Genomic DNA, 57,671 nt, shown 5'->3' with positions numbered 1-57,671 from the left:
ACCGCTTGCATTCACTGTAACAGCGGTTGTTTTATTTGTGCCGTTACCGCATGTGTTTGTAGGTGTTACCGTAACGTTACCGCCGGCTGTGCCAAATGTTACCGTTATTGTTCGCGTATTTGCACCTGCAGTGATGGTTGCGCCAGCTGGTACAGTCCAGCTATAACCTGTTGCGCCTGTTACTGCAGCAATGGAATAGGTAACGCCGGCTGTATTTGCACAGGTTGTTGTTACACCCGTTATATCTCCTGCAGCAGCTGGTAAACTATTAACGGTAACAGCAGTACTTGCAGCTGTTCCGTTACCACATGTATTTGTTGGCGTAACGGAAACATTGCCGCCTGTTGTACCGAATGTTACTGTAATGGTTCTTGTATTGGTACCCGATGTGATCGTTGCACCTGCCGGTACAGTCCAGTTATAGCCTGTTGCACCGGTAACCGCTGCAATGGAATAGGTAATACCTGCTGCGTTGGCACATGTTGTTGTAATACCTGTTATGCTTCCTGCTGCAGATGGTAAACTATTAAGGGTAACAGCTGTTGTTGCAGCAGTACCGTTACCACAGGTGTTTGCAGGTGTAACACTAATGTTGCCTGCTGTGGTACCAAATTTTACTGTTATTGCTGTTGTATTTGCACCGGCTGTGATGGTTGCACCGGCCGGTACAGTCCAGGTATAACCCGTTGCGCCTGTTACCGCAGCTATGGAATAGGTAATACCTGCTGCGTTGGCACACGTTGTTGTTGTACCTGTTATTGTTCCTGCTGCAGATGGTAAGGTACATGCGGGTGCACCTTTTAAAATTACTGTACCCATGTAAGATGGATTTGTCCATGCCTGATCCGCTGTTGCCGCCCAGGAGATTTTACGGTCTCTTGCATTTCCATCGTCATCATCATTTACCGCCACATCAAAACCTACCAATTGGTTAATAGCCGGCGACCCGGTCAATGTAGACCATGGGAAGCGCATTTCCATTACATAGCCGGTAGAATTATCTACTCTTGCAAATGTTACACCTGTAGTCTTATTGTTCTTCTCATAAATAGTATTATCATTCCAGCGGAATGTATACTGAAAATCATTCGCACCGTAGGTTGTTGTTTTATTATTGCCGATATCAAAGAATACTTCAACGGCATCATCATTGTAATAATCTGTTCCGCCATTATTCGTTTTTACATTATCGGTTACATTCACCAATACATAGAAATAGGTTGCATCCCACATGGCTTTATAATTTGCGGATAAATCAGAAGCATTGGCAACTGTTCCATCAATCACATTATTCAGCGATGCGCTTGTGTTTGTTCCTCCCCAAACGCCATCTGCAACGCCATCTATCGTTGGTGCTGTATTTGTCTGGTTAACGGCTTTGTAAATCGAAACATTAAATGGAGCCGTTGTTGCAACATCTCCGTTTGTGTTTGTTGCTTTTGCAGTAATGCTTACCGTACCGCTTACATTGGGTGTCCAGCTGATAGAATATGGTGAACTGTTATCTGTACCGATTAATGTAGTACCTGCATAAAAATCTACTTTAGAAATGGCGCCGGTTGTTGCCGTTGCCGTTGCACTTACCGTGATGACATCACCTTCTGCAGCAAACGTTACTGTAGGCGCAGTAAGCGCTACAGATGTCGTTGTTGCAGATGATACCGCATATGGATTCCAGAAATTACCAGTTTGCACAAATAACCCTAACATCTGTAAAATCTTGGTAAAGTAGCCACTGGCTAAACCATCATTTTTATTTTCTGAATAAAGTGCGTTACAAAATTGCTGATTAGCTGTTGTATTGGTTGTAGCTAAAGATAATGCACCAATCGGACCAACAAATGCTGCATTGTGATTGCCTGATCCTGAACCGTCGTGGTTAACACCGTCACCACCCTGAACAGAACCTGCGCCGCCTTTGCCAATCCAGAATGCTGCCTGTCTATTTGTAATAGTTAAAATTGTTGATGGGCCATACCAGATATAATCCGTGGCCTGCCTCCACGGAGCACGGCATGCATCATAGCCGAATTTATCCGGCGCTGTGCCTGAACCGCTGCACGATGAATTTGGCGGGCCAGCAGGGGTACACCAGTTCGTAGATAGACCGGAAGTAGTATGTGCATTATTAATTAATAAATTTTCTGTCTTTTGAATTACATTATCCCAGAATGTATTGTTAGCCTGGCCATTCTCTGCCATAAACAATTTAAACACGCGTGCATAACCCGGTGCCTGATACGATGGATTTCTACAGGCTGGTTTCCACGCATCTCCATTTTCAAATGTAAAATCTGTCGCATTAATCTCGTAATTCTTAATAGCATTTATCAATGATACTGCGTCTGTTTTATAATTGTGCGGAGAAGTGGTGTTCGGCCATTGATAATTCGCCACAATTAACGCCATTGCCGCATCCAATTCTGCATCTGTAGCGCCATTCTGACCAATAACTGAATTACAGCCACTGATCTTCCAGTGCATTACACCTTTAGCATTTCTGTGTTGTTTATAATATGCCCAAAGTCTGTTAAATAAATCCTGATCAGCGGCATATGCTGCCAATAACATACCATAGGCAATACCTTCCGATACGGTTTCTGATGTGTTATCAAATTTAACACGTGCCTTATCGGTACCGCAGTTTTCTATATAGGCAGACTTCCATGCCGTATACTTTGCGGCAACTTCAGTACCCTTTCCGTACGTACCGCTTGTAGGTAAGTTTGTAGGCAAGATACCATATGCATAAGAATTGTTTGAGCCAAATGGCACTGTTGCTCCTGCAGGTGTATTAATCTGAGCGTGTGTTTGAACATGTATTAAGCACAACACAGATATAACTACCCAACTGATTTTGTTCATTAATTTGATCATAGTAACGGGGATAATATGACTAATTTAATAATTAATTTACTTTTGTTAATTTTCAGGTAAGTATTATTCAGTTTTTTGACAAAATAATACTACACCCAACATTATGGATATATACTGTTTAAACACAAAAGGTGGATTACGTTATTAATAAAAAATACCTATACTATTGATTTTCAACTTATTTAAAATAAAAAAATATTTTACTTAAATGCATAAAACAATTGAAGGCTCTAAAATCCAATACATTAATCTGTATCAGCAGCCTGTGGTAAATTGTCTACTATTGGTTCAATTCAGATTAGATTACTTTAATAATTGAAAAAATATGAAGCTGCTGGTATAGGCTAAAAATGTCATATACCCGAGTTGAATCAATGGCCATTTCCAGCCTTTTGTTTCTCTGTATACGACGGCGATTGTACTCATGCATTGCATGGCAAATAAATAAAATAATAATAATGAACCTGCACGTGCTACTGTATAATACGGCTGCCCTTCAGCATCTACCTGAGACTTCATAGAATCACGCACAGAAAGTTCATCTTCTGTATTGCCTACACTGTATATTGTTGCCATTGTACCCACAAATACTTCTCTTGCAGCAAAGGATGTAATTAAGGCTATTCCTATTTTCCAGTCAAAACCCAATGGTTTGATCACAGGTTCAATAAATTTGCCAAAATGCCCGGCATAGGAAGCCTCCAGTTTTAACGAGCTGAGTTGTGTTTCATACTCCCCTCCCTGCAATGTGGTTAACATAGGATTGTTTTCAGCTTCTTCCATAGCACTTTTAGGTCCGTATGTAGCCAGTACCCATAATATAACAGAGATTGCTAGAATTATTTTACCTGCTTCGAAAACAAATGTTTTAACTTTTTCAATAATAGAAGTGGCTACATTTTTAAAACGCGGGAATTTATAGGTTGGGAATTCCATAATAAAATAGCTTTTCCCTTTGCCCTTTAATATTAGTTGCATGAACCATGCACTGATAATAGCCATTACAAAACCCAATAAATAAAAGCCCATTAAGGCTACGCCTTGCATATTAAATATGCCTAATACAGAAGATTCCGGAATCATAAGGCCGATCAAAACAGTAAATACCGGTAAGCGCGCCGAACAGCTCATCAACGGTGTTACCATAATGGTGATCAGTCTTTCTTTCCAGGTTTCAATGCTCCGTGTAGCCATAATTGCGGGTACGGCACAGGCTACTCCAGAAATCAGGGGAACAACACTTCTTCCGCTTAACCCGAATTTCCGCATGATTTTATCCATCATAAACATTACCCTGGACATGTATCCGCTTTCTTCCAGAATAGCAATGAACGCAAATAAGAAGGTTATCTGCGGAATAAAAATCAATACACCTTGCAAACCTGAAATAATTCCTTCATTAATAAAATCTTTCAGATACCCATCGGGCATGTAGCCGGAAACAATTCCTTTAAGGCTGCCAAATGCCCTGTCAATCCATTCCATAGGCATCTCAGACCAGGCAAATATGGTTTGAAATATTAAGAACAATACAACAAAGAATAGTACGTAACCCCAGACTTTGTGCGTAACAACCTGATCTATTTTTTTTGACCAACGGATTTTTCCCTGGCGGGCATCTTCACTCATTACCTTATGAATAACGGTATGAATAGCCTCGTATCTGGCCAGCGTTTCTCTGTATTGCAGAGAATTGCTTTGCAAATGATTTTTTTCAACTACTTCCGAAATTTCCTTTTTTTCTTCTTCGGTTAAAATAGTTGTTTTCTTATGTAAGTGCGCCAGCAAAAGCGCCATGTAATCACTGTCTATTTTGAAACGCTCCCGGATATGGGATACAACGGGGCCTGCAACTTCAGAAGATTTGTAAAAACTGTCTGCTGCCACGTGAACGGGGCAAACCAACGCTGCTTTCAATGCATCTATACCTTTCCCCGTACGTGCATTCACTGCAACAACCGGTACTTTTAATTCCTGTTGAATTTTTATCAGGTCAAATGAAATACCTGATTTCTCTGCCAGATCAAGCATGTTTAAGGCAAGAATGACCGGAAAACCCAGATCTTTTACCTGCGTGAACAACAATAAATTCCGCTTGAAATTAGAGGCATCAATAACAACCACTAAAATGTCTGGGGTTTCTCCCCGCATTGTTTCAGTGAGGTAATCAAAGACAACCTGCTCATCTAATGAGCGCGGATAGATACTATACGTGCCCGGTAAGTCAATGATGTCGGCCTGTACCGTAGGACTTAACGTTGATATGCCTGTCTTTTTATCTACGGTTACACCCGGGAAATTTCCGATCTTTTGATTCAAACCAGTTAAATAATTGAAAAGAGAAGATTTACCCGCATTGGGATTGCCGATTAATGCTACTTTTACTCTTTTCATCTGGTTATTGGTATGCGTATTGAAACTGATTTATTACGAAAGCAAAATAGTAGAAGCTTCCTCTAACCGCATTGAAAGCGTATAGCCACAAACGTTAATGCAAATAGGATCTCCTAAAGGAGCTTTTCTGTCCAATTCAATTTCACACCCGGGTAAACAACCCATTTCAAGCAATTTTAAAGATGTTTCTTCATCTGTAAATCCGCAAATGATGCCCTTTTCTCCTATTATAAGATCTGCAACTGTTTTAACGGTGATTGGAATAGACATTCTTATTTAGACTTATTTTAAACAAAGGTACAATCCGAGGGCTTGCTGTGCAAACACATATACAGAATTGTTTCCAAGTCCATGATTCTTACTTGATTAATTTTTATTCTGATACTGAATTAATTTACATCTCCAGCATTTCCGGTTATGAATTATTCTGAGTAAAAAATACGCTTCACGCGGGCGCCAACACTGGTAAGTATTTCATACGGTATTGTACCAATGCGTTTAGCCAGATCTGAAACAGTAGGATTATGTCCGAATAAAATTACTTCATCCCCTTGTGCAGCATGTGCATCGGTAACATCAACCATGCTCATGTCCATGCACACATTTCCAATGATGGGGCAACGCACACCATTAACGAGTACTTCTCCGATACCATTCCCAAATCTGCGGTTATAGCCATCGGCATAACCAACAGCAATGGTCGCTATTTTTGAAGGCTTTGTAACACGGCCTTTACGGCTATATCCTACTGACTCTTCTGTCGTAATTTCTTTTATCTGAGAAATATGTGTTTTGAATACACTGATTGCCTGAAGTTCGTTTTGATATAAACCAGCACTTTCAACGCCATACAAACCAATGCCTAAGCGTACCATATCATAGTGTGCTTCTTTAAAGCGCATGATACCGGAAGAATTCGCTGCATGTTTTATAAATGAGTAATTTAGCGTAGTCTGAAACAGGCTTATAACTTCGTCAAACAAGTTTAATTGATGCGCGGTAAACGCGTCATGCTCCGCACTATCTGAAGCAGCCAGGTGTGTGAAAACAGAATACACTTTCACAAATTCAGTATGTTTTAGTTGCTGCGCAATTTCAGTGACATCTTTCTTTTCAAAGCCCAGGCGCTTCATGCCGGTATCAATCTTGATATGAATACCGATGTGTTTTTGTTTTGCCTGCGCATACTCAATAATCTGTTTCAATAAAACCGGCTCGTATATTTCCGGTTCCAGTTCATAACGCAGTATAGTATCGAAGCTTGATAGCGTCGGGTTCATTACCATAATGGGCAAGGTGATACCATTCTCCCGCAATCTTGCTCCTTCATCTGCATATGCCACTGCAAGATAATCTACGCCATGATATTGCAGCAGTTGTGCAATTTCAAAACCGCCGCTGCCGTATGAAAAAGCTTTTACCATACACATGATCTTTGTGTCGGGCTTAAGCTTGCTGCGGTATACATTCAGGTTGTGAATGAGTGCGTCAAGATTTATTTCAAGAACGGTCTCATGCACCTTGTGCTGTAAGCGGGAAACAATTTTTTCAAATTGAAAAATGCGCGCACCTTTTACAAGAACAATCTCTTTCTCAAAAACAGTTTTAGTTAAGTCTTTGATAAATGCTTCCGTTGTCGGATAATATTCAGCCCTGCCGTTATACCACTTCTTAAGTTCTGTAATCTGGCTGCCGATTGCAATCACGCGTTGTACCTGTGCCGTTGTAAGGTATGAAGCAACTTCTTTGTATAGTACAGCTGAATCCAGGCCCGACTCCAATACATCAGAAAGGATGACCGTTTTTACTTCGCTTTGTTTTACGTGTTCTAAAAAATCCAGTGCAATGGAAAGCCCCGCCAGGTCATTGTTATACGAATCATCAATGAGATAACAATCGTTATTTGCTTCTTTTAGTTCCAGGCGCATGCCAACTGCTTGTAAGCCTGAAATTTTTCTGGACACTTCCTGTATCGAATATCCTAAATAGAATAACGTTGTTGCTACGTGCAGTGCGTTTTCAATCGAAGCATCATCTACAAACGGCAAATAAAAAAATCCTTGATGTTCTTTTGTTTTTACTTCAATCTGTGTTTGAAAAGAATCTTTTGCTGCTATGCTGTATTCAATTGTGGCGCTGCTTTGCAGGGACCAGTTGAATGTTGGCAAGTGCTGTGCCGTTATTTCTGCATGAATCTCCTCGTGATCGCTGCAATATATTACCACTTTACAGTCAGCAAACAATTTCAGTTTCTCCTGAATTTTTTCTTCTCTGTTTTTAAACCCTTTATCATGCGCAGATCCGATATTAGTGAAAATGCCAATCGTTGGTTCAATTACTTTTTGAAGCGCCTGCATTTCCTTTGTAGTAGAAATGCCTGCTTCAAAAATACCTATGGTATGCCTTTCGTTTAATGCCCATACTGAAAGCGGTACGCCGATCTGCGAGTTGTAGCTGCGAGGACTTTTAACAACCGAATAATCTGCCGCTACCGTCTGGCTCAGCCACTCTTTTACAATTGTTTTTGCATTACTTCCCGTAATCGCCACGATTGGTATGTCAAGCTGTTTTCTTCTGTATGCTGCACATGCCTGCAAGGCACTAACAGACGATTTAACACGTATACATGCTGCCTGCGGAATTTCATTTAACGAAATGCTTTTTTCAACAATAAAAATACGCACACCTTTTTTATACATCTCTGTAATGTGTGCGTGCCCATCGTGATGTTTTCCATCAATAGCAAAAAAAACAGCTCCTGCGGGAGCCATCAATTTTCTGCTGTCAATTACTAATTGTTTTATGAATGTGTTTGGCTCTGTCGATTGCTGTATGCATTCACCCTGAACAATCCCGGGCAGTTCATTTACAGATATATCAATGCTCTTCATCGTGTGAAGGTATGGATTCAGTAAGTTTTGAGAATTGCTTGTAATAGACCAGTAATACAATTCCTGCAATAAAACAGAATACAGCCAGTATTCCATATGCATAAACGATATTGGAGCCGTCCATGAAAAATGGCAATGTAAAGATGGACAAGAAAATCAATCTGAATACTGTATTCATTACGTTAAAGAAACTGTTTACTCTACCTGCCAATTCGTTTGGAATGAGCGAAAACAAATACGTAACTCTGAAAATACGTGAACCGGCGTTTGTAAATCCTTTCAGGAACGCCACATTGATAAATATGATCACGGCGCATGTAAGAGAGCTTAGTAAAAATATAGCGCCGGTTGCAAACGTTAATAACACTACCGCTTTAAGCACGGGCATTTTACTGAATAAAGTCTGAATGATTACTCCGGAGAATAATGCACCAAGGCCATACATCAATTCTGTTAATCCCAATACCGGAGCATCTTCTTTTAAGTGATTCAAAACGTATGGTGTCATTAAAGCAAACTGCTCGATGTAGACAACGATAAATATTACAAACGAACAGATTCCGAATAAAGCAACGAGCTGATTGTTGCGCAAATACATATAACCGGTTTTGAGACGTTCGTACAATGTACCTTCATCTGAAATAACAAGTTTCATATTTGGCGAATACTTGATCAATAAAATGATAAGAAAAGAAACAAAATAGGCGATTGCATCGAATAAAAAGATTTCATGTATTTCCCATCTTTCCAATGTTAAATGTATCTGAGTAAACGGAATCTGAAAATCATCCATCCCTTTCAGTAACATGGTACCCATAATTGCAGAACCCATTACGGTTGATTGGCCAACAATTTCAATTAAAGATGTTATTTTCGTGTAATCTTTTGGCTTTGATAATTCCTGGGAAAAGGCATAGAGGTTCGGGTAGTGAATAACATATCCAAACATGGTAAGTGCATATACCATTATTATCAATATATTGGTTAAACTTCCTTCTTTGAAGCCTAATGAAGCAATAGAAAGAATAACAATACCGCCAACGAAATTGGTGCCCAGAAATACATCTTTACGGTTGAAACCATCAATAATAGAACCTGCGTAAAGTGCCCAGAATAAAGAAGCTAAGGTGATTATTGTTAAGCTTAAGCTAAAAAAAGAATAATTATCTATCTTATTGAAATAATAAGGTATTGACATCATGGTAAAGCCTTGTGCAAAGCTTGATACACCATTTGCCGTTAATAAAATTGCTAATGTTTTTTTATTCGTCAATTAATCTATTATCTAAATTGTTGCGTCCCAAATGTCTGCATCCAAAACAACTCATGTTTATACTCCAGCCCAAGCATTCGTAAAAATTGCATCATTTTGTGCTTACCAGGAACGTACCCAACAGGAAGTTCGCATAAAGTTATACGAATATGGCATAAAAAGCGCTGAAGTAGAAGAAATTATTGTAAAATTAATTGAAGACAATTTTTTGAATGAAGAACGGTTTGCAAAGGCATTTGCAGGCGGCAAATTCCGGGTAAAAAAATGGGGACGGAATAAGATAATAAGAGAACTGGAAATGAGGGGATTGAGTCCGTATTGTATAAAATCCGGATTAAAAGAAATCGAAGAGGATGATTATGTGTCTACCATACATCAAATTATTGATAAAAAATCCCGCGAAAGTACCGTAAAAAATATCTATCAAAAAACGCATAAAATTGCTCAATATCTAATTTCAAGAGGCTTTGAGTCGGATCTTGTTTGGGATATTCTGAAAGCAGGTGCAAGAGATTAGTTTCCACTATTGTGTTACTGGTTACCAGACAATAGAATAAAATAGAAGAGCCTTTTACATCTATTAAATGTAAAAGGCTCTTCTATTTTATTATCTAAGTACTCTGTACTCTATACTCCGTACTTTTTTCGTCTGGCAACCAGCACCTGGCAACTACTTCACTGTTTCCGCCTGAAAAAACAACCGCTCATTCAAAGCGTTCAGCGTTTCATTTTTCAACGTGCTGTTAATAAGAATAGAAATGTTTGAAGCACTTCCGCCATATGAAATCATTCTTACCGGAATTGTTTCCATAGCATCAAACAACCGTTTGCTGATTCCCGTTTTTTCTTTTCCGAAATTACCAACAATACATATAATTGTCTGATCGGTATCGACTTCTACAATAGAGAATTCTTTTAATTCTTTTACAATCTGCTCTAAGTTTTTGGCATCATCAATAGTTAATGAAACAGCAACTTCAGAAGTTGTGATCATATCCACAGATGTTTTATAGTTTTCAAATATTTCAAACACTTTCCGAAGGAAGCCATGCGCCTGAAGCATTCTGCTTGATTTTATTTTTATTGCAGTAATATCATCCTTTGCAGCAATCGCAGTAATATCGCGGTCTGAAGGTTTACTGTTTATTACAGTACCTTTTTGTTCAGGCTGCATGGTGTTTAATAACCGTACCGGTACTTTACGTACCTGTGCCGGACGGATACATGTGGGGTGTAAAATTTTTGCTCCGAAGTATGCTAACTCAGCAGCTTCATCAAATGAAATTTCAGGGATCGGGAAGGTGCGTTTTACGATACGCGGATCGTTGTTATGCATACCGTCAATGTCTGTCCAGATCTGAATCTCTTCCATACGAAGCGCAGCACCGATCAACGTAGCTGTATAGTCAGAACCGCCGCGTTTCAGGTTGTCAACTTCTCCATCTGAATTTAAACAAACATATCCTTGTGTAATGTATAATTGCTTGTTTGGATGTTTTGCTAATTGTTCGTTCAGTTTTTCTTCAATATACTCAAGCATCGGCTCACTGTCCGCATCTGTCTTCATGAATTCTAACGCAGGCAATAACGCTGATGAATAGCCTTGTTCGGCCAGGTACTCCTGAAATAAATTTGTAGAGATCAATTCGCCCTGTGCCAAAAAAAAGCGCGTTTCTTTGTCGCCGAAAGAAGGTGCCGTTACATAACTTTTTATCAGTTCATAGTAGGTGCGCATGATCGCGTGGCCCTTATATTTACCTGCTTCGGTTGTATATAATTCTTCTACGAATGCGTGGTATGGGGTAAAAAGTTTTTCAATAGCGTCTTCTGCCGCCTTGATATCTTTCTTGCATAATTTAGTTGATATATCTACCAAAGCATTTGTTGTGCCTGACACAGCAGACAATACAACTACTTTAGGATCCGGACTAGAGATTAATTTAGCGACAGAGTGCATACGCTCTGGTTTCCCTACTGAAGTACCTCCAAATTTTAAAACTCTCATTATCTATTATCTATTAATTGTTCTTACTTGATTTAAATCGTTTGTGCCAGCATTTTTAGCGCTGTAATCGCTGCTTCATCGCCTTTGTTGCCATGCTTGCCGCCGGCACGATCAAAAGCCTGCTCTTTGTTGTCGGTTGTTAATACTCCAAAAATTACCGGTTTATTAAATTTCAGATTTACCTCTGTGATGCCTATTGATACTGCGTTACAGATAAAATCGAAATGTCTCGTTTCACCCTGAATAACGCAACCCAGACAGATAACTGCATCTACTCCTTTTTTCATTGCCAGCCATTGTGCCCCAAGGCTCAGTTCAAATGTGCCGGGAACATTGGTCCGGATAATATTTGCTTTGGGAATGCCGTGTTTTAAAAGTACTTCTACTGCACCTTCATACAAAGGCTCTGTAATTTCTTCGTTCCATTCGGCAACAACAATGCCGAATACTCTAGAAGACAGATTTGGAATTTCCCCGGAATAGCTGCTTAGATTTTTATCTGCGCTTGACATATTTTTTATGTTCTCTTATACAACAAAAGGGATAAAACTTTTGCTTTATCCCTTTTGGCTTTCGATGATTGTTGATTGGATTATTCGGAAGCAGAAAGGGCAGCCTGTGCCTTTGCTTTGTACTTCTTGGCGTCTGCTACATCCTGAGACTTTGGATAATCAGTGATTATCTTATCATATGCATCAGAAGCATCTTTCCAGTTGTTGTTTAATTCATACGCTAATCCTAATTTCATGAGATAGGTAGGTGTGATTTGCTCATTACCTTTATGATCAGCAGCCTTTTTGTAATACTTAATGGCATTTTCCAGATCATTTAATTCAGAATATGCATCACCCATTGCAGCCCAGCTACGTGCCTGCAGGATACCTTCGTTTGAGCTGAATTTTTCAAGGTAATCGATTGACTCCTGAAATTTAGCTTGTTTCAAATAAATAATACCTGTGTAGAAAGCAGCTAGTTTGCCGGCTTTTGTTCCGGAATATTCGTCCGCTACTTCCTGTAAGCCACGGATCCCTTTAGCTTCATCGCCTTTCAACGCTAATTCTAACGAATCCTGTTCAAAATAAAATACCGCTTTGTACATTTCTTCCTGTGCAACGGTATTGTTTTCAGATTGATTGTATTTGTAGAATACAAATGCAGCGATCAAAGCAACGATAACTCCTAAGCCTATAATAGCAGGGTTTTTGTATTTTTCAATCAATTGTTCTGCAGTCATTTTTGATTTGTTATCTGCAAGTACGTGTGCTTTTTGTTCAGCACCTTTTTCGGTTAATTCAGCCATTATTGGTTTGTAAAAAGTATTGGTATTATTCTATTATGAATGGGTAATCTTCTTGTGTATAAACATCTTTGTATGCTTCAGAAGCATCCGGATATGGAGACTCTTCTGCAAACTTCACTGCTTCTTCAACGGTTGCTTTAATTTTAGCATCGATAGCTTCTAAGTCAGCTTCCGTAGCATGTTTTTTCTCTAAAATTACAGCACGAACTTTTTCAATCGGATCCTGTGCCTTGTAAGACTCAAGTTCTTCTTTGGTACGGTATTTAGCAGGGTCAGACATAGAGTGACCTTTGTATCTGTATGTTCTGAACTCTAATAATGTAGGGCCGCCACCGCTTCTGGCTCTTTCAGCAGCTCTTGCTACAGACAAGTGAACTTCTTCCACGCTCATTGCATCTACTGCTTCAGAGGGCATGTCATATGATTCGCCGATTTGATATAATTCTGTTACGTTAGATGTACGCTGTACAGAAGTACCCATCGCATATCCGTTATTTTCGATAACGAAGATCACCGGTATGTTCCACAACATGGCTAAGTTGAATGTTTCATGTAATGCACCCTGACGAACAGCGCCATCACCCATATAACATACACACAGATTATCTGTACCTTTGTACATTTCTGCAAATGCCAAACCAGCGCCAAGCGGAATCTGGCCGCCAACAATACCGTGGCCGCCGGCAAAGTTTACTGCTTTGTCAAAGATGTGCATAGAACCACCTTTGCCTTTAGAAATACCTGTTGCTTTTCCGTACATCTCAGCCATGATTGCTTTGGGATCTGTTCCTAAAACCAATGGTTGGCCGTGATCACGGTATGTCGTAATATAATGATCGCCTTTCTTTAATGCTGACACTGCACCTGCAGCACAAGCTTCCTGGCCAATGTATAAGTGACAGAAACCTTTTATCTTTTGCTGACCGTAAAGTTGTCCTGTCTTCTCTTCAAACTTTCTTACCAATTGCATTTTTTCATACCAGAAAAGGTATGTTTCTTTGGTAAATGCTCCTGCGGATTCTACCTTTGTTTTAGTGTTATCCTTCGCTTTTTCTTTAACACTTGCCATCTCTTCTTATTTGTGCTGTTTACAGTATACTTTGAAGGGCTAAAATAAATAAAATTCATGTATATTGAAAAGATAAGTCTGCTAAATTTCAAGAACTACCCCGAGTTGGAACTGTCTTTTTCTGCCGGGATCAACTTATTTGCAGGCTTAAATGGCAGCGGGAAGACCAATTTGCTGGATAGTATTTATTGTTTGTGTTTGACTAAGAGCTTTTTAAGTACAACGGACCAACAAACCATAACCACCGGCCAGGGATATTTTTCGGCATTGGGATGGTTTCAGGAAAATGCAAAAGAATTTAAAATTCAATATGATTTTGACGGTAAAAAGAAAAGTTTCACCGTCGACAAGAAACCCTATGCCAAAATATCTGAACATATCGGCCGCTTTCCTGCGATTGTACTTACCCCGCATGATACTGATCTGATCCGCAACAGTTCAGAAGACCGGAGAAGATTTTTTGATACACTTTTTTCACAGGCAGACCATGTATATCTGGATGCACTTATCCGATACAATCACTTTATAAAACAGCGGAATGCCTTGTTAAAACAAGCGGCAGACGGTATGCTGGTAGACCGTATTTTAATGGATGCCTATGACCACAATCTGCTGCAATCGGGTAAAATAATTGCTCAGAAACGCGACGAATATCTGAAACGGCTACTGCCCATTTTTCAGGAATATTATTCCTTACTATCTCCTGATCATGAGGCAACGGATATTGAGTATGAAACAAACGTTCTGTCGGCTGATTTTGAACAGGTTTTCAAAGATTCCTATTCAAAAGACCTGATTTTGCAACGTACGAATAAAGGTGTTCATAAGGATGATTTTAAGTTTTTGATCAATAACGAGCCAATTAAGCACTATGGTTCGCAGGGTCAGCAAAAAACATTTGTAATTGCGCTTAAACTTGCCCAATACGAACTTTTGAAAGCGTGCACCGGTCACAATCCCATCTTGTTAATGGACGATATTTTTGATAAGCTGGACGATTTGCGCATCGAAAAACTCATTCATCTTGTTCAGAAATACATTACTGGTCAGTTATTTATATCTGATGCCCGCCCGGACAGGTCTTCCATCTTTTTTCAGTCAAATACAAAAGATTTTCGTATGTTTATAATTGACCGGGGTAAAGTAGAACAGTCACCCCCTTCCCAATCAGAACTAAATACAGATGTATAATAAACCCGAACGTGATTTTAAGCGAAAAAAAGATTCGTTGAGCATAGGCGACGCCATTGAAAACTGGATGGATCAGCTACGCGTGCGTGGTAAATACAAAGAAACCTATATTATTCAGAATTGGGAGAAAATCATGGGTACACCCATCGCAAAGCGAACTACTAATCTGTATATCCGTAATAAGAAACTATACATCCATCTTTCATCCGCACCCTTAAAACACGAATTAAACCAGTCAAAACACAAAGTTGTGGAGTTACTTAATAAGGCTTCGGGGGATAAAGTTCTGGAAGATGTGATCTTTCTTTAAACTAGACCATTATTTATGAATAGTAACCGTACTTACCTATTCCAGCTTGTATTTTTTTTATTTGTTTCCCTGCCAGCGTACAGCCAGTTTGTGCCCGAAAAAATAAAAGGCGGCTTATTTATTGAAAATAAAGGGCAGTGGGAAGAGAATGTACTCTATCGGTCTGAAATTCCTTCCGGGCAGTTATACATTGAAAAAAACCGTTTTCTGTTTAATTTTTACGATCGAGAATCTCTGGCAAGTCATCATAGCCATGGCCACAGCAATCCTTCTGCAAATACATCCAGTCAACGAAGCGGAGGCGGCGATATTTTAAAACCCGGACCAGTTAAGGCACATGCCTACGAAGTAGCTTTTTTAGGTTGCAATCCGATTTCTTCTACTGATGGAATCGATCCGACAACATATAATTACAACTATTTTAAAGGTAACGACAAGAGTAAATGGGGTGGCAATGCCCATGCTTATGGAAAAACGATTCTTAATGATATTTACCCTAAAACTTCATTGGTTTGTTTTGGGCAGGAAACAGGTTTTAAATATGAATTTCATTTGAAGCCCGGCGCAAATCCTGCACTTATTCAATTAAAATATAACGGCGTCGATAGTGTTTATTTAAAAAATGGTGAGCTTATCATTGAAACGTCAGTAACTGATTTTTATGAGCAGAAGCCGTTTGCTTATCAGGAAATTGATGGCAGTAATGTTGCTGTGCCATGCGAGTTTCGCTTGAATGATAATGTGCTGAGTTTTGTTTTTCCGAAGGGATATAATAAACGGTATCCGCTTGTAATTGATCCGCAGTTAATCTTTTCTACGTATTCAGGTTCTTATGTAGATAATTGGGGTAATTCAGCAACATATGATGATGATGGCAATACGTACATGGTCGGAATTGCTTTTGGATTCGGATATCCGGTTACTACAGGAGCGTATCAGGTTAATTTTGTAGGAAATGATTTATATGATGTTGACATAGCAATTATGAAATTCGGCCCTTTGGGAGAATTACGTTATGCTACATATTTAGGAGGTATTGAAACAGAAATGCCGAGCAGCTGTATTGTAAACAGCAAAAAAGAACTTGTGCTTTTTGGATTTACAAGCTCAGGTGGTAGCTATGGCAAAGCATTTCCTACTACTACAGGAGCCTATGATGAAACATTTCATTATGGTGATTATTCCATGCCATTTGGCCCCTATGAGCCGATTTTCTTTGATGAAGGAAGCGACCTGTTTATTTCTATACTCAGCGAAGACGGTAGCAATTTAAAACATTCAACACTAATTGGAGGCAGTTCTAACGATGGTTTTTCCAGTGAGTACGAACCCATTACAAGAAACTATGGAGACCAGCTCAGAGGAGAAATTTTTTGTGATGAGCTTGACAATGTTTATATCGTAACAAAAACATATTCACCGGATATAATTAACACTTCAGTTCCTGGTTATGATAAAACGTTTAATGGCATCATGGATGCTTATGTTTGTAAGCTTACAGGAGATTTAAGCACCATGCTGTGGAATACGTTCATTGGGGGGGCAGGCTATGATGTTGGTTATTCTATACGCGTAACTACAGACAAAACAGTTTACATAACAGGCGGCACAACCAGTACAGATTTGCCCGGTACAGCTTCAGGTATTAAAACAACCTTAGCTGCTGGAGATATTGATGGCTTTGTTGCACACATAAGTGCGGATGGCACCTCGTTATTACATGCTACTTATGTGGGAACGGAATCGTATGATCAATGCTTTTTTATCCAACTCGATGCCCTTGAAAATATTTATATATTAGGACAATCATTAGGTGACTACCCTATGTCACAAGGGGTATATGGAAAAGCTAAGACAGGACAATTTATTCAAAAACTTAATCCGACTCTTTCTCAATCATTGTTATCTACAACGTTTGGTTATACAGAACATCAGGTAAGTATTGTTCCGACTGCATTTTTGGTTAACAGCTGCGATAATATTTTAATTTCAGGATGGGGAGGTAATACAAATATTAACCCATGGTATCCGCGTCCTCAGCGTCCAAATACAAATCCAAATCAATATTTAGGAGGTACTACAAATAATTTACAGACCTCTCCCGACGCTCTTTATAAAACTACCGATGGTTCTGATTTTTATCTACTCGTGTTAGAAAAAGAATGCAAAAGTCTGCTTTATGCAACATTTTATGGCGGAGTCGATGAAGATGATCACGTTGATGGCGGTACAAGCCGTTTTGATAAAAACGGTATTGTGTATCAATCCGTTTGCGGTAGCTGCGGAGGTACGTCCAGATTTCCTACAAGTGACAATGCTGTTTCAAAAATTAACAGATCTGACAACTGCAACAACGCCTGCTTTAAATACGATCTTTCCAGCCTGCGTGCTGACTTCATCATGGATCCGCTTATCGGCTGCGGACCAACTACTGTTACATTAACCAATACCAGTACGGGTGGTGTAGCATTTGAATGGGACCTTGGTGATGGCACAAAAATAAACGGACCAGGACCTGTCACGCATACATATCCAACGCCCGGTACATATCACATTAAACTGATTGCTACAGATCTTACAACCTGTATCGGAAAAGACACCGCCACAAAAACGCTGAATGTATTTGCCATTCCAGGCATTGGCATCACCTTGTCGGATACTACTATATGTCCCGGAGATACAATCAGCATTCTGAAAAACTGTAATCCATATTATACTTACAATTGGGCTCCGTCAATTGAGATGATTAACCCTGCAGTATGCGATGCGCAGTTTTTCCCAAGTATTACCCGTGATTATTACCTGACGGTTATTGATACAAGTACCTGCGTATATACAGATACACTTACTATCCATGTGCCTACATTAATACCCGGAATCAATTGGGAGAACATGACCCATTGTTATGGCAAACCTACCATTGGCTTTAGTAACCCAAGCAAAGGCAGGCTAAAATACCTTTGGGACCTTGGCGACGGAACAACTACAACCGTACAATCTCCTGTTCATGAATATGCCAAAGGCGGCAAATATATAATAAAAGTAAAGGTCTATGCCAATGATACCTGTTTTATAGAATCTACTATACCTCTTGTACTCGATGATATTCAGATTCCGAATTTGTTTACCCCCAATGATGATGGTAAAAATGATTGCTTCGAAATAAAAGGCTTGTATCCAAACTGGAAGGTTGAAGTGTATAACCCATGGAGCAAAGCTATATTTAAAACAGATTCGTATAACAATGAATTCTGCGGAGAGGGTCTGAGTTCGAGTGTATATTATTACCTGGTTTGCCCGCCATATGGTAAATGCTGTAAAAGCTGGGTTCAGATCATTATTGATAAATAAGACAAGATGCGTATTCTTCCCTTAATTGCTATTTACTTATTTTGTTTTTCGGCTTACTCTCAGCAGCAGGATCAAAACGCTGTAACTGTTTCGGTAAAACGCACCATTCAATATCAAACCACTGCCGACTGGACCAAAACATCTTCTACCTATGATAAAAAGCAAGGGATAGAAGTTGTAAATTATCAGCGCAGCCCTATAAAAACAGATTCAACTAACACATTTATTGTTACACAATCCTGCAAGGTAGAAAATGCCCGCGGTGCATCTATTAAAGCCTATTCACTTGCTTCCTTAAGTATGTTTCAGAAAGCAGACGGATTTAAAATCACAAAAACATTTACTCATACGGATGGCTTGCTGCAAATTCCTTATACGGTTGGCTACTGGGCTGTGTACACAGATAAAAATAAGACGCAGCACAAGGTAGTTATTATCCATGGCATACATTCAAACGGAAACGGTTTCCAATTTTTTATTGATTGCCCTGCACCAGTCTTTGAACAATCCGAAGTTGAAATTACCGCTCAGGTAAGCTCCTTAAAGCTTCTTTAGGCCTATAAAAAAAGAAAAACGGCACATTGGGAAGTTGTGCCGCTTTTCACTTTAACAGGAATTATGAATAGGAAATTGTTATCTATTACTTATATATACCAACAAGGTAAACAGAGGTAACCGCTCTTTTGTATTATTTAACAAAAGAATACATCTGAAAGATATTTTTATTCGGTAACAGATAGCCAATCAGTATTTTTTCTTTAAAATCAACGATTCTGATCAATTCGGGCTTTTTGTCTTTAAACACGCCGGTTTCGAAATTGCTGACACGCTCCCTAAGTGAGATGGGTACAATACCTTCTTCGTGATTAAACGTACTTGTATCCAGCATAGAATGGAAATATAGGGTACGTATAGTAGTTGTACTGCTGTTATATGGGTAATAACCGTTGTAGCCGTTGTAATACCCGGGAGAACCCCACCCGTAATTGCTGTATGGGTAACCTCCGTAACCCATATTTCCCATGCCCATGCCCATGCCTCCCATACCCATGCCCATGCCCATACCCATTCCGATGGATATATTAGGGCCGCCGCCATTTGGTCCATTATAATTATTGGAAACATATTCTTCGTAACTCCCTATTTCGACAATATAGATACTGTCCCGTTGATTTACAGCTATGCTTAAATTACTGTTTAGCACTTTTTTGTAAAACGCGGCATTGTCTTCAAGCACCCGGTGTTTGTCTTCACTGTTTTCCTGAATAATGGGCCCATTCTTGAAGTTTATGGTATTGTTTGGAGTAGAAAAAAAGCTTCCGTATGTTTTATTGCTATTTATATCAATGGCTGTAAACGTAAGCTGATCCGGATTCATGGTAATACGAAACAAAATTCCATTCAGCAAAAATGAATTGCCTTGTTTTTTAGATGAATTATTTCCTTTGTCCTGATTGAATAAAAATTGCTTGTATACAGATGTGTTATCTTCCAGATTTAATTGTATTACATGCGAATAATCCGGATCGTCAAATACCAGATAAATATACTGATCGAACGCATATATTTTTTTTGTTGCGCGGGAAGACTTTACATTGTTTTCGATGTCGTAATATATCCGGTCGATCCCAAGCGTAACATCCGCTTCTTCATTTAATAAATTATTTCCATTGCTTAACCGTTTATACATGTCAGGCATTTCGATGGGATACGTATGGTTCTGCATCTTGCCATCCACCACGGCGTGCACGTTAATCTGGCTCTTGCCTTGTGTAACCGTGAGCAAATTAAATTTGTTGTTTAAAAAAACACTTTTAAGATATTTGTCTGTATATGCAAGCTCACCCACGGTTCTTCTTGTTGTTTGTCCGCTGGCACGTATCACATTCAGCTGTGTTATTGCACGTGTTTTTTCACTGAAAAAATACAACGTACAGCTGTCATTCTGTAATTGCAGGCCTAAGTAAATATCTTTGCGCAGTTGAGATGGTACTGTGATTAAAATATCTCCTGTTTTTTTATTTGCATTGTCATAAAACGCAAATTCAAATTGTGTGGGGGTCTTAAAAGCCAATACATAATTTTCATTTTCGTCAACGGCCGAATAGATGTTCTCAACTTTTTTTACAAGCAAATTCAGAGAACCTTCTTCGTTTTGAGCAAGAGCAAAAAACGAAAGTACATATAAGAAGCATGTTATGTAAATTGATTTTATCATTTTTTAACCCTCTTACTAATTTAATACTATAAGATACACATTACATTGAAATTAGTAAAGTGCTTACCGAAGCTTTAACAAAGGATATCTGTTATAACGAAACAGTATTTCCCTTTTGTATAACTGATAACGGTTGAAAAAAATTATTCAACATAGAGTACCAGTCCTTTCAGGTATTCACCTTCCGGATGGTAAATGTTTATCGGGTGATCTGCCGGCTGATGCATCTGATGTATGATACGCACATTTCTATAAGAGTCTGCCGCTGCGCCGAAAACAATCTTTTGAAACAGGTCTTTATCTATATTCTGCGAACAGGAATAGGTAAATAACAAGCCGCCTTTCTTTATTTTACGGAATGCTTTTAAATTGATCTGCTTATAACCACGACAGGCATTAGCAACTGCTTTGGCAGATTTTGCAAATGCAGGCGGATCAAGAACAATAATATCGTAATAATCCTTTTCAATATCTCCTAAAAAATCAAAGCAGTCTGCCGCAATCGTACCGTGCTTATAACCCGGATAATTCAGCTCCATATTTTTTCCAGCCAGCGCAACAGCCTCTTTTGATATATCAACCGAGTCAACGACTTCTGCACCGCCTGAAGCCGCATATACACTGAAGCCTCCGGTATAACAAAATGTATTTAATACTTTTTTACCTTTTGAATAGGAACGCAGCAGTTCTCTGTTTTCACGCTGATCAACAAAGAATCCGGTTTTCTGTCCATCAATAAAATCAACCTCAAACAACACATCGTTTTCTTTAACAATGACCGGTACTTCTACCCCGCCAAGCAGCCAGCCGCTTCCTGTACGTATATCTTCCAGTACCGTTGATGATGTTTTTGCTTTTATATAAATATGCTTAAAACCAATTTCAACAAGGGCTTTCTGAATGGCCGGCACAATTTTTTCTACGCCGCGTATCAATACCTGCAATACCACTACATCAGCATATACATCCGCAATAATGCCCGGAAAAAAATCCCCTTCTGCATGCAGTAAGCGATAAACATTTGTTTTTCCGAATTGTATAACTGTCTGGCGCAGTGCGAACGCATTTTTTAATTTAACTGCCCAATAATTTTCTGTAAGAACTTCTTCTGTAAGAGTGTCCCACTCAAACATTCTGCACACAATCTGGCTTTTGTGCGATAAAAATCCATAACCCAGTTTTTTGTTTTCGAAATCTGTAACAGCTACAATTGTTCCTTCTTCGTTTTCAGGTAATTTTGCAACTGCCCCTGAAAAGATCCACGGATGGCGGTTGTTGATTGAACGCTCTTTACCCTTTTTTAACTGAAGAATCGGAATTGCCATAGTAACTTTATTTTAATTTGTAAAGTTATTGAATTAACTTGATAATAAGTGTTCAAAATACTTAATTTACACCCTCACAACTATCTAATAAATTGATTGATATGAAAAAGTATACCTTAGCCTTTTTTATTATTTTATGTTCAGGCTTCGCTGGATACGCCCAGAATAAAAAACTGTATGGTGTATTTGAAAATAAAATCTTATTCCAGCAAGGGCTTGTGCAGGATAGTGCCGGAAACAACGTAACCGGTATTTTACGTTTTGCGCCATTTGTAAATTATACCATACAGGCTCACAAGGATTTTGGTAACAAGTTTGGCATCTACACCGGTGTTGGTATAAAAAACGTTGGCTTTATTTTAAAGTATGATACGCTTGTTGTTAAAAGCCGTGCATATTGTCTGAGTGTTCCGCTTGGCATTAAGTTTGGCAATATGGACAAAGAAACTTATTTCTATGCGGCAGGAGAGTTCTTAGCTCAGATTGACTACAAAGAAAAAGTATTTTTGGATGGCGATAAAAGTAAAAGAAATAACAATAATGACATAAATAAAATAAACTACTCTGCTATGGTTGGTTTCAATATGAAAGCTTTCACCGTTGGGCTTGAATATACATTAAACAATTTTTATGGAGACAGTTATAATTTAGTACCAGAAAAATCTAAACCAAATGCTGCATTTGGCACACCATCGAAGTCAAATATTTTAACATTCTTCATTGGTTTCAGAACAAATTTAAGTGCGAGAGAAGCTGCTGCGCCAGAAAAAAAACAACTTCAGCAGGCAAGGTTGTATCAATACTAATTCATTCGTAAAATAGTTAATTAAAAAGCCCTTACTGATTTTAGTAAGGGCTTTTTAATTAACTATTTTACCAGTATCGGAAAGTTTACTTCAAGATCTGTTTCTCCGAGTGATGCGTTGCCATTACCTGTTATTGGCTTTAAGCCTGGCTGATGCTTTAATACAACCTGAAGTTTATTTGTTTTTTGAACGAAAGCAGATCCTGTCTGAATATTCATACTCAAACCTACCGGAACATTGTTATCATCAAAATCGAGATAGTTTGTTGTTAACTCATATGTTCCAATTTTAGAATAAAAAAATTGGTGTTCGTCTTTTTCTGCTTCTATTTCTTTTGATGTTGTATCAACAGGATTTTTCGTTTCATCTAAAACCAATACCTGTACATGATACTCCGTATTCGCATCTAATCGAATCGTATCAATGATTGGCGCGTTTCCGCCATCTCCATCTAAATCACGATAAGAAGCATACATTTCAGCAGCAGTGTTTGATACGGGCTTAATGATTAATTTTACTGTCGTTACAAGTTCTGTTTCGTTGGGATTAACAGGACTTGCCACATCTTTATCATCTTTTTTACAAGATACGAATGTGCTTAATGCAGCTATAAGCAAGCATATGTTTACGATTGAATTGGTGTAATTTTTCATAATACTGTTTTTTAATTTTTTGTAAAATCTAATGGTATCTGCAAACGGAGAATAATATTTCTCCCTGCTGCATCAGCATAATATCTGAAGCGGTCTAAATAATCTCTATAACGCGTGTTCAGCAAATTCTGACCTGTCAGCGTTACCAGCATGTCTTGTTTAGCAATGGTTATATGTGTTCCGATTTCTGCCTGAAGCAGGAAGTATCCGGGCGGCGGTGATTTATAATCTCCATCTGCAGGTGTGTTGCTTTTATGCGCAACCCAGATACCGTCAAGCGACAGATATGGTTTTATAATCCTTCCTTTCGATGGAAGCAGATATTTAATGCCATTTTGCCACCTTGTGGGCGGAATATATATCAGCCAGTCATGTTGTGTACGGTCGTATGCACTGACAAGTGATAAACGCGTTGAATAAATCAGATGCTTTGAAAGGCTGTCATTAAATGCAATATCAAAGCCGCCATACGTTGCATTCACCTGCGTATATTCAAATGTCGGAAAAGCTCCGCGTATGGTTAATGTAGGCGGAAATGCCGGCTTTAAATAAATGTAATTGTTGAAATAATATCCATAGGTATGGAAATACCCAAAACATTTTTTAAAGACATAGTTTAATGTCATCGAAACATTTACCGAATGTTCAGACGTTAAATCAGGATTTCCGATCTCGTAGGCCGCGGCTCCATGATGCACGCCATTGCTGTACAATTCATTTACGTTAGGAGGTCTGAATGCCGTACCGGCTGTGGTTTGAAGATTCAAATAGTCGTTCAGTACTGTTGCAACACCAACGCTTACGGTAGGGCTTTGAAAAGAACGATCGGGTGTCTGCAAACTATTATTTTCATAATAATAGGATTGCACCGTTTTATAATCGTAGCGCAAGCCTGCTTCAATCGTTGTCTTTAAAGACGCCTGGTATGATTCCGTTATATAAAGCCCAATGGCATTGCTGCGGAAATTGGGAATAAAATATCTTCCTTCATATGTATTGGATTGATTGATATATGCCGCGCCAACTACCCCTTTTATCCTTCCGATCGTATGTTCTACATACGATTGTATAAGTTGAGTTGTCAGTTCAAACTGCAGCTGTGCCTGGTCAGGCAAGTTTGGATTGTACGCTTTGTGGCTGTCATACTCCTGGCGCTTGTTGTATTGACGTGCATATTCAAATACCAGCCGGCTCTGTCCGAATTTATAATATGCTTTGTTTTTCCAGAGTTCGTGCGTTACTACTTGCTTCGGACGTTCAATGGCATAGGAAAATCCGGATGTTACCGCAGGCTGATCGTTATTGATTGCATTAATCAGATCTGTTACATTACCAATATGTGATCCGGAAAATATGCCCAACTCCGTATTGAACTGGCTGTAAAATGTTTCAACACCCCAGCGGTTACGCTGATAGACTGCAGCCCAGGAAAAATTAGTTTCCTGAAAGCCCGTATTCTTCAGCCAGTAATCAGGTGTCTTTGTATTACCGCCCTTACGAAGCGTTCCCTGCAAACGTACAGCAAGACCCGGCATGTTTTTAAAACCATGTTCTACGATCCCTGAAACCACGCCCGCTCTGTTGTTACTAAAGCCTCCCAGGTTTAAGAGGGCCTTTGTCCCACGGAATGTATTCAGCTCTTCCGGCTCCAGCAATACAACACCTCCGATTGCATCAGACCCGTACCGGATAGACTGTGCACCTTTGATAACTGTAATGCGGCTGGCGATAAACGGGTCTACTTCAGGAGCATGTTCGTTGCCCCATTGCTGTCCTTCCTGCCGTATTCCATTATTCAAAATTAAAACCCTTGAACCATACATACCTTGAATAACAGGCTTGAATATGGTAGGACCGGTTTGTATAGCTGAAACGCCGGGAATGGATTTTAAACTTTCACCTAAACTTGTGCCTCTTAACCGTGCAAGTTCATCTTTCTCCAATATTTCCTTCGAACTTATTTCCGGTTGATTTGTGTGCAGCGGATCTATGATAATAATTTCCTTTTCATCAGAAGATTGCTCCATACTGATCACTATGGAATTTTTTACAGGAACAATTATGGTTGTGTCTTTATGAAAACATGAAACCATATCTATATGCAATCTGTATACACCTTCACACAAAGAGTCGATCTCAAATACACCTTCTGTATTTGAAAGTACATAGCTATTAAGTTCCTGCACAAAAACCAATGCACCGGCAACCGGTTCTTTCGTATTTTGATACTGAATAAATCCGTAAATTTTATTTGAACAATACGATGATACATGCATGGATTGTGCCTGCAGTTCAATAATAGAAATACAAACAATTACCCATGCAAAAACAAACTTTTTCACACGTTAACTGAATTAAACCAACAAAAGACTTGATTGTCTGCTAAACTGAAATGCTTAGTAACGTGGCGGGCCTCTGCCTTGAGCGTGTATAGAAAAAACGATTGACTGGCGTGCTGTTTCAGCATATGCCAGTTTAAAGATGAGCGCAAGTAAAAGAATTGAAAAAATTGCAGGAAGAATAAAGTCGGCTGCAACAATATCGAGCGAGCAGATAAGACAATGCTCACCAGAATCTTCGTTGATCCCCTGTGCATACGATTGCTCTTTGTGGTTGTGTAAATTTGGAATTACAACCTGCACAAACAGCAATAATGCTATGCTTATAATTAACTGATATGTCCGTTTCTTTTGCAACACCTGAGTATACAAAATACAACCTATTTAAGTTCAATTACAAAAAATATTTATTAAATCTGCTGAATGCTAGATAATTCGAGCTCTAACAGATGAGTTATTGTAGTTCAGGGAGTGTAAACAGAAATTTTCTGCGACGATTTTCTATCGTTTTTTACATTTGAATTGCCTCTCCTTCATATAAATATTTATATTATTTATGTAACTTGAAGAAGATTTTGAATGGATAAATAACTAAGCGCAATAATTTCCCGATTGAAAATATAAAAACACTAACTCTATTTAAATTCCCCCGTATATAAAGTTGTGCTTTTTGTTTAAATTATATTATGTCAACTCTGATCATTGGTAACCGTTTTAAAAAAGGAATACTTTTTTTACTATCTATAATTTTATTACTGGTAGTTATAGGCGTTATTCTGCCTTCATCCTATCATGTAGAGCGTTCTGTAATTATCAGCAGGCCGAGTAAAATGATTTTCCCATATCTTAATAATATCCAAAAATGGACAGTCTGGACTTCCCTAAATCAAAACAAGGATTTCTCTCTTGAGCAGAATTTCTTTGGGCCACCACAGGGTATAGGAAGCGGTATGTCTTATCAGGGCGATAAATTAGGAAAAGGGAAAATAGAAATTATTGATAATGAGCTAAATGACCATGTTTCTTATTCATTATTGATTAATAACCGATTCAATACGCAGGGTAATATTCAACTTACAAGCATTTCGGACTCTTCTACTCAGGTTTCAATTTCGTTGGATGGAGATGTAGGTTTTCATCTACCGAACCGCTACATCATTCTTTTAATGGATAATATTGCCGGTTCTCTGTTCCAGGAAAGCCTTATTCACCTGAAATCAATTGTTGAAACTAAAAAAACAGCTCCGGTTTCAGGCTTATAGCACATTCCCTCCTTTTTCTGCCTTCCTTTTTCTATCTTTGCATATTAATTACAGAAACAATCATGGTTGACAAATTAGAGGCTATAAAATCCCGATTTGATGAAGTGGCAGAAGCAATTCTGGACCCGAATATTATGTCGGATATGAAGCGCTATGCCTCCTTAAATAAGGAATACAAGGAGCTAAATAAAATTGTTGAGGTTTACGCTCAATATAAAAACATATTGGACAATATTGAAAGTTCTAAGAAAGTACTGAGTGTTGAAAAAGACCCGGACTTTAGAGAAATGGCTAAAGAAGAACTTGAAACGTTAGCTGTTCAGAAGGACGATATTGAATTGGTTATTAAAGAACTTCTGATCCCGAAAGATCCTAACGACAGTAAAAACATTATCCTTGAAATCCGAGGTGGAACAGGTGGTGATGAAGCATCTATATTTGCAGGTGATATCTTCCGTATGTATCAGCGTTATTGTGACCGCATGGGCTGGAAGATGGAACTGATCGATGCTACAGAAGGAACTTCCGGTGGTTATAAAGAAATTATCTGCGGCATCTCCGGTGAAGATGTGTACGGCAAATTAAAATTTGAATCCGGTGTACACCGCGTACAGCGTGTACCTGCAACAGAAACACAAGGACGGATTCACACTTCTGCTGCATCTGTAGCGGTATTGCCCGAAGTAGAAGAACTGGATGTTCAGCTTAACATGAATGATATCCGTAAAGATACCTTCTGTTCTTCCGGACCAGGCGGACAATCCGTTAACACTACCTATTCTGCGATCCGTTTAACACACATTCCTTCAGGTACGGTTGTTCAATGCCAGGATGAAAAATCTCAAATCAAAAACTTTGAGAAAGCGTTGAAAGTACTTCGTTCCCGTATCTATGAGATTGAATACAAAAAACAACAGGATGAGTTGGGTAAAGAACGTAACTCAATGATCGGGAGCGGTGACCGTTCTGATAAGATCCGCACATACAATTACCCGCAGAGCCGCGTAACCGATCATCGCATCGGGCATACGGTTCACAATCTGCCAGCTGTAATGGATGGTAATATTGATGATTTTATTGAAGAACTCCGATTGGCAGAAAATGCCGAGCGTTTAAAAGAAGGCGCTCAGGAAACTGCTTAACATACTCATTAAAAGGGCTGGCAGTTTGCCAGCCCTTTTCTTTTATATCGCATGAAATTGAACCGCATCCCTGTTGTTTTTATTCTCGTCCTGCAATTTTTAAGCTGCATGCGGAAAGATGAGGTTTTAAGCACGGATCCGAGTGACCGGCTGGAATTTTCTGAAGATACTGTATTTTTTGACACGCTCTTTTCAAGTGTCGGAAGCATCACAAAAAGATTGCTTGTTTATAATCCCGGTAAAAATAAAATCCGGATCTCCAGCGTAACGCTTGCAGGCGGCAGCAACTCTGCATATTCTGTTATTGTTAATGGTTTGAATGGCCCTTCTATATCCGATATTGATATACGTGGAAACGACAGTATTTATGTCCTGGTGAAAGTTCTGATTGACCCTTCGAATCAGGACCTGCCTTTTCTTGTAAGTGATTCAATACTCTTTTATACGAATACGAACAGACAGAAAGTATTGCTTTCTGCTTATGGGCAAGATGCGCATTTCTTTGGAAAGGAAAGCATTGCCTGTGATGCTGTATGGGTGAATGATAAACCGTACGTCCTCTACGACACCTTACAGGTTAACACCGGTTGTACCTTAACCATACAGCCCGGATGCAAAATCTATTTTCACACTGCAGCCGCACTCAACGTGCGTGGAACACTTATCGCGCAGGGATCTTCTTCAGAGCCGCTGCTGTTTGCTTCCGATAAACTAAGCAAAACTGCCCAAGATGACCGCGGACAATGGGGCGGACTAATCTTCCAGTCCAGCAGTTCAGGTAATGTTATTTCCTGGGCAACAATACGCAACAGCTCTACTGCAATCAAACTCTTTCCTGTGATTGATGCAGATACAATTGCCGAATTATCGTTAGACCATACGTTTTTACTTCATGCAAGTGTCCGCTTAATTGATGCACAGGAGGTTGATCTGGCCGGAAGTAATCTGGTTTTAAGTGATTGCCCGAAAGCATTACTCAAACATACGGCAGGCTGTGGAGTCTGGAAGCATTGTACCTTTGCCAATTATTCTTCCGGATTTTTCAGGGAAGAAACGAATCTTGTGCTTGGCAGCAACATGGGTTCCTTAAAAATGTACGTATTGAACTCAATCTTGTGGGGAGATAAATCCAATGAGGTCACTGCAAACAACACACCTTCCCTAAGCCTGCAGTCCTGTATCTGGCGGTCTGCCTATATGGGCACCAATACAAATGTTATAACAAGCAATCCGCTTTTTTCCAAACCATCTGCTTTTGACTTTTCACTTACGGCAGGCTCTTCTGCCATCGACCTCTGCACGGGTGTTGGTGTGCCGGATGATATTGCAGCTGGAAATCGTGACAGTACTCCTGATGCCGGAGCATATGAATTCAAATAAGAAATAAATTAGAGGCTTGAATGTTATGTTTTTAGCTTCAGATACAGTATTTTTAATCAAGACAAGTTTTACTTGTTGGATCCCTTTATATCTTTATCAAAACTTTATCAATAGAATCAATGAAACGTTTTTTAAAAATCCCGTTCTACTTACTTATTCTTTCTCTATTCAGTTCTTGTGGTTACAATACCATGATCGAAAAACAAGAAGCTGTTGATGGCGCATGGGCACAGGTTGACGTACAATACCAACGCCGCAATGACCTTATAGGCAACCTGGTTGAAACAGTAAAAGGATATGCAAAATACGAACAGGAAACGTTAACTAAAGTTGTTGAAGCACGTGCTTCTGCAACACAGGTTGTTGTTAAAGCAGATCAACTGACAGAAGAAAACATTGAAAAGTATCAGCAGGCACAAGGCCAGTTAACTTCTGCCTTAAGCAAATTGTTGTCTGTAACAGAAAACTATCCGGACTTAAAAGCGAATGAAGGTTTCAATGATTTACGTGCTGAATTAAGCGGTACAGAAAACAGAATAGCGGTTGCCAGAAAAAATTTCAACGAAGCTGTACAAACGTATAACGTAACCATCCGCACTTTCCCGAACAACATCATTGCCGGCATGTCAGGCTTCGAGAAAAAAGGTTATTTCAAATCTGAAGCAGGTGCAGACAAACCTGTTGACGTGAAATTCTAATATCTATTATGCCAATCAACTTTTTCAATTCAGAAGAAAAGGCTGCTATTAATGATTCCATTCATAAAGCAGAGAAGCAGACCTCCGGAGAAATCCGGCTTCACGTTGAAAATCAATGTGCCTATGATGTGCTGGACCGGGCTGCCGATGTGTTTGCACAGCTTGGTATGCATAAAACAGAACTTAAGAACGGCGTACTTTTCTATCTTTCTATTAAAGACAGAAAGTTCGCTATTCTTGGGGACGCCGGCATCAATACAAAGGTTCCGGCTGGCTTCTGGGATTCTGTTAAAGAACTTGTTCTGGAACATTTCAAAACGGGTGCTTATGCCAAGGGCTTGTGCGCCGGCATAGAAAAAGCCGGCTCTAAGCTTAGTGAGCATTTTCCTTATTCTAATAATGACATAAATGAGCTTTCGAATGAAATCTCTTTTAATAAGAATTAAATGAATCGTAATTTACTTCTTCTGCTGTGTTCGCTCTTTTGCTTTATAGCTATTGGCAAACCATCCGATTTCCCTCCTGTTCCTAATCCACCAAAGCTGATCAATGATTTTGCAGGTATGCTTAGCCCTGCTGAAGTAGCTGAACTGGAACGCAAAGTAAATACGTTCAATGATTCTACTTCCATTGAAATTTCTGTCGTTATAATCACCAATCTGGGTGATTATGATATTGCAGAGTATGCTTTTCAATTGGGTGCCTTATGGGGTATTGGAAAGGATAAAAAAGACAATGGCGTATTATTGCTCATTTCAAAAGAAAACAGAAAAGCATTCATTGCAACCGGTTACGGAATGGAAGGCGTATTGCCTGATGCACGCTGCAAACGTATCATTCAGGCCGAATTAATTCCGCAGTTTAAGCGCAGCAATTATTTTAATGGTATAAATTTTACCATTGATGCCATTATGCGTTATTCAAAAAATGAATATACTGCAGACCCTGTTGCTGCAAACGCAAACCGTATCAAACCTGCATATGTGCTTTTATTTATCATTGGTGTTATAATTCTGGTTTCCTTTTTAAACCGTAACAATAATAGCGGCAGCAATCGCGGTGGAAACAATGGAGGTTACGGCAGTGGCGGCGGTGGCCTGCTTGGCGGCTTACTCGGAGGTGCTATAGGTAGTGGGTACAGAGGACGAAGTTACGGCGGTGGCTTTGGTAGTGGCAGCAGCGGTGGTGGATTCGGAGGTTTTGGCGGCGGCGGATTCGGAGGTGGCGGTGCAGGCGGAGACTGGTAGTATTATATAGAACGATGCTGCTTATCAACCACTTTTTTCTTGGCTTTATTATAAGCTTCATTGGTACAATTCCTCCTTCAACATTTAATTTACTCGCAATCAAGCGGGCTACATCAACCGGTCTGCGTAAAGCCATGACGTTTGCATGCGGTGCAGTATTGATAGAGTTTTTCTATTGTTTCTTTGCTGTTATTTTTTCAAGGTATTTTCTGGCCAACAAAGCCATTAGCGATATCATAGAACTTATTGCTGTACCCGTTTTTTTGCTGCTGGCTTACATGTTCCTTACAAAAAAACATGTTGAACCGACACCGAACGAGCAACAGCCAAAGGGTTCAACAGATTTTGTCCAGGGATTATTTATAGGCATTATTAACCCAACACAAATAACTTTCTGGCTGGGTTACAGTACCTATTTTATAAGCACCGGCTGGTTAAAAGAAGAGCTCCTATTCATGACAACCTTTGTAGTAGGCGTATGTGCAGGCAGCCTGGTAATGTTGTTTATTTATGCGTATTACTGTAAAAAATGGTTCTATGGAAATACACCGAAATTATTTACGGAAAAAGTGCTGAATAAAATTGTCGGTTTTATTTTTATTGGATTATCCTTAATGCAGTTGGGAAAGCTGATTTGGCAGCATTGGAGCAGTAAAATTTGATGCAATATTATTTTGAATAAAGGACTTCCTTTAACTTTGTATAATCATCAAAATACTCATATCCATCCTTTAAGCACAAAGATGTCGCTCTATCTGACACACCAATTATTAAACTCTTTTTACAATGGAAACATATTTTAGCGATTCCTATTGTTTTATTTTTATTTTTAAAAATCAAAATATCTCTATAGATCGGAATACATGTAGTGAAAAGACATGTGTCAAGACTTCTGCTGCAAAATATGTTATTGATTGTATCAAACTTATGAGAAGAAAGATTCGTCTTAATAAAATTTTTCTGTTCTAATTGCTGATATAAAATAGTATCAGCAAGCGTTTTGGATGTGTCTTCATACATTACATTTAGCTGATTTTGTTCAATATCAGATAAATCCTTCTTTTTTTCTGTATAGGAAAATCCTTTAGAATCAATTTCAACATAATAATGTTCTACAGCATCGAAAGTAAAAAATGGAATGCAATCTTCTTTTACATCTTTGCTATAATCCCTTTCCGATTCTGAATTACAACTGCTATAGATAAATACAATTGAACTCAAAAAAATATACCTAACGGTTCTCATTATTTAATTAAATTACTCGTTCGGAATAGATTACTTTTTATAAAATAAATACAACGCCAGAAACATCAGTACCATCGCGCATAGTTTTCTCCACCCAATCTGTATGGGAACACCTGTAAAGACACCAAAATGATCGATGAGTGCACTTGTTGAAAGCTGTGCAATAATTAAAATCAGTAACACACTACCTATGCCAATTTTAGGTACAAGCAGCACGCTTGTCATAACATAAAACGCGCCAAGCAAGCCACCCGTAAGCTGCCACCAGGGCAATTCTTTCCAAAAGAAAATGTCTCCCTTACGCATAATCAGCAGTGTAATAAAAAGCACAATGGTACCGGTAAAGAAAGACGTAAAAGCCGCTTCAATCGTACCGATCTGTTTTCCTAATGCGCCGTTAACGCCTGCCTGGAAGGCAACAGCGATTCCGGCAATTGCCAGCATGATAAAGGTTGTAAAATTCATTTTCATTTCATTGTTGTTGGGGCGGGCGCAAGCCCTATTCAAAATGCGCCTGTCCTGTTTTGGAATGTACGCGTCCTGTTTGGAATGTACTTGTCCTGTTTTGTAATTTACTTATCCTGTTTGGAATGCTGCGCTCTGTTCTAAAACGTGTTCGCATTTTGAACAGGGCGAGGGCAAGCCTCGCCCCTACGTGTACATTTCATTTATTTTAATTTTTCCCGCAGGTATTTTGCGGTATATCCTTTTTTGCACTTAATCATCTCTTCGGGTGTGCCTTCAAATATTACGTCACCGCCGCCGTTACCGCCTTCGGGGCCAATGTCAATGATCCAGTCAGCACATTTGATCATTTCCATATTGTGTTCGATCACAATCACAGAATTTCCTTTATTCACCAATGCCTGAATGGAATCCAGTAATTTACGGATGTCATGGAAATGCAATCCTGTTGTGGGCTCATCAAACAGGAACAGTATATGTTCGTTGTTTTCTTCCGGTGATTTGCCAAGGAAAGAAGCAAGTTTTACACGTTGTGCTTCTCCGCCCGATAGGGAACTGGAAGATTGTCCTAAGTGTACATAACCTAAACCCACGTCTGATAAGGGCTGCAGTTTTTCAATCAGTTTAGGTTTGTCTTTGAAGAAGGTTAAACTTTCTTCAATCGTCATATCTAAAATGTCTGAAATGCTTTTGTCGTTGTATTTTACTTCTAAAATTTCCTGTTTAAAACGTTTCCCGTTACACGCTTCACAGGTCAGATGTACGTCTGCCATGAATTGCATTTCAACCGTTACGATGCCTTCTCCCTGGCACATTTCACATCTGCCGCCTTCAACGTTAAACGAGAAGTGGCCTGGTTTATAGGCACGCGATTTCGACAAACCTTGCTCCGCATATAAGTTCCGGATCAGATCATAGGCTTTCACATAGGTTACCGGATTTGAACGGGAAGATTTGCCGATCGGATTCTGATCTACAAATTCAATCTGTGTAACCTCACGGATATCGCCATCCATACGGTCGAACTTACCTGTAAATTCACCGGAGAACCCGAAGAGTTTTTGTAAAGACGGAAATAAAATTTTCTTCACCAAGGTTGATTTTCCTGAACCACTTACGCCTGTCACAACAGTAAATGTGTGTAAAGGAAACTTCACATTAATATTCTTTAAATTATTTTCGCGTGCCCCTTTTATTTCAATAAATGAATTCCATTTTCTCCTGTGTTTGGGTACTTCAATAGAAGAGCGGTTAGTTAAATAATCTGTCGTGTATGATCCGCTGTGTGTTAACATGTCGTCAATCACACCCTGGAACATCAGCTTTCCGCCGTGAATACCAGCATCGGGGCCAATATCAATGATCTGGTCCGCGGCACGCATTACTTCTTCTTCGTGTTCAACTACAATAACCGTGTTGCCCATATCGCGAAGCATTTTCAATACTTCGATGAGCTTGCCTGTATCACGCGGGTGCAAACCAATACTTGGCTCATCCAATACATACATAGATCCGACAAGAGCACTGCCAAGTGATGTTGCCAGCTTGATACGCTGGAATTCACCTCCGGAAAGAGATGCCGTTAAGCGGTTTAAGGTTAAATAACCCAATCCTACTTTTTCTAAATAGGATAAGCGGTTTGTGATTTCTTTTAATAAACGTTCTGCAATTTTTTCTTCTCCTTTTTGAAGTTTCAGATCAGAGAAAAATTGCAACGCTTCTGTAACAGGCATTAATACAATATCTGTAATAGATTTCTTTGCAACCTTTACATACGATGCATCCTTACGCAGACGTGTGCCACGGCAGTCGGGGCAGCTTGTACGGCCTCTGAAACGCGAAAGCATTACGCGGTATTGGATTTTATATGTCTGTGTTTCTAAATACGCAAAAAATGCGTGCAAGCCTTCAAAATATTTATTTCCATCCCAGAGCAATTGACGCTGTTCAGGTGAAAGATCTTGTATAGCTCTATGAATCGGAAAATCAAATTTTATTCCGCTTTTGATCAATGGCTTTAACCATTCACTCATTTTATCTCCGCGCCATGGTGCTATTGCACCTTCATATACCGATAACGATTTGTCGGGAATAACAAGGTCTTCATCAATGCCCAGTACATGGCCGAAACCTTCGCACGTTTTACAGGCACCGAATGGATTGTTAAAGCTGAAAAAGTTTGCGGAAGGTTCTTCAAATGTAATACCATCTGCTTCGAAGCGATCACAAAAATCCAGTGTTTCTTTTTCAGGTACAATGATTCTGCAATCTCCGTCTCCTTCATAAAATGCGGTCTGTACAGAATCGGAAACCCTGAACGCTGCATCTTCTTCGGTTTTATTTACCGAATTCCGGTCAATTAAAATCCATGCATCTGCTTTTGCAGGTAAGGCTTTCGCTCCTTTTTCTATCAGCTCTTCAATGTGTATTACTTCGTCATTCAGGTATAAACGCGTAAATCCTTTCTGTAAAAGAACCTGCAGCTCTTCAAATGATTTCCTGTCGTGTTTTGCTTTGAATGGCGCCAGCACCATAAAACGTGTACCTTCTGCGTGGTTAAAAATCCAGTCGACGACATCAGTCACAGAATTTTTTTTCACTTCATTACCGCTAATAGGTGAGATTGTATGGCCCACGCGCGCGAATAATAATTTCAGATAATCATAGATCTCTGTTGTGGTACCTACCGTAGAGCGGGGGTTACGGGAATTTACCTTTTGTTCAATGGCAATAGCCGGCGACACACCTTTGATGTAATCAACTTCCGGCTTTTCCATTCTGCCCAGGAACTGGCGCGCATAGGAACTTAAGCTTTCAACATACATACGCTGACCTTCTGCAAAAAGCGTATCAAAGGCTAGGGAAGATTTTCCTGAGCCTGAAAGGCCGGTAATAACGACCAGTTTATTTCTGGGGATGGCAACATCAATATTTTTTAGATTGTGCACGCGTGCACCTTTAATGATGATGAATTGCTTTGGGTCTAATGATTCTATATCGAGCGCGTATTCTTTTTTTGCCACGTTTGTTCCTTTCATAAACTACCTGTTATTATTCCCTTTGCTAAATGCGCGGGAATAAGCTGCATTTTTAAAGTTCCGCTTTTTTATTCAAATATCACAGTCAATTTTAATCTAATACGTTGTTGTTAAACGTGTCATTTGTTAGAACCTTAAAAGATCTTTTTCCGTTCATATTTATAAAAGTGTATGTATCGCGACATTTTCATGCTCTATAAAAACCAACACAAAAAATATTAATTATTTTTTTAGTTTTAGGCTTACTTTTTGCACCGAGTACGTATATATAGTTGCAAATACAGAAATTTGCCTATATATTTAAAAATAATTTATACGTGCCTAAACGTTTAACCTTAAACAATACCCTATGAGATAGACCTCTACGTTAACTAAACATAATACGGATATGAAAAACGCAGCTATTAGTGATTCCACATTGGTTTCACAATATATCCAAGGTAACGAAGAGGCTTTTGCAGAACTCATAAAAAGGCACAAATCAAAAGTTTACTCTACTATTTATTTAATTGTGAAAGATCGCTACCTGGCAGAAGATCTTTTGCAGGATGTGTTTATTAAGGTCATTCATAAAATGAAAGGTGGCCAGTACAACGACGAGGGCAAATTTTTACCTTGGGTCGTCCGTATCGCGCATAATTTAGCCATTGATTATTTCAGACGTAATAAAAGATATCCAACAATCGTTATGGATGAAGGAATGAATATATTCAACTCACTTAACTTTTCTGAAGATTCTACGGAATCTATACAGATAAAAGGTGAGAATGAAGCGTTAATCCGTTCTTTGATCCACAAACTACCTGAAAGCCAGCGTGAAGTTGTTTTAATGAGACACTTTTCGGACATGAGTTTTCAGGAAATTGCGGACTCTACAGGTGTTAGTATTAATACGGCACTCGGAAGGATGCGATACGCTTTAATCAACCTCCGCAAGGAGCTGACAAAGCAACCAAAGCCGATTGTGTATGATAAAAACGTTTACCCAAAATGATGTTATTCGATTTGTTTATGATGAAGTAAGTACTGAAGAGCGTTCTCAGATGGAAGAGCTTTTACTTGTTGACACCGCGTTTCAAAAATTGTATAAAAGTTATACAAAAACGAAAGGTCACATTAAAAAATCTACCCTTGAACCTTCAGAGAATATCATTAACCGTATCTTAATCTATTCAAAATCGCTTTCTTTGCAACAGTAAACGAAAGTTATGCAACGCAAAGAACGATTTGAAAAATTCTTAGATTATTTCTCTACCCATTCACCCGAACCAGAAACAGAGCTCGTATATTCAAATCCATACGAGCTCCTGGTTGCGGTGAGTTTAAGTGCCCAATGTACAGACAAGCGTGTAAACCTTACAACGCCTGCACTTTTTAACCGCTACCCCGACGCAGCTTCTTTAGCCAAAGCCACTTCAGACGAAGTGTTTCATTATATCCGCAGCATTTCCTATCCGAACAATAAAGCAAAACACCTGGTAGGTATGGCTCAGATGTTGATGAAAGATTTTAATGGTGAAGTACCTGATACCGTTGAAGACCTTGTAAAACTGCCTGGTGTAGGCCGTAAAACAGCTAATGTCATTGCCAGTGTTATCTGGCAGCAGCCTACCATGGCTGTTGACACACATGTATACCGTGTTTCACGCAGGATAGGCCTGGTGCCTCAAACAGCAACCACACCGCTGGCGGTAGAAAAACAGCTCATGAAATACATCCCTACTGCGCTCGTACACAAAGCACATCACTGGTTAATACTACACGGGCGCTACACATGTCTGGCACGTACACCCAAATGTGAGGTCTGCCCTGTTACAGAGATCTGCATGTGGTATTCGAAAAATAAAAAGAAACTTGTAAACTAAAGAAGGCTGCTCATGGAGCAGCCTTCTTTAGTTATTTAATTTTATGGGTTGAACGTTATTCAACAATGTTTGCTTTTACGCGTGCCTCATAGTCCTTTTTAAACGCTTCCGCATCTTCCAGTTTGTTTTTTAAACCGCCGCCCAGGTCAGCAGATTTTAATTTAACAAGATTGTGATTGCTTTGAGGCCAGTCTTCTAAGAAACAATACGCCGCTGCTAAATTTACATGTAACGCATTGGTTATATTTTCATTGATACGGGCTTTTTTATCTGTTAAGTTAGATTCCTTTAATGCCTTCTCCCAGATCGCAACAGCTTTCAATAGATAGTCTTTTGCTTTTGCTTTGTCTGTAGACAAATAATTGTAACCCATAGATGCCTCTGTATAAGCAGAAATAATATCGCCGTATACGGCTGCATCTTTTGCTGTAGCAACATCAAATTTTACTGTTTTTACTGAATATCCAAACTCGCTGTTTAATTGATTTTTGCTTACAGAGATTGCATTGCTGTACGCATCATTATCACAGGTTGCTTTAAACGCTTTAGCTTCGTCTGTGTACGTCCACCAGCTTTCAAGTTCTGCTTCTGTTGGAAATGTTTTTGTTTTTTTAGTTCTTGGTTTGTCTGTGCCACCTAATACTTCTTCTCTTACAAGCGTTCCTGCGGCATCATATACCTGATACGTTACTTTATAAACGTAACCAACTTCATATCCATACACTTTTACTGTTCCTGTACTGGTGGACTGGTTGCTTGAAACAACTTTATTGCCTGTAAAATCAAAGCCTGAAACATTCAGCTTAATAGAGAATTCCGCCGCTGACTGTACTTCCTGGCAACCATCAATTTTCAAAGCTGTCTTTATAGACGTTGGCGTTCTGTCTGCCGGATAGTAGTCATAATCATCCGGGTACGGCTGAGGAGTTTTCCCTTGTTTTACCAATAATGCATTTGTGTTGGTTACACTTTTTACCAGTGCATCACGTGTTTCAATTCTGTTTTTGGCAATACCATCGCTATCCATATTGATCTCTAAGCTGTATTTTTTTGCCATTGGAGATACCGGCTTAAGCGGTAGTCGTGTGTAGGTAACATCAACTTTTTCCCAATCCGCTTTTTGCGCAAATCCTGAAAATATAGATAAAATTGCTACTGATAAAATTGTAATTTTCTTTAACATGGGGGTATTTGTTCGTTTAACGTTTTAATCATTTTTAAAAACATGATCCAATATTCAATTCTGATGCCAAAATAGCTATTTATTGCTTCAATTTTTGAAATTTAGATTGTTTTTAATGAATGTTCCCTCAAAATATCTGATTCCGGCAGATCCGTTTTTCATATTAAGATTTTGAAATTCTTACCATTATGAAATAAATAATTGTAACTTAAATTCAAATTCTATTTGTTACTGCTTTGTGTGGAATTAACATCATAATTGACAAGAAAGGCGTTTTAACAAGCCGCGAGATTCAATCCATGAATCAGGCAATATTATATCGAGGTCCTGACCACTCTGATTTTGTATCCTTTCAATTTAAACAACAACAAATCTTTATTGGCAATAACCGATTGAAAATTATTGATCGGAATACACTTTCCAATCAACCGTATAATTCAATTGATAAGCGTTATTCGTTAACCTTTAACGGTGCGATATATAATTACAAAGAATTAAAGCAGCAGTTGCCTGCTATGGAATGGCAAACAGAATCGGATACAGAAGTTCTGTTAAACTGGATGATTGTTCATGGTTTATCTGGTCTGCCTGAATTAAATGGCATGTTTGCCTTTGCCTTTTATGACCGGCAGCAGCATGCACTTATAATTGCCCGTGATCCGAGCGGCATTAAACCTTTGTACTATTACAACGATGATGATTATTTTATTGCATCTTCTGAGATCAAAGGGATTCTTGCCAGCGGTTTAGTAAAAAAAGAATTTAATTCGAATCAGGTAAGCCATTATTTACAGTTTAAATATGTACCGAAGCCGTTTACCTTTTATAAAAATATTTTTGAACTGAATGAAGCAACATTCATTAAAATCGATGAATATGATTTTAAGATCAAACGCTTTGAGTCACCTTCAGTAATTAAACCCAATACACTTACCAACCAGCAGCTGATAGAAACCTGTGATCAGCTTATTGAAAATGCTGTTAAACATCATCTTGTGGCCGATGTGCCTGTTGGTTTGTACCTAAGCGGCGGCATAGATTCAACACTTCTGCTTTCAAAAATCCGCAAACTCGGGCATTTAAATTTTCCTACATTCACCATTGCTAACAGTTCAAGGGAACAAGCATTTGGCACACGTGATTTTGAATTTGCGCGTTTAGCTTCTAAGTTGTATAATTCAGACCACCACGAAGTTTCTGTTCATGCAGAAATGCTTCAGGATCTTCCTGCATTTGTATCCATGATTGATCAGCCTATTGGTGATTCAGCATTATTTTTAACACACATCTTATCTAAAGAAGCCGGACAGCATGTGCGTGTTGCATTGAATGGTGCAGGTGCAGACGAGCTCTTTGCTGGGTATAACAGACACAGTGCATATAAAAGTTACCTGAATAATCTGCTGCATAAAAATCTTGCGATAACCCTTATTAAAAGCACCTACAACATTTTGCCGGATGGCGGCAACCATTCGCTTAAAAAAGTATTCAGGCTTTGGAATAAATTCACGGGCATGATGGATGTTGATCCAATCAAAACGTGTCACAATTTTTCGTCTTCAGAATATTTCATTGAAAAAAATACTTCTATAGAGGTTGATGATAAGTCGTATGAAGACCTTTCTTACTATTTGTATTACTGCTTGCGGAACGACCGGACCAAATATCTGATCTCGGACATCCTTGCATTAACAGATAAGATGACCATGCGTTCTTCTATTGAAGCGCGTGTCCCTTACCTGGACCAGGAACTACGAAGGTTTGTAGAAAGTTTAGACCCTTCTGTCTTATTAAAGAACGGACGGAAGTGGATTCTTAAAGAAGTGCTGTTGCGTAACGGAGGAGAAACTTTTTTAAACCGTCCGAAAGAAGGTTTTGGAATGCCATTTGGTTATTGGCTAAAGCTGCCGGTTAATAAAAATTTTGTTGAAAAGCTGACTAATAAAAATCACCCGATCTATGAATGGGTCCCTTATCAAACCATCAAAAATCTTGTTGACTGGCATTTGGGCAGTAAGCGCGACTGTTCTTCTGAATTGTGGTCAGTACTTTTATTGATGCATTGGTATGAAAAAGAATTCTGATGAAAATACTCTATTTTCATCAGTACTTTAATACGCCTGCGGAAGGAGGCCCGCTCCGCTCCTGGCATATTGCAAAGGCAATGGCAGATGCCGGCCATAACGTAGTGCTCATTACAGCGCACAATTATCCTGCTGCCGTTACTAAAATCATTGATGGTATCACCATACATTATTTGCCCGTTGTTTATGACAATTCGTTTGGTTTTTTACGGAGAAGCTTTTCTTTTTTAACATTCATTCTAGGTGCGTTAAAAATAAGCCGCAAGGAAATGGATGTTGATTTGTGTTATGCAACATCAACGCCGTTAACTGTTGGGTTTATTGCTTATTGGATAAAACGCAAACGCTCTGTTCCCTATGTATTTGAAGCGCGTGATCTGTGGCCGGCCGCACCAATTGAAATGGGAGTAATAAAAAATAGCATTATTAAGAAATTATTATTCAGGTTTGAAAAGCTTATTTACGATCACGCTGAAAAAATTATCGCCTTGTCTCCCGGCATTAAAGAAGGCGTAGCCCGTGTTAGTCCGCACAAAAAAATACTGGTGGTGCCTAACATGTCTGATTGCGATTACTTCAAACCTGAATCTAAAACGCCTGCTCTCGAAGTTCATTTTGGTGTGAAGGATAAGTTCGTAGTGAGTTATTATGGTGCAGCCGGAAAAGCAAACCGCTTAGAATATCTGGTCGCGGTTATTAAACATTGCACCGATACCAATCACTCGAATCTCTTCTTTTTAATTCAGGCGAAGGGGTCTGAATTAGAAAAAATAAAAGAGCAGCTTAAAAACTATCGTAATGTACTATTCATTTCCTATGGTAATAAAGAAAGCCTTCGGCAACTTTTATATGTAAGTGATGGCGTATATGTTTCCTTTGATTCCAAGCCTGTACTTCAAACAACAAGCCCGAATAAGTTTTTTGACGCACTTGCGGCAGGCAAACTCACAATAGTAAATACAGAAGGCTGGATAAAAGAATTAATAGAAAAAAAAGCTATTGGCTTTTATGCAGACCCGCTGCAGCCACAGGAGTTTGTTGAAAAAATACTGCCGTTTATAAATAACAAAACCCGCCTGCTTGCTGCACAGAGCAAGGCTAGACGGGTTGCTGAAAATTATTTTTCTAAAGAATTGTTAGTAAATCAATTGCTAACGTTTCTAGAATTATAATAGTTTATTTTTTAAGCGGTGGTTTATAGCCTGAAAGTTTAAATATTTTAGCCGCATCCTGTTCATCCATTAATTCCTGTAAAGAAATATCCGGATGTTCGTTCATGTATTTACGAACAATCTGCCAGCCAAGCCATCTCCCTACTCTGCCCGGACAATCGTTGCTTATTTCGTTTACAAACGGACCTTCACCCGTATATTGTTCAACAATCTTCCGGCTTGTTTCAAACAATATTTTTCTGTCTATAAAATGTCCCCAGATTACCGGTAAATTTTCATCTACACCTTTCAATTCTTTTGATGTATACCCAATGTTTAAGGAGTCAGGCAAATCTGGCATTACACGCTCTACAAAATAATGTGCTTTGCCGTAATAGATCATTTCTGCCAATAGTGTTTCATCAGCGGGGTTGTTCTTATTAAACTTCGTTGATATGCCAAGCGCCATCATTGGCAACAGATAAGGCTTATCATATCTTGACAACATGTATTCATATAGATTTGGTTTGTGTGATGCCTTAGGTCCCATATACCAATCCAGGCAAACAACAATAGCTGAGTCAGAGAAAGACATATCCGGCTCCATAAGCCCCGAATAGATTGTGTATACCTTCGGTTCTTTAAATGCATTCATGTAAAATTTCATGTATCGAAACATGGATGTTAATTCTTTTTGCGCAGCAGACATATCTCCCCAGGCCGCTTCAATTTCAGTTGCGAAGCCCTTTAAGCCCGGGTTGTTGTAATATTGATACATGCGTTCAACATCTTCCGGCATGGGTTTGTTAGCAATACCACGTAAATATTGTTTGAAGAAAGCGGGATAGGTTAGAAAAATTTTCTCCATATCTTCTTTTTTCGTCATCGCAAACAGGTCTTTATCAATACGCACAATAGACGCATTGATGGAGACCTCTTCTGCTGCTTCGGGTTTAATAACCTGTTTTTCTATACTGTTTGTAACAGGTTTGTCCGGTTCGCACGAAAATAATATGGCTGTAAATAGAATGGCTACCCAAAATTTCATAATTTTATTCATATTTTAATTGAATACATAACGACAAATCTATGAAAAAAATATCGCTTCTTTTTTTATCCTGCTTTTTAGCGGTAGCAGGCTTTTCTCAAGTTACGCTGGGTCTACGTCTTTCGCCCGCATTAAGCCTTAATCGTGTAAAAGATCTCAACAGTGCCGATGGTGTTGAGTTTTCCAACAATAGTTCTGGTGTGCGTTTTGCTTTTGGCCCAACCGTTGATTTTCATTTCGGCGAAAATTATGCCTTTTCAACAGGAGCATGGTATTTAAGCAGCAGAGCAGGCTTATCACAAAGTGTGCCGGGCTTAACCTATAAAGAGATCGTAAGCCTTCAATCCGTTCAGATTCCTGTTACATTCAAGGCGTATACAAATGAGATTGCAACCAATATGAAATTGTATTTCCAGTTGGGCGGCTTGGCAACATTTAATTTTTATGAAAAATTCAAGGAATCAACTCCTTCAAATTCATCTTACGACGATAAATACAATGTGTTTGATGTGTCTTTATATGTGGGTGCTGGTGTATCGTACAAAATTGGTGAGTCGAATGCATTGTTTGGCGGCTTTTATTATAGCCGCGGTTTAATGAACATGCTTGACGGATCTACCATTCCAGGTACATCAGACAGATATAAGAAAGCTGCTAAATACAACAACGACCTTGTTGGTCTTGAAGTTGGTATTACATTCTAAGTTTATACTTCGAAAATCCGGAAATAAAAAAGTCACGCTGATAACAGCGTGACTTTTTTATTATCTGTAAACGTAACTAAGCTTATTTTTCTGAAGTGATGTATTCTTCGCTTCTGTAATCTTCTGTCGTAGCTTCGCTTTCCATGTCAATGTTCTGAGCACCTTCATCCAGGAATTTGAACTCGGTCAAACCAAGTGATGAGTCGGTACGCAATTTAACCCAGCGGAAATATTTGAAGAACCACTTTGTTCTTTTTGAAATATAACCTGTAGTAAAGTATGCATAAATGTATGGATGCAATACCAGGGTAATGTTTTTCTCATTCTGCTTGGTAATGATGTAATCCAGTTTATGCTCAATCTGATCGGTGATCGCAATACTTGCGCTGATCTTCCCGGTGCCGTTACACGTCGGGCAAACCTCCATGGTGATCAGGTTGGTTTGCGGACGTACACGTTCTCTGGTTATCTGCATCAAACCAAATTTAGATAATGGAAGAATAACGTTTTTAGAACGATCGTCTTTCATTTCCAATTTCATACGTTCGTATATTACCTTGCGGTTATCGAGATTTTTCATATCGATGAAATCCACAACAATAATTCCGCCCATATCTCTAAGCCTTAACTGGCGAGCTACTTCGCGGCAGGCTTCAAGGTTTGTATGCAACGCGGTTTCTTCCTGACTGGTTTCGTTGTTTGATTTGTTTCCACTGTTTACATCAATAACATGCAACGCTTCCGTGTGTTCAATAATCAAATAACCGCCACCCGATAAACTAACAGACTTGCCAAATAAGGTCTTCAGCTGTTTTTCAACCCCTGTAGATTCAAACATTTTGGTTTTGCCCTGGTGCAGTTTTACCAGACGCTCCTTATCAGGCGCAATATTTTTAATATAGGAACGAAGATCGTCGTATAGCTCTTTTGTATCTACGTTGATGCTGTCGAAACTCTCGTTCAACATATCTCTTAAGATAGAAGAAGTACGGTCCAGTTCGCCTATAATCAAGTCTCTTGGCCTTGCTTTTTTTAGTATAGCAATACCATCTTCCCAGGTTTTTACAAGATTTCGAAGATCCTTGTCCAGTTCAGCAACTTCTTTATTCGAGGCAACAGTACGTATAATAACGCCAAAGTTTTCCGGACGAATAGAAGAGATTAAACGCACCAGACGCTGGCGTTCTTCTTTATCTGTAATTTTCTTGGAAACAGAAACTACATTTGAGAAAGGTACCAGAACTAAATAACGCCCAGCAAGCGAAATTTCGCAAGATAGTCGCGGGCCCTTTGTTGATATAGGTTCTTTAACAACCTGAACCAATATCGGATTCCCTTTTTCCAGTACCTGACTTACTTTACCATCTTTTTTTATTTCCGCTTCTAACTCAAACTTTTTGAGTAAAGCCGGTGTGGACGCTGAGGTAATTGCATTCTTTGTAAACTTAGTCAATGATTTTATCTTCGGACCAAGATCAAAATAATGCAAAAAAGCATCCTTCTCATACCCAACATCTATGAAAGCTGCATTCAGGCCGGGTACGACTTTGCGTACCGTTCCTAAATAGATATCACCAACATTAAATTTACGGGTATGATCCTCAAACTGGTATTCAACAAGCCTTTTTTCTTGAATTAAGGCTATGCGATCTCCACTTTGAGACGAACTTATAAATAATTCGTTGCTCAACTCGCTACTTGTTAAATGTAAAAGGTACTAAAATAGAAATAAGCTGGAATCTGAGAGAAACCAGCCTTATTTATAAAAGATTCTATAAGAAGCTATTACTTCTTCTTATGTCTGTTTTTTCTTAGACGTTTTTTTCTTTTGTGTGTAGCAATCTTGTGTCTTTTTCTTTTTTTACCGCAAGGCATAATTGTAATCGTTTAAATGTATAATATTATTAATTAGACTCTTTTAAATAGCTGTCAATAATTGCCTGAAATTCCGGATCGCTATCCAATCCTTTTGCTTTCATAAAATATTGATTCGCTTTGCCTTTATTCCCAAGCTCCAGATAACTTAACCCTAAATAAAATGTTCCCGATGCGTGCGCAGGGTTAATTTCAATTAAGCTTTTAAAGCGATCTACTGCTTTATTATATTGGCGTGATTGCATGGATAAGTATCCTAAATTGAAAATTGCTGTTTCATTTCTCGGATCCTCTTTAACAACCTCCTGCAGAATGCGTATGCCGGTCATCGGATTAGATGTGGTTACATACGTCATCGCAAGTTTTGATTTTGTATCTAAGTTCGATGCGTTAATATCCAGAGCCTTTTCATAGTAAAGTCTGGATTTGTCCATGTAAGCAGATTTTTCATTTACTGAAACTAAATCTGATGCCTGCATGTACGCATCTGCCGCTGATAACAAGTTTTTCTCGTTTGGCTGAAGCATTGCAATTTCTCCTGAATACTTGGCTACGCTGTCGTATTTGTGAAATTTATTGTAATACCCCAAAATCGAGTCTGCAAAGATACGCTTTTTTTCTTTATCCGAAATGGAATAATAATTCTTTGTGAAATCCTGTAATTTTTTTTGTTCGCTGTCTGATGGTTTGTGTGTATGTTTCTCTGCCATCAACTTGCCCACTTCTGACAAAGAATCTTCATGCGCCACAGTAACTTCTGCACCCTCAACAGATTCTTTTTCATTGTCAACCAATACTTTAGGTAGGCTAAAAACAATTCCAATTCCAACAACGGCAACTAAAACGGCTATTACTTGCTTTTTTTGCATGATTCAGAAGAAAAGAAAAGAGCCTGCATGAACATACAGGCTCAATTTATTTTATTTCGTTTTAAAGAATATTGATACTAGTCAACTTCTTCATCAACATTACTGTATTTCTCAGCCATTACCTTTACTTTTTTGCTTGATTTGATTTTCTCAACGAAAACCTTAGCAGGCTTAAAGCTTGGAATGTAGTGCTCATCAATGATGATTGCTGTGTTTTTAGAAATGTTACGAGCCACTTTACGTGCACGTTTCTTGTTGATAAAACTACCAAAACCTCTTACATAAATGTTGTGGCCTTCAGACATAGAGTCCTTCACTACCTTAAAGAATGCTTCAACTGTTGTTGTTACATCAGCTTTGTCAATTCCTGTTTTTTCTGCGATTTCGTTAATTACGTCTGCCTTCGTCATTACTCTATATTTATTAATTATATGATACTTAATTAGTTCAAAAATAGCTTACAAATTTAGGGTACTATTCGTTAATAAAAAATATATTTACTTAATTAATCCTACATAATTTTGTGTAACATAAGCGGTTAAGCATATCCCCTATTCTGTGATAACACCTGAGATTAAAAAAAAGTTTCCTAAGGAACTGATAAAGTGGTATTTAAAAAACAAAAGAGAACTTCCATGGCGGGATACGCGTGATCCATATCCCATCTGGCTGTCTGAAATTATTTTACAGCAGACCAGGGTTCAGCAGGGAATGCCGTATTATTTTTCCTTTTTGAAAGCATTTCCGACAGTAAAACACATGGCAAAAGCCAGCGAAAAAGACATTTTGTCGCTTTGGCAAGGTTTGGGATATTATTCCAGAGCCAGAAACTTACATAAAACTGCCCTGCAGGTAATGTCTCAGTTTGGAGGTTCTTTTCCTGGCTCTTATAAAGAATTACTTGATTTAAAAGGAGTTGGGCCATATACTGCTGCTGCTATCGCCTCCTTTGCCTATAAAGAACAGGTTGCCGTAGTAGACGGTAACGTGTACCGGGTACTTTCCAGGGTGTTTGGTATCTATGAAGATATTACACAGAACAGTTCGAAAAAGACTTTCGCAGCCCTGGCGCAACAATTGATTCCCCAAAAAGACCCCGATATATATAATCAGGCAATTATGGAATTCGGCGCGTTGCATTGTACCCCTGCCGAGCCAAAATGTGGTGACTGCTGCTTTGCTGAAATCTGTGTGGCACATTTAACCGGCGACCAGCGGGTATTACCTGTAAAAGCGAAACAAAAAGCGAAACAGGAGCGCTACATGACCTATTTCATGATTACAAATAATAACACCGTACTTATGAAAGAGCGTGGAAGCAACGATATCTGGCAAGGACTTTTTGAGTTTTTACTGGTAGAAACGCCTAAAGCAGCCTCACTAACTGAAGCCTTAAAATTGGTTCCTGATCTTGACAAAAAAAATATTTCGGGAGAATCTATAACCTATAAACACATTTTAAGTCATCAAATCTTACATGCAAAAATTTATATGGCGGAGGTAGAAAAAAAAGTTTACAATTGTATAAAAAAAACATATAATCTTGAAGAAATCGCGTTTAACGAACTCCCTGTAACGCCCAAGCCTGTTTTGATTACAAAGTATTTGAAGGCTCATAAATTTTAGCTACCTTTAGTCTAATACAATTTTTCAATTAGCTAAAAATTTTAATTATTAATCATGGCAGGAATTAACAAAGTAATTCTAGTAGGGAATCTTGGTAAAGATCCCGAAGTGCGTGCTATCGGCACCGACAGAAAAGTGGCAAATTTTTCGCTTGCTACAACTGAATCTTACAAAAACAAAAGCGGAGAGCGCGTTGACCAGACTGAATGGCACAACGTAGTTTTTTATGGTCCCGTTGCAGACGTAATTGAACGTTACCTTCGTAAGGGTAGCCAGATTTACGTTGAAGGAAAAATTCGTACACGTTCGTACGACGATAAAGATGGTGTAAAAAAATACATCACTGAAATCATTGGAGATACCATGACAATGCTGGGTGCAAAATCAGGAGGTTCTGATTCACCAAATGGTAATGGTAATATGTCATCATCATCTTCATCTGCATCTGTTGCAATGGAGAGTGCAGGATCTTTTGAGCCACAAACAAGTGGCGCAGACGATTTACCTTTCTAATGTTTCACTAAAAGAATTGTTTGTTGGAACGATCGGCTGATCCTTACCCCATTTACAATTTAAATATAGTTTCTCCGGTAGAATCTATATTTATTGCATAGGCAATTCACAAGCCTGTTGCCGGCATTGCGCCTGCAACAGGCTTTCTTATTTTATATACAAAATCTATTAAGAGTTTTATGTCCGAAGGGAGTAAACAGAATAAAAAGTCTACGGATGCGTTTTCAAAATACATGCGTAAGCTTTTTGGTATTCAAGAAATTACAGAAAGTCAGCGTGAGTACATTGAAAAATTAGAGCGCGAACTGGAATCTGCTAAAGGCACGCTCAGTACGCGTGAAGAAAAGGAAATGATCCGTGGTCTGGTTAAATTTGGTAATATCATGGTTAAGCAAATCATGTGTCCGCGCATGGATATGGCTGCCGTTGATATAGCACTGAATTACGAGCAGCTGCAGGAATATATCAGTACCTGTGGTTTTTCCCGAATTCCTGTTTATAAAGAATCTGCTGATAAAATTGAAGGCGTTTTAAATATTAAAGATCTGTTTCCGTTTTATAACAAGGAAAAAGATTTTAACTGGCAACAGCTGATCCGTACTGTTGAATTTATTCCTGAAACTAAACTGATCGAAGAATTGCTTCGTGAATTTCAATTGAAGCATTTGCATATGGCTATTGTAGTAGATGAATATGGCGGTACTGCCGGATTGATCACCATGGAAGATGTTATTGAAGAAATTGTCGGCGACATTCATGATGAATATGACGATGATGAAAAACCCTATGCGCAACTAAGCGATACCAGTTATTTGTTTGAAGGAAAAATTTCGCTGGTGGATTTTTATAAAGCAATTGAGCTGGATAAAGATATATTTGACGAAGTAAAAGGTGAAAGCGAAACACTTGGAGGCTTGCTGCTGAACATCAACTCAGATCTCCCGCGCCTTGGCGATGAAATCATTTATGAAGGATATGTTTTTAAAATCGATGCCGTTAACAGCAAACGTATTCTTCGGGTAAAAGTAACAGTTCCAGAAAATTCAGAAAATGAAAAATAATATATTCGTTCTATCCATTCTCGGTTTACTTATTTTAGTCTCTTCCTGCAGCAATGAAGAAAATGCCTTTATGCCAAAACCTAAGGGCTTTAATAAAATAGATCTTCCTGCACACCGTTATGATACCCTTACAGGTGACTATCCATACACATTTGAATATTCAAGCATTGCGAAAATTGTTCCCGACACCACCAAAACTGCAGAGCCGTATTGGATAGATATTTATTACCCTGAATACAAAGCCAACATTCAGATCACGTATAAGAAGACAAATAATAATCCTAAAACATTAGAAGAATATATCAAAGATTCTCATACGCTTGCCAATAAGCATAATGTGAAAGCATATGCGATTGATGAACTGATCACCGATACAAAAAATGGTTATGCGGTAAAAGTATTTGAACTGAGTGGCGATGTGCCCAGCCAGATTCAGTTTCACGTAACAGATTCAACGAAAAACTTTTTACGCGGTGCCGTTTATTTCAGAACATCAACAAAGAATGATTCGCTTGCACCCGTGATCAGTTACATGAAAGAAGATGTCATGCACCTTATAGAAACCTTGAAGTTTAAATAAGACAACTAAAATTTCAAATAGCAAAACCCAAATTCCAAACGGGTGAAAATTTCCAGATATTCTTATTCCGTTTGGAATTTGTTTTTTGTAATTTGTTATTTTAACAACTTATGTCAACAATCCTCGACACTAAAGTAGAGTTCCTGAAAGGCATTGGTCCGCAAAAGGCCGCGCTGCTTAATACTGAGTTGCGCATTTTTACTTTTGAAGATTTGCTGTATTACTATCCCTTCCGGCATGAGGACAGAAGTAAGATTTATGCCATTAAAGATATTCATGAAGACTTACCGTACATACAGGTACGCGGACGCATTACCGGTATTTCCAGTCAGGGTGTCGGACCAAAGAAACGCCTGATCGCTTATGTGCAGGACGATACCGGAATCTTAGAGCTGGTGTGGTTTCAGGGCGGCGCCTGGATCGAAAAAAATATTCTGCCCAATACTATTTATGTTGTTTTCGGCAAGCCCAATCTTTACGGGCGCAAGCTAAACGTTGTGCATCCGGAGATGGAAGTTTATTCGGAAGATAAAACTGAAAAAGGGTTGCAGCCAGTATATAATGTCACGGAGAAATTAAAAGCACGCGGCATGGATAGCAAAGCGATTTCAAAATTAACGGAGAAGCTAGTTAAAGAAATTGCATCGAAGCTGCCGGAAATTCTGCCTGCTGCTATTATAGATGAATACAAACTGATCTCGCGCGCGCAGGCAATGGAATGGATCCATCTTCCGCCAAATGCTGCTTCCGTTGAGAAAGCAAAAGCACGCTTAAAATTTGAAGAGCTTTTTTTAATTCAGATAAAACTTCTGCATCAGAAAACATATCGGAAAATACATTACAGAGGTTTTGTATTCAATCACATTCCAACCTTAAATGTCTTTTATAAAGAACATCTTCCGTTTGATCTGACGGACGCGCAAAAACGTGTCGTAAAAGAAATCTATAAAGATGTATGTTCGGGAAAGCAGATGAACAGGCTTTTACAGGGGGATGTTGGAAGCGGAAAAACAATTGTTGGGTTTCTGTGCATGCTCATGGCTATTGATAATGGCTACCAGGCTTGTCTGATCGCACCTACGGAAATTCTGGCGGCACAACATTATGAAGGGTTGAAAGAACTCGCAGCCAAAGTTGGTTTAACGGTTGCGAAGCTTACAGGCTCATCAAAGAAAAAAGAGCGTGATGTGATTCACCGTGATCTGTTAGATGGCAGTCTGAATATTTTAATCGGCACACATGCCATTCTGGAAGACATTGTTCAATTCAAGAATCTGGGTATATGTATTATTGATGAGCAGCACCGTTTTGGTGTTGCGCAACGCGCCAAGCTCTGGAAGAAGAATACGGAACTGCCGCCGCACGTGCTTGTCATGACAGCAACGCCCATTCCGCGTACCCTTGCCATGACCTTATATGGTGATCTGGACATTTCTGTTATTGATCAGATGCCAGCCGGAAGAAAGCCTATTTCTACTTCCCATAAATTTGATAAAGACCGGTTGCTTGTATTTGGTTTTATCCGCAAACAGATACTGGAAGGAAGGCAAATATACATTGTGTATCCACTGATTGAAGAAAATGAGAAGCTGGACCTGAAAGATCTGATGGATGGCTTTGAAAGCATCAACCGTGCCTTTCCGGAATTTCCGGTTGGCATCCTCCACGGCCGTATGAAACCTGCCGACAAGGATTTTGAAATGCAGCGTTTTGTAAAAGGCGAAACAAAAATCATGGTTGCGACTACCGTTATTGAAGTTGGTGTGAACGTACCGAATGCCAGTGTAATGGTGATTGAGAATGCAGAACGTTTCGGACTCTCACAGCTGCACCAGTTGCGCGGGCGTGTTGGCCGCGGCGCGGATCAGTCATATTGTGTGTTAATGACCAGTCATAAGTTATCGGCAAATACGAAAACGCGTATTGAAACGATGGTGCGGACCACAAACGGTTTTGAGATAGCCGATGTTGATCTGAAACTCCGCGGACCGGGCGACCTGGCAGGTACACAGCAAAGCGGTGTGCTGGATCTGCGTATTGCCGATCTTGCACAGGATTCTCAGACATTACAGTTAAGCCGCCAATCAGCCATGGATCTGTTGGATAGCGATCCGGAATTATTAAAACCTGAAAATCGTATGCTGCGCGGCTACATGGAGTCGAAGAATAAGAACAGCAAAGAGTGGAGCCGGATCAGTTAGGAATAGAATATAAATACTTAAAATTGTTCGATTCATTGATTATAACACTTTTCGTATATTCCTTCAGTTATATCTAATTGAGCAATGATGGCTTTTTTACTTAATCCATCTTTATTTTTAAGATCTTTTATTACTTTCGAAAATTCTTTTTCTTTTTTAACTAAATGATATTTAGAGAATTTTTGCTGTGCTTTATATTTAATTTCGAGTTTATCTTGATAATGAACATTTTCTCCGTCAATATTATTTTTAAGATATATATCCTCAAGAATTGATTCTAGTTTGCTAGGTCTTGTATTATATTTAAAATAATTCTCATCTTCAACAAAACTATTAATAATAATATCAATTACAACTTTAGAAAGCCTAATTGGATTGCTAGAAAAATCTTCATCAAAAATGGAACCCTCTGAATTGTTTGCTCCATTTAAGTATTCATCATACCAACTTTCTAAATGCTCAAATTTGTGAATTATTCCATTACTGAGCCAGTATAATGTTAAACAGCCAATCTGTTGGTCATATTTTTCGAATTCTTCTTCTGGATCTTCAATTGCAGAATTGAAAATTTCCTTCTCTATTAGTAAATACTTTTGATCCATTAAAAGTCCAAAGTTTAAAAAATCATTTATGGATTGGCTTGTATTATCGAAATCAAATACATTTCCGTTTTCATTAAATGATGAAACATAAAAATATTTTATTCCCTTTGTAAGACAAAATTCTTTAATATAATCTATCATTTATATGTCTATTTAACTTTCTCTATTTCCATAATTTCTGGCATTTCATCATATGTTCTTCCATTCAATAAACGACCATTGGCCTTTTTATTCCTACCTCCCCATTGCTTGAAGAAAAATGCGACATCTGATTTAAGACATTGCTCTTGAATATCTAAAACCCAGTCTGAATCCATTGGTCGAGGTCTATGGCCACTTTCGCCACCAACTATTACCCAGTCAATTTTTTTTAAATTTAATTTCGGCAATGGTCCTATTAAAGGTTCTAATGAAAGGAACTTCACTTTTGCAGAAGTTTTTCTTAAAAGATCAATTCGATTTTTTACTTTATCATTTTCAACTGAAACGCCCATCCAGATATTATGAGTCCACTTCAATTCTTTATATACTTCAAATAATCGTTCTGCTCTTTTAGTTAAAACCTGAAAAACATGTTGTGGATTTTCATTCATAACCTGAAATACCTTTTTAATATAATCTAAAGGTATATCTTCATGAAATAAATCACTCATTGAGTTGACAAAAACCACTTTTGACGATTTCCAAGTGTAAGGAATTGATAGGGCATCGGGATATATATTAACTTTAAATCCATCTTTATACTTATCAATGCCCATTGCCTTAAGCCGCTTGGACATTATTTCAGCATAACAAAATTTGCAACCAGCAGAAATTTTTGTACACCCAGTAGTAGGATTCCATGTCATTTCTGTCCATTCAATACTTGATTGTGCCATATCAATTTAATTTTATAGGAGTTAAACTCGCTCCAATTTTACAGATCGTACTACTTATATTAAACTTCATTTTTGAAATTTTATTCGATGAAGCTAATTTTTTTAAGACATTCTTTGCATGAGAAGGTAAAAAGCCATTGGTAATGGTAAACAAATATACATCCTTGTCTGTTTTAATTTTTCCTTTTGTAATATTTTCTTCCAATTCCTTCTCAAAAATTTCCACCTTTTTAGGCTTACTTATTTCACCTGAAAATATATTGATTTGTCCCGGATTTATTTTGTCATTATCAATATCAAAGTTTGCCTCTCCTCTTTCAGGATCAACCTTCCAACATGTTGTTAAAAATTTTTCCATGCCCAATACATGACTACTCCCAAATATTAATCCATATACTCCAGCATTTTTTTTCAGCGAAAATGGTGCTAAGTAATAGGCTTTATTAGCCGGAATCAAATTTTTATAATAGTCCAATACTAATCTGTGAATTTGATCATATGGTGTTTTCTCTACATCCTCTGAACTCAAATTTATATGCTGCAATATATTTGGATGTTCACAAAATCTTTTAATTGTTGACGAAGAAATGAAAAATAAAAAATCTGTTCTTTTAATATTTATGATTTGCTTAAACGTCTCCTCTCCTATATGCTTAATGCCATTTTGGTCTAGAAATAATAAATTTGCACTATTGTTAGTAGTTAATTCAGCAAGCCTTTTTTGAAAAGCAACTTTAAAATCTAAGCTTTCAGTTTGGACATAATAATCTCGTTGCTCATTTCCTTTAGGTAAAACATGATCATTTAATAATTCGTATTTTGCTTTATCATATTCGTTAAAGTATAAGTTAACTTTAAGATTTTTATTTCTTATACTTTCTAGATGGGGCTCTAATTCATCTATAATAATGCAAGGTGTACCTTTCACTCCAGCAACATCTCTACCTGGCCCAGCAAAAAAATCATATATGTTTATATTGTTCCAATAAATATCTCTTTTCGATATAAATACCGGCAGCCATTCCCTCAAATAATCTTGAAAAATTGAGAGTTTTGCTTTTGTTCCTTCATCAAAAGGTTTGACGTGAATATCTCTTGGCATAGTTATGTATAATAAAATTGAAAATAAAATATGTATTTATAAAAATGGATAATGTCTATTAAAGCGGAATTTATGTTAAAAAGTTATCATAAAGAAATTTATTTATATAAAACGAAAAAAGTCCGGACTTTCATCCGGACTTTCTTATTAAACAACTAAACCAAATTATTTTGTAGCCAGTACAAATAAGGCTACGTGACCGATTTTGTCTGCTGACTTATATTTATTTACTTTAATATCTACCGCATATTCGCCTGTGGATGGTGGCTGATAAGAAACGACTGCAGATGGTTTTACTTCGCTGTCTTCCGAAACTTTAACCCAGCTTCCATTTTCATTTTTGTATACAACCAGCGAAATGTCTGAGATGTTTTCATCGCCTAAGCCTGCAAAAACATAGGTAAGCGTATTATTCAGATCCATCATGGTGTAATTGTCATCTAAGGCAAAATCAAATTCTGCTTTTGTGATAATTGCTTTTCCATCATATTTTTTTTCAATTTCTTTTACAAACTCTAACCCTTCTTCCATTATAGGTTTGATAGAAAGTGAGTTTTGCGCATTAGAGAAACTCGTTGCAGCAAAAATTACAGCAAGAGACAAAATAATTTTTTTCATATGTATCTGTTATGGGGATAAAATTTAAAATTGAGTTTTTTAACGGTTTTGAAAAATAATGGTTTCAATTTTAAATGAGAAGATCAAAAAATATATTATACCACTAAAAATAATCCCTCACTTTGTTTTTAAAATACAAAATGAGGGATTTATATGAATCAGTATTCGATCAGATATTGCCATCGGTCGGTCGGCAAAAAACCGTCTGGCCGATATGTGCTTGTAAGAATTTTTAAAACGCCAATAAGGTTGAAAGCGTTTATACCTGCACGTGCTGTTCTTTTTCTTTTACGCCGTCTTTCTCCGGAAAGAATTTCTTTTGATAAATTAAAATTAAGGCTACACCTACAAATATGGAAGCATCCGCAAAGTTAAAAATCGGCCATAACGGATAATAGCTTCCGCCTAATACAGGAACCCATTCCGGAATCAGACAATTACAGATGTCTACATAAAACATGTCTATCACACGACCGTGAAACCAAAGCATCGGCGCATCACTGGTAGGCAAGTCTAAAAATACACCGTAGAATGTGCTGTCTACTACATTACCCATAGCACCGCCTAAGATCAAAGCAATGCACCACAGAAAACCTTCGTGCATGCCTTTTTTTGCCATAAGATACAGGTAGTAACTAATACCGACCATAGCAACCAGGCGGAATAAACTAAGAATTAGTTTACCATACACGCCAGCCAGCTTTATACCAAAGGCCATTCCTTCATTGGTGATATAATGTAATTTAAACCAGTCGCCAAGTCTTAAAGAAGGATGTTCATATCCTTCAAAAGGGAACGTTTCGAACACCCACAGCTTAATCACCTGGTCAATAAGTATGATGCCGATTGTTAAAAGAAAATATTTGGTATAGCGCATATTATTAGTGTAAAAGTGTAGAGTGTAAAGTGAATAAGTGCGGTTACACGTTACACTCTACACTTTATACAATGTTATTTTTCTATTTTCATGATCAGCGTTTGCTCATCCATTTCTACTTCTTTGCCATCTGCCAGTTTTTCTACCAGCTCTAAGGAGAAGGCTTGTGTCTCTGTACAAATGTATTCCTGATTTGCACTTAATGCACTATTGATCAATTCGTCTACCTTCTGAATGGTGATACGGATCTTATCCTGTACTTCAAGGCCCATGTCTTTACGCAGATTCTGTACACGGTTTACAACATCACGCGCAATCCCTTCTTTACGAAGGTCGTCGCTTAACGTAATATCCA

General features: G+C 38.5%; 52 protein-coding genes (2 of these 52 running past the window's edge). 24 read left to right on the top strand and 28 right to left on the bottom strand.

All coding sequences use genetic code 11. The features are described from left to right. The 5 genes from CHU_RS19050 to CHU_RS18085 form a co-directional block, all read right to left on the bottom strand. Window positions 1-2,865 carry the 5' portion of a glycosyl hydrolase family 8 gene (locus CHU_RS19050; protein WP_177254161.1) on the bottom strand. The gene continues 795 nt to the left of window position 1, outside the view, so only the first 2,865 of its 3,660 coding nucleotides appear in the window; its start codon is at window positions 2,863-2,865; its stop codon lies beyond the left edge, outside the window. Window positions 2,866-3,180: 315 nt separating this feature from the next. Beyond that, window positions 3,181-5,271, bottom strand: coding sequence for a ferrous iron transport protein B (gene feoB, locus CHU_RS18100; RefSeq protein ID WP_011587064.1), 2,091 nt, complete (start codon window positions 5,269-5,271; stop codon window positions 3,181-3,183). A 33-nt stretch (window positions 5,272-5,304) separates the two neighbouring features. Beyond that, window positions 5,305-5,541, bottom strand: a complete 237-nt coding sequence (locus CHU_RS18095; RefSeq protein WP_011587063.1) for a FeoA family protein — start codon at window positions 5,539-5,541, stop codon at window positions 5,305-5,307. Between the two features lie 152 nt (window positions 5,542-5,693). Then, complete coding sequence (locus CHU_RS18090; RefSeq protein WP_238379312.1) at window positions 5,694-8,258, bottom strand: bifunctional UDP-N-acetylmuramoyl-tripeptide:D-alanyl-D-alanine ligase/alanine racemase; 2,565 nt, start codon at window positions 8,256-8,258, stop codon at window positions 5,694-5,696. Then, window positions 8,149-9,435: an MFS transporter gene (locus CHU_RS18085; protein ID WP_011587061.1), complete on the bottom strand. Its 1,287-nt coding sequence runs from the start codon at window positions 9,433-9,435 to the stop codon at window positions 8,149-8,151. Before CHU_RS18085 ends, CHU_RS18090 begins: the two co-directional genes overlap by 110 nt. A gap of 31 nt (window positions 9,436-9,466) precedes the next feature. Here CHU_RS18085 and CHU_RS18080 point away from each other — a divergent pair, with 31 nt between their 5' ends. Continuing rightward, complete coding sequence (locus tag CHU_RS18080; RefSeq protein ID WP_011587060.1) at window positions 9,467-9,952, top strand: regulatory protein RecX; 486 nt, start codon at window positions 9,467-9,469, stop codon at window positions 9,950-9,952. A 153-nt stretch (window positions 9,953-10,105) separates the two neighbouring features. Here CHU_RS18080 and CHU_RS18075 read toward each other — a convergent pair whose 3' ends face one another. The 4 genes from CHU_RS18075 to pdhA all read right to left on the bottom strand — a co-directional run bounded on the left by CHU_RS18075 (window position 10,106) and on the right by pdhA (window position 13,809). Beyond that, window positions 10,106-11,440, bottom strand: a complete 1,335-nt coding sequence (locus CHU_RS18075) for an aspartate kinase (RefSeq protein WP_011587059.1) — start codon at window positions 11,438-11,440, stop codon at window positions 10,106-10,108. Window positions 11,441-11,472: 32 nt separating this feature from the next. Further along, window positions 11,473-11,952 carry a 6,7-dimethyl-8-ribityllumazine synthase gene (ribH, locus tag CHU_RS18070; protein WP_011587058.1) on the bottom strand — a complete coding sequence of 160 codons (480 nt, stop codon included), beginning with the start codon at window positions 11,950-11,952 and terminating at the stop codon, window positions 11,473-11,475. Between the two features lie 80 nt (window positions 11,953-12,032). Further along, a complete protein-coding gene (locus CHU_RS18065) occupies window positions 12,033-12,740 on the bottom strand; it encodes a tetratricopeptide repeat protein (protein ID WP_041932492.1) in 708 nt (235 codons plus the stop codon). 25 nt (window positions 12,741-12,765) lie between these two features. Beyond that, window positions 12,766-13,809: a pyruvate dehydrogenase (acetyl-transferring) E1 component subunit alpha gene (gene pdhA / locus CHU_RS18060; protein ID WP_011587056.1), complete on the bottom strand. Its 1,044-nt coding sequence runs from the start codon at window positions 13,807-13,809 to the stop codon at window positions 12,766-12,768. Between the two features lie 57 nt (window positions 13,810-13,866). Here pdhA and recF point away from each other — a divergent pair, with 57 nt between their 5' ends. From recF to CHU_RS18040, 4 genes are read left to right on the top strand one after another with little or no spacing between them, the layout of a single operon-like run. Beyond that, window positions 13,867-15,000 carry a DNA replication/repair protein RecF gene (gene recF, locus CHU_RS18055; RefSeq protein WP_011587055.1) on the top strand — a complete coding sequence of 378 codons (1,134 nt, stop codon included), beginning with the start codon at window positions 13,867-13,869 and terminating at the stop codon, window positions 14,998-15,000. Further along, window positions 14,993-15,310: a DUF721 domain-containing protein gene (locus CHU_RS18050; RefSeq protein WP_011587054.1), complete on the top strand. Its 318-nt coding sequence runs from the start codon at window positions 14,993-14,995 to the stop codon at window positions 15,308-15,310. Before recF ends, CHU_RS18050 begins: the two co-directional genes overlap by 8 nt. Window positions 15,311-15,325: 15 nt before the next feature. Next, entirely contained in the window at window positions 15,326-18,661 is a 3,336-nt protein-coding gene (locus tag CHU_RS18045) for a PKD domain-containing protein (RefSeq protein WP_011587053.1), read from the top strand. A gap of 6 nt (window positions 18,662-18,667) precedes the next feature. Beyond that, entirely contained in the window at window positions 18,668-19,216 is a 549-nt protein-coding gene (locus CHU_RS18040) for a hypothetical protein (RefSeq protein ID WP_011587052.1), read from the top strand. Window positions 19,217-19,349: 133 nt separating this feature from the next. Here CHU_RS18040 and CHU_RS19635 read toward each other — a convergent pair whose 3' ends face one another. Both CHU_RS19635 and CHU_RS18030 read right to left on the bottom strand, forming a co-directional pair. Further along, complete coding sequence (locus CHU_RS19635; protein WP_011587051.1) at window positions 19,350-20,879, bottom strand: hypothetical protein; 1,530 nt, start codon at window positions 20,877-20,879, stop codon at window positions 19,350-19,352. A 143-nt stretch (window positions 20,880-21,022) separates the two neighbouring features. Continuing rightward, window positions 21,023-22,204: a class I SAM-dependent rRNA methyltransferase gene (locus CHU_RS18030; protein ID WP_011587050.1), complete on the bottom strand. Its 1,182-nt coding sequence runs from the start codon at window positions 22,202-22,204 to the stop codon at window positions 21,023-21,025. 101 nt (window positions 22,205-22,305) lie between these two features. Between CHU_RS18030 and CHU_RS18025 the strand changes: the two genes are divergently transcribed. Continuing rightward, window positions 22,306-23,010 (top strand): hypothetical protein, encoded by a 705-nt coding sequence (locus CHU_RS18025; protein ID WP_041932490.1) that lies wholly within the window; start codon window positions 22,306-22,308, stop codon window positions 23,008-23,010. 62 nt (window positions 23,011-23,072) lie between these two features. Here CHU_RS18025 and CHU_RS18020 read toward each other — a convergent pair whose 3' ends face one another. The 3 genes from CHU_RS18020 to CHU_RS18010 are packed head-to-tail and all read right to left on the bottom strand — an operon-like array spanning window position 23,073 to window position 26,374. Further along, window positions 23,073-23,663, bottom strand: coding sequence for a hypothetical protein (locus CHU_RS18020; protein ID WP_011587048.1), 591 nt, complete (start codon window positions 23,661-23,663; stop codon window positions 23,073-23,075). An 11-nt stretch (window positions 23,664-23,674) separates the two neighbouring features. Next, a complete protein-coding gene (locus CHU_RS18015) occupies window positions 23,675-26,005 on the bottom strand; it encodes a TonB-dependent receptor (RefSeq protein ID WP_011587047.1) in 2,331 nt (776 codons plus the stop codon). A 54-nt stretch (window positions 26,006-26,059) separates the two neighbouring features. Then, window positions 26,060-26,374, bottom strand: a complete 315-nt coding sequence (locus tag CHU_RS18010; RefSeq protein ID WP_011587046.1) for a hypothetical protein — start codon at window positions 26,372-26,374, stop codon at window positions 26,060-26,062. Window positions 26,375-26,688: 314 nt separating this feature from the next. Here CHU_RS18010 and CHU_RS18005 point away from each other — a divergent pair, with 314 nt between their 5' ends. The 7 genes from CHU_RS18005 (at window position 26,689) to CHU_RS17975 (ending at window position 32,393) form a co-directional block, all read left to right on the top strand. Continuing rightward, window positions 26,689-27,264: an SRPBCC family protein gene (locus CHU_RS18005; protein WP_011587045.1), complete on the top strand. Its 576-nt coding sequence runs from the start codon at window positions 26,689-26,691 to the stop codon at window positions 27,262-27,264. A gap of 62 nt (window positions 27,265-27,326) precedes the next feature. Next, a complete protein-coding gene (gene prfA / locus CHU_RS18000) occupies window positions 27,327-28,406 on the top strand; it encodes a peptide chain release factor 1 (RefSeq protein WP_011587044.1) in 1,080 nt (359 codons plus the stop codon). A gap of 51 nt (window positions 28,407-28,457) precedes the next feature. Continuing rightward, a complete protein-coding gene (locus tag CHU_RS17995; protein ID WP_011587043.1) occupies window positions 28,458-29,786 on the top strand; it encodes a hypothetical protein in 1,329 nt (442 codons plus the stop codon). 119 nt (window positions 29,787-29,905) lie between these two features. Beyond that, window positions 29,906-30,484 carry a LemA family protein gene (locus tag CHU_RS17990; RefSeq protein ID WP_011587042.1) on the top strand — a complete coding sequence of 193 codons (579 nt, stop codon included), beginning with the start codon at window positions 29,906-29,908 and terminating at the stop codon, window positions 30,482-30,484. A gap of 8 nt (window positions 30,485-30,492) precedes the next feature. Next, on the top strand, window positions 30,493-30,930 hold the full coding sequence (locus CHU_RS17985; RefSeq protein ID WP_011587041.1) for a TPM domain-containing protein: 438 nt from the start codon (window positions 30,493-30,495) through the stop codon (window positions 30,928-30,930). Continuing rightward, window positions 30,931-31,731 carry a TPM domain-containing protein gene (locus CHU_RS17980; protein ID WP_011587040.1) on the top strand — a complete coding sequence of 267 codons (801 nt, stop codon included), beginning with the start codon at window positions 30,931-30,933 and terminating at the stop codon, window positions 31,729-31,731. Window positions 31,732-31,745: 14 nt separating this feature from the next. Continuing rightward, on the top strand, window positions 31,746-32,393 hold the full coding sequence (locus CHU_RS17975) for a LysE family translocator (protein ID WP_011587039.1): 648 nt from the start codon (window positions 31,746-31,748) through the stop codon (window positions 32,391-32,393). A gap of 7 nt (window positions 32,394-32,400) precedes the next feature. On the opposite strand, the gene CHU_RS17970 is transcribed toward CHU_RS17975, so the two are convergent. From CHU_RS17970 to uvrA, 3 genes are all read right to left on the bottom strand, one after another. After that, the gene (locus CHU_RS17970; protein WP_143144065.1) at window positions 32,401-32,952 is read right to left on the bottom strand and encodes a hypothetical protein; all 552 of its coding nucleotides are present in this window, start codon (window positions 32,950-32,952) and stop codon (window positions 32,401-32,403) included. Window positions 32,953-33,006: 54 nt separating this feature from the next. Then, window positions 33,007-33,441, bottom strand: a complete 435-nt coding sequence (locus CHU_RS17965) for a DMT family transporter (RefSeq protein ID WP_041932489.1) — start codon at window positions 33,439-33,441, stop codon at window positions 33,007-33,009. 203 nt (window positions 33,442-33,644) lie between these two features. Then, window positions 33,645-36,479 (bottom strand): excinuclease ABC subunit UvrA, encoded by a 2,835-nt coding sequence (gene uvrA / locus CHU_RS17960; protein WP_011587036.1) that lies wholly within the window; start codon window positions 36,477-36,479, stop codon window positions 33,645-33,647. Between the two features lie 388 nt (window positions 36,480-36,867). Between uvrA and CHU_RS17955 the strand changes: the two genes are divergently transcribed. The 3 genes from CHU_RS17955 to nth are packed head-to-tail and all read left to right on the top strand — an operon-like array spanning window position 36,868 to window position 38,344. Further along, complete coding sequence (locus tag CHU_RS17955) at window positions 36,868-37,473, top strand: RNA polymerase sigma factor (protein ID WP_011587035.1); 606 nt, start codon at window positions 36,868-36,870, stop codon at window positions 37,471-37,473. Further along, window positions 37,448-37,678 carry a hypothetical protein gene (locus CHU_RS17950; RefSeq protein WP_011587034.1) on the top strand — a complete coding sequence of 77 codons (231 nt, stop codon included), beginning with the start codon at window positions 37,448-37,450 and terminating at the stop codon, window positions 37,676-37,678. Before CHU_RS17955 ends, CHU_RS17950 begins: the two co-directional genes overlap by 26 nt. A 9-nt stretch (window positions 37,679-37,687) precedes the next feature. After that, window positions 37,688-38,344 carry an endonuclease III gene (gene nth / locus CHU_RS17945; protein ID WP_011587033.1) on the top strand — a complete coding sequence of 219 codons (657 nt, stop codon included), beginning with the start codon at window positions 37,688-37,690 and terminating at the stop codon, window positions 38,342-38,344. 55 nt (window positions 38,345-38,399) lie between these two features. Here nth and CHU_RS17940 read toward each other — a convergent pair whose 3' ends face one another. Further along, window positions 38,400-39,527 (bottom strand): hypothetical protein, encoded by a 1,128-nt coding sequence (locus tag CHU_RS17940; protein ID WP_011587032.1) that lies wholly within the window; start codon window positions 39,525-39,527, stop codon window positions 38,400-38,402. 236 nt (window positions 39,528-39,763) lie between these two features. Here CHU_RS17940 and asnB point away from each other — a divergent pair, with 236 nt between their 5' ends. Continuing rightward, window positions 39,764-41,611 (top strand): asparagine synthase (glutamine-hydrolyzing), encoded by a 1,848-nt coding sequence (gene asnB / locus CHU_RS17935; protein ID WP_011587031.1) that lies wholly within the window; start codon window positions 39,764-39,766, stop codon window positions 41,609-41,611. Continuing rightward, window positions 41,611-42,783 (top strand): glycosyltransferase family 4 protein, encoded by a 1,173-nt coding sequence (locus tag CHU_RS17930; protein ID WP_011587030.1) that lies wholly within the window; start codon window positions 41,611-41,613, stop codon window positions 42,781-42,783. The genes asnB and CHU_RS17930 overlap by 1 nt, the downstream gene beginning before the upstream one ends. 4 nt (window positions 42,784-42,787) lie before the next feature. Here CHU_RS17930 and gldB read toward each other — a convergent pair whose 3' ends face one another. Next, window positions 42,788-43,810, bottom strand: coding sequence for a gliding motility lipoprotein GldB (gene gldB / locus CHU_RS17925; RefSeq protein WP_143144064.1), 1,023 nt, complete (start codon window positions 43,808-43,810; stop codon window positions 42,788-42,790). Between the two features lie 41 nt (window positions 43,811-43,851). Here gldB and CHU_RS17920 point away from each other — a divergent pair, with 41 nt between their 5' ends. Then, window positions 43,852-44,514: a porin family protein gene (locus CHU_RS17920; protein ID WP_011587028.1), complete on the top strand. Its 663-nt coding sequence runs from the start codon at window positions 43,852-43,854 to the stop codon at window positions 44,512-44,514. 82 nt (window positions 44,515-44,596) lie between these two features. Here CHU_RS17920 and CHU_RS17915 read toward each other — a convergent pair whose 3' ends face one another. The 3 genes from CHU_RS17915 to CHU_RS17905 all read right to left on the bottom strand — a co-directional run bounded on the left by CHU_RS17915 (window position 44,597) and on the right by CHU_RS17905 (window position 47,668). Continuing rightward, window positions 44,597-46,204, bottom strand: a complete 1,608-nt coding sequence (locus CHU_RS17915; RefSeq protein ID WP_011587027.1) for an Rne/Rng family ribonuclease — start codon at window positions 46,202-46,204, stop codon at window positions 44,597-44,599. A gap of 214 nt (window positions 46,205-46,418) precedes the next feature. Next, window positions 46,419-47,258, bottom strand: coding sequence for a tetratricopeptide repeat protein (locus CHU_RS17910; RefSeq protein ID WP_011587026.1), 840 nt, complete (start codon window positions 47,256-47,258; stop codon window positions 46,419-46,421). Window positions 47,259-47,335: 77 nt separating this feature from the next. Beyond that, a complete protein-coding gene (locus tag CHU_RS17905; protein ID WP_011587025.1) occupies window positions 47,336-47,668 on the bottom strand; it encodes an HU family DNA-binding protein in 333 nt (110 codons plus the stop codon). 148 nt (window positions 47,669-47,816) lie between these two features. Here CHU_RS17905 and mutY point away from each other — a divergent pair, with 148 nt between their 5' ends. From mutY to recG, 5 genes are all read left to right on the top strand, one after another. Next, window positions 47,817-48,884 carry an A/G-specific adenine glycosylase gene (mutY, locus tag CHU_RS17900; protein ID WP_011587024.1) on the top strand — a complete coding sequence of 356 codons (1,068 nt, stop codon included), beginning with the start codon at window positions 47,817-47,819 and terminating at the stop codon, window positions 48,882-48,884. Between the two features lie 54 nt (window positions 48,885-48,938). Beyond that, complete coding sequence (locus CHU_RS17895; protein ID WP_011587023.1) at window positions 48,939-49,397, top strand: single-stranded DNA-binding protein; 459 nt, start codon at window positions 48,939-48,941, stop codon at window positions 49,395-49,397. Between the two features lie 179 nt (window positions 49,398-49,576). After that, entirely contained in the window at window positions 49,577-50,458 is an 882-nt protein-coding gene (locus CHU_RS17890; protein WP_011587022.1) for a transporter associated domain-containing protein, read from the top strand. Then, window positions 50,448-51,038, top strand: coding sequence for a gliding motility lipoprotein GldD (gldD, locus tag CHU_RS17885; RefSeq protein ID WP_011587021.1), 591 nt, complete (start codon window positions 50,448-50,450; stop codon window positions 51,036-51,038). Before CHU_RS17890 ends, gldD begins: the two co-directional genes overlap by 11 nt. 110 nt (window positions 51,039-51,148) lie before the next feature. Beyond that, a complete protein-coding gene (recG, locus tag CHU_RS17880) occupies window positions 51,149-53,239 on the top strand; it encodes an ATP-dependent DNA helicase RecG (RefSeq protein ID WP_011587020.1) in 2,091 nt (696 codons plus the stop codon). Between the two features lie 32 nt (window positions 53,240-53,271). Here the strand turns inward: recG and CHU_RS17875 are convergent, their stop codons facing one another. From CHU_RS17875 to ileS, 6 genes are all read right to left on the bottom strand, one after another. After that, window positions 53,272-53,982, bottom strand: coding sequence for a hypothetical protein (locus CHU_RS17875; RefSeq protein ID WP_011587019.1), 711 nt, complete (start codon window positions 53,980-53,982; stop codon window positions 53,272-53,274). 8 nt (window positions 53,983-53,990) lie between these two features. Next, complete coding sequence (locus CHU_RS17870) at window positions 53,991-54,719, bottom strand: DUF5131 family protein (RefSeq protein ID WP_011587018.1); 729 nt, start codon at window positions 54,717-54,719, stop codon at window positions 53,991-53,993. Window position 54,720: 1 nt separating this feature from the next. After that, entirely contained in the window at window positions 54,721-55,821 is a 1,101-nt protein-coding gene (locus CHU_RS19045) for a three-Cys-motif partner protein TcmP (protein WP_011587017.1), read from the bottom strand. A 165-nt stretch (window positions 55,822-55,986) separates the two neighbouring features. Further along, window positions 55,987-56,439, bottom strand: coding sequence for a hypothetical protein (locus CHU_RS17860; RefSeq protein WP_011587016.1), 453 nt, complete (start codon window positions 56,437-56,439; stop codon window positions 55,987-55,989). 259 nt (window positions 56,440-56,698) lie between these two features. Continuing rightward, window positions 56,699-57,316, bottom strand: a complete 618-nt coding sequence (locus CHU_RS17855) for a lipoprotein signal peptidase (protein WP_011587015.1) — start codon at window positions 57,314-57,316, stop codon at window positions 56,699-56,701. A gap of 74 nt (window positions 57,317-57,390) precedes the next feature. Beyond that, window positions 57,391-57,671: the 3' end of an isoleucine--tRNA ligase gene (ileS, locus tag CHU_RS17850; RefSeq protein WP_011587014.1), read on the bottom strand. It continues 3,052 nt past the right edge of the window; the window shows 281 of its 3,333 coding nt (coding positions 3,053-3,333); its start codon lies beyond the right edge, outside the window — the gene reads right to left on this strand; the stop codon is at window positions 57,391-57,393.

Source organism: Cytophaga hutchinsonii ATCC 33406 (assembly GCF_000014145.1).
Taxonomy (GTDB): Bacteria; Bacteroidota; Bacteroidia; order Cytophagales; family Cytophagaceae; genus Cytophaga; species Cytophaga hutchinsonii.
The sequence above is the reverse complement of the archived record's forward strand: the minus strand, read 5'-3'. Positions and strand labels throughout refer to the sequence as shown.

Bases quoted from the DNA above. Each gene is read 5' to 3' on its own strand.
- feoB (WP_011587064.1), bottom strand. From the start codon at position 5,271: ATGAAAAGAGTAAAAGTAGCATTAATCGGCAATCCCAATGCGGGTAAA.
- CHU_RS18095 (WP_011587063.1), bottom strand. From the start codon at position 5,541: ATGTCTATTCCAATCACCGTTAAAACAGTTGCAGATCTTATAATAGGA.
- CHU_RS18090 (WP_238379312.1), bottom strand. From the start codon at position 8,258: ATGGAATACTGGCTGTATTCTGTTTTATTGCAGGAATTGTATTACTGG.
- CHU_RS18080 (WP_011587060.1), top strand. From the start codon at position 9,467: ATGTCTGCATCCAAAACAACTCATGTTTATACTCCAGCCCAAGCATTC.
- CHU_RS18075 (WP_011587059.1), bottom strand. From the start codon at position 11,440: ATGAGAGTTTTAAAATTTGGAGGTACTTCAGTAGGGAAACCAGAGCGT.
- ribH (WP_011587058.1), bottom strand. From the start codon at position 11,952: ATGTCAAGCGCAGATAAAAATCTAAGCAGCTATTCCGGGGAAATTCCA.
- CHU_RS18065 (WP_041932492.1), bottom strand. From the start codon at position 12,740: ATGGCTGAATTAACCGAAAAAGGTGCTGAACAAAAAGCACACGTACTT.
- pdhA (WP_011587056.1), bottom strand. From the start codon at position 13,809: ATGGCAAGTGTTAAAGAAAAAGCGAAGGATAACACTAAAACAAAGGTA.
- recF (WP_011587055.1), top strand. From the start codon at position 13,867: ATGTATATTGAAAAGATAAGTCTGCTAAATTTCAAGAACTACCCCGAG.
- CHU_RS18050 (WP_011587054.1), top strand. From the start codon at position 14,993: ATGTATAATAAACCCGAACGTGATTTTAAGCGAAAAAAAGATTCGTTG.
- CHU_RS18045 (WP_011587053.1), top strand. From the start codon at position 15,326: ATGAATAGTAACCGTACTTACCTATTCCAGCTTGTATTTTTTTTATTT.
- CHU_RS18040 (WP_011587052.1), top strand. From the start codon at position 18,668: ATGCGTATTCTTCCCTTAATTGCTATTTACTTATTTTGTTTTTCGGCT.
- CHU_RS19635 (WP_011587051.1), bottom strand. From the start codon at position 20,879: ATGATAAAATCAATTTACATAACATGCTTCTTATATGTACTTTCGTTT.
- CHU_RS18030 (WP_011587050.1), bottom strand. From the start codon at position 22,204: ATGGCAATTCCGATTCTTCAGTTAAAAAAGGGTAAAGAGCGTTCAATC.
- CHU_RS18025 (WP_041932490.1), top strand. From the start codon at position 22,306: ATGAAAAAGTATACCTTAGCCTTTTTTATTATTTTATGTTCAGGCTTC.
- CHU_RS18020 (WP_011587048.1), bottom strand. From the start codon at position 23,663: ATGAAAAATTACACCAATTCAATCGTAAACATATGCTTGCTTATAGCT.
- CHU_RS18005 (WP_011587045.1), top strand. From the start codon at position 26,689: ATGTCAACTCTGATCATTGGTAACCGTTTTAAAAAAGGAATACTTTTT.
- prfA (WP_011587044.1), top strand. From the start codon at position 27,327: ATGGTTGACAAATTAGAGGCTATAAAATCCCGATTTGATGAAGTGGCA.
- CHU_RS17995 (WP_011587043.1), top strand. From the start codon at position 28,458: ATGAAATTGAACCGCATCCCTGTTGTTTTTATTCTCGTCCTGCAATTT.
- CHU_RS17990 (WP_011587042.1), top strand. From the start codon at position 29,906: ATGAAACGTTTTTTAAAAATCCCGTTCTACTTACTTATTCTTTCTCTA.
- CHU_RS17985 (WP_011587041.1), top strand. From the start codon at position 30,493: ATGCCAATCAACTTTTTCAATTCAGAAGAAAAGGCTGCTATTAATGAT.
- CHU_RS17980 (WP_011587040.1), top strand. From the start codon at position 30,931: ATGAATCGTAATTTACTTCTTCTGCTGTGTTCGCTCTTTTGCTTTATA.
- CHU_RS17975 (WP_011587039.1), top strand. From the start codon at position 31,746: ATGCTGCTTATCAACCACTTTTTTCTTGGCTTTATTATAAGCTTCATT.
- CHU_RS17965 (WP_041932489.1), bottom strand. From the start codon at position 33,441: ATGAATTTTACAACCTTTATCATGCTGGCAATTGCCGGAATCGCTGTT.
- uvrA (WP_011587036.1), bottom strand. From the start codon at position 36,479: ATGAAAGGAACAAACGTGGCAAAAAAAGAATACGCGCTCGATATAGAA.
- CHU_RS17955 (WP_011587035.1), top strand. From the start codon at position 36,868: ATGAAAAACGCAGCTATTAGTGATTCCACATTGGTTTCACAATATATC.
- CHU_RS17950 (WP_011587034.1), top strand. From the start codon at position 37,448: ATGATAAAAACGTTTACCCAAAATGATGTTATTCGATTTGTTTATGAT.
- nth (WP_011587033.1), top strand. From the start codon at position 37,688: ATGCAACGCAAAGAACGATTTGAAAAATTCTTAGATTATTTCTCTACC.
- CHU_RS17940 (WP_011587032.1), bottom strand. From the start codon at position 39,527: ATGTTAAAGAAAATTACAATTTTATCAGTAGCAATTTTATCTATATTT.
- CHU_RS17930 (WP_011587030.1), top strand. From the start codon at position 41,611: ATGAAAATACTCTATTTTCATCAGTACTTTAATACGCCTGCGGAAGGA.
- gldB (WP_143144064.1), bottom strand. From the start codon at position 43,810: ATGAAATTTTGGGTAGCCATTCTATTTACAGCCATATTATTTTCGTGC.
- CHU_RS17920 (WP_011587028.1), top strand. From the start codon at position 43,852: ATGAAAAAAATATCGCTTCTTTTTTTATCCTGCTTTTTAGCGGTAGCA.
- CHU_RS17910 (WP_011587026.1), bottom strand. From the start codon at position 47,258: ATGCAAAAAAAGCAAGTAATAGCCGTTTTAGTTGCCGTTGTTGGAATT.
- CHU_RS17905 (WP_011587025.1), bottom strand. From the start codon at position 47,668: ATGACGAAGGCAGACGTAATTAACGAAATCGCAGAAAAAACAGGAATT.
- CHU_RS17895 (WP_011587023.1), top strand. From the start codon at position 48,939: ATGGCAGGAATTAACAAAGTAATTCTAGTAGGGAATCTTGGTAAAGAT.
- CHU_RS17890 (WP_011587022.1), top strand. From the start codon at position 49,577: ATGTCCGAAGGGAGTAAACAGAATAAAAAGTCTACGGATGCGTTTTCA.
- gldD (WP_011587021.1), top strand. From the start codon at position 50,448: ATGAAAAATAATATATTCGTTCTATCCATTCTCGGTTTACTTATTTTA.
- recG (WP_011587020.1), top strand. From the start codon at position 51,149: ATGTCAACAATCCTCGACACTAAAGTAGAGTTCCTGAAAGGCATTGGT.
- CHU_RS17875 (WP_011587019.1), bottom strand. From the start codon at position 53,982: ATGATAGATTATATTAAAGAATTTTGTCTTACAAAGGGAATAAAATAT.
- CHU_RS17870 (WP_011587018.1), bottom strand. From the start codon at position 54,719: ATGGCACAATCAAGTATTGAATGGACAGAAATGACATGGAATCCTACT.
- CHU_RS19045 (WP_011587017.1), bottom strand. From the start codon at position 55,821: ATGCCAAGAGATATTCACGTCAAACCTTTTGATGAAGGAACAAAAGCA.
- CHU_RS17860 (WP_011587016.1), bottom strand. From the start codon at position 56,439: ATGAAAAAAATTATTTTGTCTCTTGCTGTAATTTTTGCTGCAACGAGT.
- CHU_RS17855 (WP_011587015.1), bottom strand. From the start codon at position 57,316: ATGCGCTATACCAAATATTTTCTTTTAACAATCGGCATCATACTTATT.